58 protein-coding genes and 2 pseudogenes (1 of these 60 cut by a window edge) are annotated in these 55315 nt (G+C 57.9%); 29 read left to right on the top strand and 31 right to left on the bottom strand.

Translation table 11 applies throughout. The annotated features are described in order from the left end of the window. A pseudogene (locus tag FN806_RS18700) lies at positions 1-108 on the top strand (IS5/IS1182 family transposase); the annotation flags it as partial. A gap of 227 nt (positions 109-335) precedes the next feature. Here the strand turns inward: FN806_RS18700 and FN806_RS18705 are convergent. The 3 genes from FN806_RS18705 to FN806_RS18715 form a co-directional block, all read right to left on the bottom strand. Beyond that, positions 336-1226 carry a DUF2950 family protein gene (locus FN806_RS18705; RefSeq protein WP_185956746.1) on the bottom strand — a complete coding sequence of 297 codons (891 nt, stop codon included), beginning with the start codon at positions 1224-1226 and terminating at the stop codon, positions 336-338. Position 1227: 1 nt separating this feature from the next. After that, positions 1228-2556 (bottom strand): DUF3300 domain-containing protein, encoded by a 1329-nt coding sequence (locus tag FN806_RS18710; protein WP_142639955.1) that lies wholly within the window; start codon positions 2554-2556, stop codon positions 1228-1230. 190 nt (positions 2557-2746) lie between these two features. Next, complete coding sequence (locus tag FN806_RS18715) at positions 2747-3583, bottom strand: amino acid ABC transporter substrate-binding protein (RefSeq protein ID WP_185956747.1); 837 nt, start codon at positions 3581-3583, stop codon at positions 2747-2749. A 369-nt stretch (positions 3584-3952) separates the two neighbouring features. On the opposite strand from FN806_RS18715, the gene FN806_RS18720 reads away from it, so the two are divergent. From FN806_RS18720 to FN806_RS20890, 3 genes and pseudogenes are all read left to right on the top strand, one after another. Next, the gene (locus tag FN806_RS18720; RefSeq protein WP_142639959.1) at positions 3953-4825 is read left to right on the top strand and encodes a hypothetical protein; all 873 of its coding nucleotides are present in this window, start codon (positions 3953-3955) and stop codon (positions 4823-4825) included. Continuing rightward, complete coding sequence (locus FN806_RS18725; protein WP_142639961.1) at positions 4822-5586, top strand: hypothetical protein; 765 nt, start codon at positions 4822-4824, stop codon at positions 5584-5586. The genes FN806_RS18720 and FN806_RS18725 overlap by 4 nt, the downstream gene beginning before the upstream one ends. A gap of 290 nt (positions 5587-5876) precedes the next feature. Beyond that, positions 5877-6883: pseudogene (locus FN806_RS20890) on the top strand (DUF3604 domain-containing protein). On the opposite strand, the gene sfsA reads toward FN806_RS20890, so the two are convergent. After that, positions 6808-7524 carry a DNA/RNA nuclease SfsA gene (gene sfsA, locus FN806_RS18735; protein WP_142639963.1) on the bottom strand — a complete coding sequence of 239 codons (717 nt, stop codon included), beginning with the start codon at positions 7522-7524 and terminating at the stop codon, positions 6808-6810. The pseudogene FN806_RS20890 and the gene sfsA sit on opposite strands and share 76 nt — an antisense overlap. A 49-nt stretch (positions 7525-7573) precedes the next feature. On the opposite strand from sfsA, the gene FN806_RS18740 reads away from it, so the two are divergent. Genes FN806_RS18740 through FN806_RS18755 form a run of 4 tightly spaced genes read left to right on the top strand, consistent with a single transcriptional unit; the run spans position 7574 to position 10489 of the window. Further along, positions 7574-8296 (top strand): competence/damage-inducible protein A, encoded by a 723-nt coding sequence (locus tag FN806_RS18740; protein ID WP_142640091.1) that lies wholly within the window; start codon positions 7574-7576, stop codon positions 8294-8296. Beyond that, positions 8293-9021, top strand: coding sequence for a GNAT family N-acetyltransferase (locus FN806_RS18745; RefSeq protein ID WP_142639965.1), 729 nt, complete (start codon positions 8293-8295; stop codon positions 9019-9021). The genes FN806_RS18740 and FN806_RS18745 overlap by 4 nt, the downstream gene beginning before the upstream one ends. Continuing rightward, positions 9018-9590 carry a peroxidase-related enzyme gene (locus tag FN806_RS18750; RefSeq protein WP_142639967.1) on the top strand — a complete coding sequence of 191 codons (573 nt, stop codon included), beginning with the start codon at positions 9018-9020 and terminating at the stop codon, positions 9588-9590. The genes FN806_RS18745 and FN806_RS18750 overlap by 4 nt, the downstream gene beginning before the upstream one ends. Continuing rightward, the gene (locus tag FN806_RS18755) at positions 9587-10489 is read left to right on the top strand and encodes an OmpA family protein (protein WP_142639969.1); all 903 of its coding nucleotides are present in this window, start codon (positions 9587-9589) and stop codon (positions 10487-10489) included. Before FN806_RS18750 ends, FN806_RS18755 begins: the two co-directional genes overlap by 4 nt. 3 nt (positions 10490-10492) lie before the next feature. Here FN806_RS18755 and FN806_RS18760 read toward each other — a convergent pair whose 3' ends face one another. Continuing rightward, positions 10493-11455, bottom strand: coding sequence for a sodium-dependent bicarbonate transport family permease (locus FN806_RS18760; protein WP_142639971.1), 963 nt, complete (start codon positions 11453-11455; stop codon positions 10493-10495). Between the two features lie 97 nt (positions 11456-11552). Here FN806_RS18760 and FN806_RS18765 point away from each other — a divergent pair, with 97 nt between their 5' ends. After that, positions 11553-12470, top strand: coding sequence for a hydrogen peroxide-inducible genes activator (locus FN806_RS18765; RefSeq protein WP_142639973.1), 918 nt, complete (start codon positions 11553-11555; stop codon positions 12468-12470). A gap of 50 nt (positions 12471-12520) precedes the next feature. Here the strand turns inward: FN806_RS18765 and FN806_RS18770 are convergent, their stop codons facing one another. After that, the gene (locus FN806_RS18770; protein ID WP_142639975.1) at positions 12521-13426 is read right to left on the bottom strand and encodes a LysR family transcriptional regulator; all 906 of its coding nucleotides are present in this window, start codon (positions 13424-13426) and stop codon (positions 12521-12523) included. Positions 13427-13654: 228 nt separating this feature from the next. On the opposite strand from FN806_RS18770, the gene FN806_RS18775 reads away from it, so the two are divergent. Both FN806_RS18775 and FN806_RS18780 read left to right on the top strand, forming a co-directional pair. Continuing rightward, positions 13655-14095 (top strand): DUF4399 domain-containing protein, encoded by a 441-nt coding sequence (locus tag FN806_RS18775; protein WP_142639977.1) that lies wholly within the window; start codon positions 13655-13657, stop codon positions 14093-14095. 127 nt (positions 14096-14222) lie between these two features. After that, positions 14223-14831, top strand: coding sequence for a LysE family translocator (locus FN806_RS18780; protein ID WP_142639979.1), 609 nt, complete (start codon positions 14223-14225; stop codon positions 14829-14831). 51 nt (positions 14832-14882) lie between these two features. On the opposite strand, the gene FN806_RS18785 is transcribed toward FN806_RS18780, so the two are convergent. After that, positions 14883-16910, bottom strand: a complete 2028-nt coding sequence (locus FN806_RS18785) for an NADPH-dependent 2,4-dienoyl-CoA reductase (RefSeq protein WP_142639981.1) — start codon at positions 16908-16910, stop codon at positions 14883-14885. 138 nt (positions 16911-17048) lie between these two features. On the opposite strand from FN806_RS18785, the gene FN806_RS18790 reads away from it, so the two are divergent. Together FN806_RS18790 and trhA are read left to right on the top strand one after the other, a co-directional pair. Continuing rightward, the gene (locus FN806_RS18790; RefSeq protein WP_142639983.1) at positions 17049-17534 is read left to right on the top strand and encodes an RNA pyrophosphohydrolase; all 486 of its coding nucleotides are present in this window, start codon (positions 17049-17051) and stop codon (positions 17532-17534) included. A gap of 1 nt (position 17535) precedes the next feature. Next, complete coding sequence (gene trhA / locus FN806_RS18795) at positions 17536-18183, top strand: PAQR family membrane homeostasis protein TrhA (RefSeq protein WP_142639985.1); 648 nt, start codon at positions 17536-17538, stop codon at positions 18181-18183. A gap of 56 nt (positions 18184-18239) precedes the next feature. Here the strand turns inward: trhA and FN806_RS18800 are convergent, their stop codons facing one another. Then, on the bottom strand, positions 18240-19229 hold the full coding sequence (locus tag FN806_RS18800; RefSeq protein ID WP_142639987.1) for an adenosine kinase: 990 nt from the start codon (positions 19227-19229) through the stop codon (positions 18240-18242). Continuing rightward, a complete protein-coding gene (gene nth / locus FN806_RS18805) occupies positions 19226-19870 on the bottom strand; it encodes an endonuclease III (protein ID WP_142639989.1) in 645 nt (214 codons plus the stop codon). Before nth ends, FN806_RS18800 begins: the two co-directional genes overlap by 4 nt. 210 nt (positions 19871-20080) lie before the next feature. On the opposite strand from nth, the gene FN806_RS18810 reads away from it, so the two are divergent. The 3 genes from FN806_RS18810 (at position 20081) to FN806_RS18820 (ending at position 23027) form a co-directional block, all read left to right on the top strand. Next, entirely contained in the window at positions 20081-21124 is a 1044-nt protein-coding gene (locus tag FN806_RS18810; RefSeq protein ID WP_142639991.1) for a heme-binding protein, read from the top strand. A 75-nt stretch (positions 21125-21199) separates the two neighbouring features. Further along, positions 21200-22051 (top strand): bifunctional helix-turn-helix domain-containing protein/methylated-DNA--[protein]-cysteine S-methyltransferase, encoded by an 852-nt coding sequence (locus FN806_RS18815; protein ID WP_142639992.1) that lies wholly within the window; start codon positions 21200-21202, stop codon positions 22049-22051. Positions 22052-22127: 76 nt separating this feature from the next. After that, a complete protein-coding gene (locus tag FN806_RS18820) occupies positions 22128-23027 on the top strand; it encodes a cation diffusion facilitator family transporter (protein WP_142639994.1) in 900 nt (299 codons plus the stop codon). A gap of 12 nt (positions 23028-23039) precedes the next feature. Here the strand turns inward: FN806_RS18820 and FN806_RS18825 are convergent, their stop codons facing one another. Beyond that, a complete protein-coding gene (locus FN806_RS18825; RefSeq protein ID WP_142639996.1) occupies positions 23040-24479 on the bottom strand; it encodes an aldehyde dehydrogenase family protein in 1440 nt (479 codons plus the stop codon). 207 nt (positions 24480-24686) lie between these two features. Here FN806_RS18825 and FN806_RS18830 point away from each other — a divergent pair, with 207 nt between their 5' ends. Next, positions 24687-25337, top strand: coding sequence for a peroxiredoxin (locus FN806_RS18830; RefSeq protein ID WP_142639998.1), 651 nt, complete (start codon positions 24687-24689; stop codon positions 25335-25337). Positions 25338-25408: 71 nt separating this feature from the next. Here FN806_RS18830 and FN806_RS18835 read toward each other — a convergent pair whose 3' ends face one another. From FN806_RS18835 to rbfA, 14 genes are all read right to left on the bottom strand, one after another. Continuing rightward, positions 25409-26140, bottom strand: coding sequence for a glycosyltransferase family 25 protein (locus FN806_RS18835; RefSeq protein WP_142640000.1), 732 nt, complete (start codon positions 26138-26140; stop codon positions 25409-25411). A 48-nt stretch (positions 26141-26188) separates the two neighbouring features. Next, positions 26189-26719: a helix-turn-helix transcriptional regulator gene (locus FN806_RS18840; protein ID WP_142640002.1), complete on the bottom strand. Its 531-nt coding sequence runs from the start codon at positions 26717-26719 to the stop codon at positions 26189-26191. Positions 26720-26742: 23 nt separating this feature from the next. Next, positions 26743-27015: a PepSY domain-containing protein gene (locus FN806_RS18845; RefSeq protein ID WP_142640003.1), complete on the bottom strand. Its 273-nt coding sequence runs from the start codon at positions 27013-27015 to the stop codon at positions 26743-26745. Positions 27016-27188: 173 nt separating this feature from the next. Next, positions 27189-29339, bottom strand: coding sequence for a polyribonucleotide nucleotidyltransferase (pnp, locus tag FN806_RS18850; RefSeq protein WP_142640005.1), 2151 nt, complete (start codon positions 29337-29339; stop codon positions 27189-27191). 236 nt (positions 29340-29575) lie between these two features. Continuing rightward, on the bottom strand, positions 29576-29944 hold the full coding sequence (locus tag FN806_RS18855; RefSeq protein ID WP_142640007.1) for a DUF1761 family protein: 369 nt from the start codon (positions 29942-29944) through the stop codon (positions 29576-29578). Then, complete coding sequence (locus tag FN806_RS18860; RefSeq protein WP_142640009.1) at positions 29941-30363, bottom strand: SRPBCC family protein; 423 nt, start codon at positions 30361-30363, stop codon at positions 29941-29943. The genes FN806_RS18855 and FN806_RS18860 overlap by 4 nt, the downstream gene beginning before the upstream one ends. Next, entirely contained in the window at positions 30344-30697 is a 354-nt protein-coding gene (locus FN806_RS18865) for an ArsR/SmtB family transcription factor (RefSeq protein WP_142640011.1), read from the bottom strand. Before FN806_RS18865 ends, FN806_RS18860 begins: the two co-directional genes overlap by 20 nt. Positions 30698-31013: 316 nt before the next feature. Continuing rightward, the gene (locus FN806_RS18870) at positions 31014-31223 is read right to left on the bottom strand and encodes a hypothetical protein (RefSeq protein ID WP_142640013.1); all 210 of its coding nucleotides are present in this window, start codon (positions 31221-31223) and stop codon (positions 31014-31016) included. 687 nt (positions 31224-31910) lie between these two features. After that, a complete protein-coding gene (gene rpsO, locus FN806_RS18875; RefSeq protein ID WP_142640015.1) occupies positions 31911-32180 on the bottom strand; it encodes a 30S ribosomal protein S15 in 270 nt (89 codons plus the stop codon). A gap of 145 nt (positions 32181-32325) precedes the next feature. Then, positions 32326-33339 carry a calcium-binding protein gene (locus tag FN806_RS18880; protein ID WP_142640017.1) on the bottom strand — a complete coding sequence of 338 codons (1014 nt, stop codon included), beginning with the start codon at positions 33337-33339 and terminating at the stop codon, positions 32326-32328. Between the two features lie 94 nt (positions 33340-33433). After that, positions 33434-33937 (bottom strand): DUF1643 domain-containing protein, encoded by a 504-nt coding sequence (locus FN806_RS18885; protein ID WP_142640019.1) that lies wholly within the window; start codon positions 33935-33937, stop codon positions 33434-33436. Between the two features lie 21 nt (positions 33938-33958). Further along, complete coding sequence (truB, locus tag FN806_RS18890) at positions 33959-34864, bottom strand: tRNA pseudouridine(55) synthase TruB (RefSeq protein WP_142640021.1); 906 nt, start codon at positions 34862-34864, stop codon at positions 33959-33961. Between the two features lie 60 nt (positions 34865-34924). After that, positions 34925-35662, bottom strand: a complete 738-nt coding sequence (locus FN806_RS18895; protein WP_142640022.1) for a phosphodiester glycosidase family protein — start codon at positions 35660-35662, stop codon at positions 34925-34927. Further along, a complete protein-coding gene (rbfA, locus tag FN806_RS18900; protein WP_142640024.1) occupies positions 35659-36054 on the bottom strand; it encodes a 30S ribosome-binding factor RbfA in 396 nt (131 codons plus the stop codon). Before rbfA ends, FN806_RS18895 begins: the two co-directional genes overlap by 4 nt. A 91-nt stretch (positions 36055-36145) precedes the next feature. On the opposite strand from rbfA, the gene dapB reads away from it, so the two are divergent. Further along, complete coding sequence (gene dapB / locus FN806_RS18905; protein ID WP_142640026.1) at positions 36146-36955, top strand: 4-hydroxy-tetrahydrodipicolinate reductase; 810 nt, start codon at positions 36146-36148, stop codon at positions 36953-36955. A gap of 25 nt (positions 36956-36980) precedes the next feature. Here dapB and FN806_RS18910 read toward each other — a convergent pair whose 3' ends face one another. Genes FN806_RS18910 through tmpA form a run of 3 tightly spaced genes read right to left on the bottom strand, consistent with a single transcriptional unit; the run spans position 36981 to position 39369 of the window. Beyond that, entirely contained in the window at positions 36981-37649 is a 669-nt protein-coding gene (locus FN806_RS18910; RefSeq protein ID WP_142640028.1) for an ureidoglycolate lyase, read from the bottom strand. Further along, the gene (gene tmpB / locus FN806_RS18915) at positions 37646-38236 is read right to left on the bottom strand and encodes a (R)-1-hydroxy-2-trimethylaminoethylphosphonate oxygenase (protein ID WP_142640030.1); all 591 of its coding nucleotides are present in this window, start codon (positions 38234-38236) and stop codon (positions 37646-37648) included. Before tmpB ends, FN806_RS18910 begins: the two co-directional genes overlap by 4 nt. After that, positions 38233-39369, bottom strand: a complete 1137-nt coding sequence (gene tmpA, locus FN806_RS18920) for a 2-trimethylaminoethylphosphonate dioxygenase (RefSeq protein WP_142640032.1) — start codon at positions 39367-39369, stop codon at positions 38233-38235. The genes tmpB and tmpA overlap by 4 nt, the downstream gene beginning before the upstream one ends. A gap of 99 nt (positions 39370-39468) precedes the next feature. On the opposite strand from tmpA, the gene FN806_RS18925 reads away from it, so the two are divergent. After that, entirely contained in the window at positions 39469-40326 is an 858-nt protein-coding gene (locus FN806_RS18925; RefSeq protein ID WP_142640034.1) for a LysR family transcriptional regulator, read from the top strand. Here FN806_RS18925 and FN806_RS18930 read toward each other — a convergent pair whose 3' ends face one another. Next, positions 40327-40509 (bottom strand): DUF1674 domain-containing protein, encoded by a 183-nt coding sequence (locus tag FN806_RS18930; RefSeq protein WP_142640036.1) that lies wholly within the window; start codon positions 40507-40509, stop codon positions 40327-40329. It lies immediately after the preceding gene. Between the two features lie 89 nt (positions 40510-40598). On the opposite strand from FN806_RS18930, the gene FN806_RS18935 reads away from it, so the two are divergent. The 7 genes from FN806_RS18935 to FN806_RS18965 all read left to right on the top strand — a co-directional run bounded on the left by FN806_RS18935 (position 40599) and on the right by FN806_RS18965 (position 49059). Next, positions 40599-41855: an RsmB/NOP family class I SAM-dependent RNA methyltransferase gene (locus FN806_RS18935; RefSeq protein ID WP_142640038.1), complete on the top strand. Its 1257-nt coding sequence runs from the start codon at positions 40599-40601 to the stop codon at positions 41853-41855. Positions 41856-41945: 90 nt separating this feature from the next. Continuing rightward, positions 41946-43685 carry a heparinase II/III family protein gene (locus FN806_RS18940; RefSeq protein WP_142640040.1) on the top strand — a complete coding sequence of 580 codons (1740 nt, stop codon included), beginning with the start codon at positions 41946-41948 and terminating at the stop codon, positions 43683-43685. 22 nt (positions 43686-43707) lie between these two features. Continuing rightward, entirely contained in the window at positions 43708-45297 is a 1590-nt protein-coding gene (gene purH, locus FN806_RS18945) for a bifunctional phosphoribosylaminoimidazolecarboxamide formyltransferase/IMP cyclohydrolase (RefSeq protein ID WP_142640042.1), read from the top strand. Then, positions 45297-45767, top strand: coding sequence for a signal peptidase II (gene lspA, locus FN806_RS18950; protein WP_142640044.1), 471 nt, complete (start codon positions 45297-45299; stop codon positions 45765-45767). The genes purH and lspA overlap by 1 nt, the downstream gene beginning before the upstream one ends. Positions 45768-45817: 50 nt before the next feature. Next, the gene (locus FN806_RS18955) at positions 45818-46336 is read left to right on the top strand and encodes a DUF3035 domain-containing protein (protein ID WP_142640046.1); all 519 of its coding nucleotides are present in this window, start codon (positions 45818-45820) and stop codon (positions 46334-46336) included. Positions 46337-46417: 81 nt separating this feature from the next. Then, positions 46418-47758, top strand: a complete 1341-nt coding sequence (locus tag FN806_RS18960) for a M16 family metallopeptidase (RefSeq protein ID WP_142640049.1) — start codon at positions 46418-46420, stop codon at positions 47756-47758. Then, entirely contained in the window at positions 47755-49059 is a 1305-nt protein-coding gene (locus tag FN806_RS18965; RefSeq protein WP_142640051.1) for a M16 family metallopeptidase, read from the top strand. The genes FN806_RS18960 and FN806_RS18965 overlap by 4 nt, the downstream gene beginning before the upstream one ends. A gap of 3 nt (positions 49060-49062) precedes the next feature. Here FN806_RS18965 and FN806_RS18970 read toward each other — a convergent pair whose 3' ends face one another. From FN806_RS18970 to deoC, 3 genes are all read right to left on the bottom strand, one after another. After that, on the bottom strand, positions 49063-49794 hold the full coding sequence (locus tag FN806_RS18970) for a Crp/Fnr family transcriptional regulator (protein WP_142640052.1): 732 nt from the start codon (positions 49792-49794) through the stop codon (positions 49063-49065). 177 nt (positions 49795-49971) lie between these two features. Continuing rightward, the gene (locus FN806_RS18975) at positions 49972-52305 is read right to left on the bottom strand and encodes an aldehyde dehydrogenase family protein (RefSeq protein WP_142640054.1); all 2334 of its coding nucleotides are present in this window, start codon (positions 52303-52305) and stop codon (positions 49972-49974) included. 11 nt (positions 52306-52316) lie between these two features. Further along, complete coding sequence (gene deoC / locus FN806_RS18980; RefSeq protein ID WP_142640056.1) at positions 52317-53315, bottom strand: deoxyribose-phosphate aldolase; 999 nt, start codon at positions 53313-53315, stop codon at positions 52317-52319. A 198-nt stretch (positions 53316-53513) separates the two neighbouring features. On the opposite strand from deoC, the gene FN806_RS18985 reads away from it, so the two are divergent. The 3 genes in view from FN806_RS18985 to FN806_RS18995 are tightly spaced (at most 3 nt apart) and all read left to right on the top strand, a layout consistent with a single transcriptional unit that may run on beyond the window. Continuing rightward, a complete protein-coding gene (locus tag FN806_RS18985; RefSeq protein ID WP_142640058.1) occupies positions 53514-54467 on the top strand; it encodes a metal ABC transporter solute-binding protein, Zn/Mn family in 954 nt (317 codons plus the stop codon). Between the two features lie 3 nt (positions 54468-54470). Further along, entirely contained in the window at positions 54471-55274 is an 804-nt protein-coding gene (locus tag FN806_RS18990; protein ID WP_142640060.1) for a metal ABC transporter ATP-binding protein, read from the top strand. A 3-nt stretch (positions 55275-55277) separates the two neighbouring features. After that, positions 55278-55315, top strand: partial view of a metal ABC transporter permease gene (locus FN806_RS18995; protein WP_142640062.1) — the 5' end (the start) only. 1168 nt of this gene lie beyond the right edge of the window; the window shows 38 of its 1206 coding nt (coding positions 1-38); its start codon is at positions 55278-55280; its stop codon lies beyond the right edge, outside the window.

The following is a 55315-nucleotide window of genomic DNA, read 5'->3' on the forward strand; positions in this document are numbered from 1 at the left end:
TTTGGCAGGCTCAAGGATTGGCGCCGTGTGGCAACCCGTTACGACAGGTGCCCGAAGGTCTTCCTCTCAGCAATCGCCATCGCAGCTCTCGTCATCTATTGGCTATGAGTCCTGACCCTAGCGGACAAAGCGGCCATTCGGTCAAACCATTGCGGGCAAATTGGGTCGAATTGAATCAAGGGCAATTATTTCATCGATTAATTAGATTTCCCAAAATCGATCCTTCCCGAACCAGAGTCACTTAAGTCGAAAATTGCATTCAATCTACACCAGCACACGGCAAAAAAAGCGGTCAAACCAAGGCCCGGCAACTAAGCGTCGCCGCCAATCTAAATTTACTCGGCTGGTGACCAATTTGGGCCGGGATCATAGGTCGATATCTCAGCTGTTATTTCAAGCGTATCCGGCCCAAAGTCCGCTTCGAACACGGTGCCGTTTTCACCCACGAGAAAAGAATGGATACCCGTTTCTCCGTAGTCCGCAGGCACCGCAAGCAAGGCGTGACCCGCCACGAACCGATCGCCGACAAAATAGGAATAGGCACCACCCGGAGCATTTGGTCCCTGCCGCTGCAAAATTGCGAAGTAGTAACCGAGGAAAGGTTCAGGTTCGAAATCATCCGTACCGTCGCTCCACCCCGAGGCGGTGGCGCGGGCAAGGGCTTCGCCGACAAAACTGTCTTCTTCTGGCCAGAAGAGGCCGTTTCGTGCGCCGGGATCCGATATGATCGTTTGGGCAAATTCCATGACGCCATCGCCATTGTGGTCCACAAGACGAAACGCCGCCTGAAGATCAACATAGGCCTCAAGCGTTTCGATTACTTCCAATTCATTCAGTCCGATTTCACGGGCGGAAAGCTCCTCTACCCCGGCTTCTAAATCAAACTTCCAACCATTCTCAGCTTGCAGAATTGGGATCGGAAAGGGCCAACTATCTTCGCCAAGCAGAAGAAAAACCCCATCATCCTCGGGCTGAAAGCGGTATCCTTCAGCATACATGCCAAGCACTTCCTGCCTTCTTTGCTGATCTTCCACCGGATCACCCGTTCCGATTAGATCTTCTGCCTCTGGTCCGAAAATCTCGAGCAGCTTATTCTGATCATCGGCCCTTAACGCTTCGACAAAAGCGTCCAGCGCGGTTTGCGGAGTTTCGAACAGGGCACCGTCGGAAAACGCCGGTCCTGTAGCCACTGCGATCACTAAAATAGAAAAAACAGATTTACGCATGTTACCGCCTCCCCTTGCCTTTGGCAGCATGTCCCCGTTTGGACGCCTTGTGAGCTTTGCCGCCTGAAGATTTTTTCTTCATAGCCTTACCTTTGGACGCAGCGGGTTTTTGCTGAGCCGTGGCCTTTTTTACCTGAGGTTTCTTAGCTGCTTGCGGTTTCTTTTTGACAGGCTTCTTCGCCGCATCTGGCCGTTTAGTCCGATCGATGGCCTGCTGCTTGGCAGCAGCCTTGTCCCGATCAACGTTACCGCGATTCACCTGCGGCAAGGACTTGCCCCCACTACCTCGATTGGCCAGAGCACCGCTCGCGATAGCCCCCGCCCCTGCACCAGCTGCAACTGCTGCCGCGCCTCCCCTGCTAATGTCTGCAGCACCGGATTCACGGCTCAGTTTTGCGCGGAGTTCGTCCGTGCGACCCTCGGGGCGGTTGACAGGCAGGTCGCCGCGACCACCTTCCGGCCTTTTGTGATCAGCGATCTTGTCCCGGGCTTCCTTTTTTCGGTCAGGATCGGGTTTCCATCCGATATCAGTTCGGTCACCAAGATCTATATCGTTACCGATATTGACGTTGCCGTCGACGTCTATGTCGATGTCCGGGTTTCTGTATATCGGGCCACCGCCCCATCCGCCGCAATTCCGGCACCCCCAATAGTCATACCAATCGTCGTCATCGTCGAAAATCTCGTCGATCAGCGCCACGGTGCCAAATGTCAGCAAGGCCGCGCCCACTACGTCCCCGGTCGACGGGCCGGTATAGACAGTCTCGGGATTATATTGCGGGACGTACACTGTTTCGGGTTGTGTCGGAGTAATTACAACCGTTTCTTCATCAGATACCTCGACAGTTTGCTCGGGCCCGGAAACAAGAGCTCCGCTGTCAATTGCCTGATCCCGCATTACCTGCACCGCATCCAGTACATCGTCGGACTGGGCCAGCATGGCGGTGCCGACTGTCTCGGTCCAATCGATGTGGGTGGCCATTTGACCGACGACTTCGGGGAACGCCGTGGCCAATACACTTACAGACGGATCCCAGCCCATAGCTTCGATTTCCGGCTCGAGCTCTACGGGGTCGCGGTCGGCGTTATCCAACAAATATCGTTCTGCCTTAACAATCTCCAGTGGCTGAGTGGCCGCAACAAATATCTGTATGAGTAGAGTGTCGGGAAAAAGAGCCACCGGGGCGACCAAAGTTTGCAACTCAGCATCAGATAGAAGATCGGATGAAGTCTCAGACGTAACCTCCGTTGCAACAGTATCGGACGCCTCTTGTGCAAACAGGGCGTTAGATGCGCTTAAACTGAGAGCAAATATTATATATCTAAACATATTGCGATCCTTCAATTTATCGAAGGATCGCCTAAGACCGTGATTCTGGCAACTGGCCTGCCAAATGGAGGATCATTTAGTAAAACACGGTCATTGGTCAAGCTGGCTTGAGCCGTCAATTTACTTACAAGGCCAGCTTCTATTGCGCAGGGCGATTAACTCCCGACAAAACTGTTTTGCGCGACAAGCTTCAGGGATTAATGGGGGCGAAAACATACAGAGCTTTTAGTGCTTCGCTCGGCTCCACCCCCGGCAAAGCGAGACGAAATATCTCTTCCATTGTGCCCTGAGCATACATTTCTGACAGAATACTATCGACAACGAGTCGAAAGTTATCGTCACCCCTCGCGATGGCCAATCCTTGCTTTTCTATCGTCAGTATTTCCTGGGATAGTTTGAATTTGCCCTTTAGTCCCGCAGCAATGTAGTTGACCAGCAAAATCGACTGATCTGCAAAATAGGCGTCAATTTCACCGTCTCGAAGTGCTTTGATACCGTCTGGGTGTGAAGCGAACCGCACCATTTCTGCGTCGATACCTGCAGCTTCAAATGAATTCAGAACGGACGCCTCTGTTGTTGTGCTGCTTCTCATTCCAACCTTCTTTCCCGCGAGTGCACCCATGGTGCCTTCAGCCTCGATCGGTAACAATATGGACGTGCCATCGACATAAGTTGGAATTGAGAAATCAACAATTTCGCGTCGGGAAAGTGTAATCGACGCTGCCCCGCAGAGCATATCCACCTCTCCGGAAGCAACTTTGTCGAAACGATCCTTAGAGTCGACCGGAATGAACTGAACATTCAAATCCTTCAATTCCAGTTTCTGCGCAATTACCTTCGCTACTTGATCGCAAATCAACGGCGACAGACCAAACGGGCGACCTTGGTCGTTAATGTAAGACAACGGAGCAGCATCTGTTCGAAAACCAAATCGGATTTCGTTGTTTTTTGTTATCCTGTCGATTGTTTGGGCAACCGCGCCGGTTGTGAATAGAACCGTCACAATAAGTATAGAAAGCAAGCGCATGGTTTTTCCCTCTTTAGTGGCGTAACACCCTTGTGGAGGTGAAAAGCACCCTGTGTCGAGAGTAAAACACATTGTGTCGCCGAGGAGTCGGTTTGTTGATGAGAGGTGCTGGCATGGCGACGAATCGAAAGCATACCCTCGCAATATTGGCAGAGGCCCGAATGCATCTGCTCCTTCTCAGGGCTTAATGCGAGCGAAAAGTCTTGTGGGCAGAGCTTATGCTCGAAGTTTCAAAGGACCCGCGTCAACTGCAAGTCGTTGCGACAACACAACACCGCACCAGTATATTTTCGTGGTGCAAACTGTTGACCTTCGCCGTGACGCTGTACGGTAGGGTTGATATTCAACGGTGAGGTTGAGCGAAGGGTAATGGGAATAGAACTACAACGGAGTTTGGCGGAACTTGGGGCGCGTAAAACCGTACCTTTTGCCTTTGTGTGTTTGCTGTTCTTCGCATCCTGCGCAACCACGAACCCAGAACTTTTGAAGTCCGAGTTGAACGCTCGACCCAGTGCACAGAATGCGTCGCCAAGCGACTACGCCGGGGAAGTTCAATTTAGCATCTCAAACAAGATTCCCGCTCGTGGGAAAAACCTACCTTACACATTTAACGCGGGCATCAGCAGTGTGACGTCAACGCGCCTAGGTTTCCGGGGGCTCTTAGATCTGCGAGAAATCCAAGTCCAAGCGCCCGCACTTCTGTCGGGTACTCTGGAACAAAGTTGCTCTTTGAATGTTGACTTTGAACTCGACGATGCCCGCGCCAGCGGTGATCTCATTGAACTCGTAGGCTCAGTGGACGTCGAGCTTTATCGTTGTCGAAACGAAGAATCCGAGGGAACCAACGGGCGTGGAGTTCGCTTTATCTCGACGACTGTTGGGATCGCCGCAGCGGCACGCGCCAATGTTCAAGATCAATGCGTTCACTTTGATCTTGCCGACGTCGTGCTTCAACCTACTGGGTTTGTCGGCGGGTTGGTTAACCTAATTGGTCTCACGGAGCGTGTCGAGGAGGTCGTTCTCACCAAGGCAAAGGAGTTCACCGAAGAGAATGTGATTTGTCCGGAGATGCCTTCGGAGCTTTCTTCGTTGAATCCGGTTCTCGACGCCGGCGGTACACGAGAAATTGGTGACGGTGGCATCGGTGTTGCGTTGAGCGGCTCAATCGACACCAGTGCGATGACGATGATGGAACTCCTGGCGGTTATGCAATCTCGCGGTATTGTTGGGGGGGCAGGATGATGGATCGGATCTTTCTTCTGATACTAGCTACTGCCGGGCTTTTCGGATCCGCGCTGCTGGCTGAAGAGGTTACCTTCGAAGCAAACGGGGACGTCAAGCTAGGAGATCGTGAGTTTCCCGTTGATCTGGCATTGAGACTAAAAGATGTGAACGCGACAAGGATCTCAATCGAAAGTGTCATAGACCTACGCCGAGCAAACGAAATACTTGTAGAGGAACTCAAACGAGCCGCGTTTGTAGATGTCTGCAACGCACTGATCGGCGTGACCGAAGCAACGGCCCGTGCCGACGATACAGTGATTTCGCTAAGTGGGAGGATCGAAGCAGAGCTTTTCCGATGCGAAAGCCGCAGCGGCGGTGGATCTATACGCGGCGAGAACACTTTCGCTGGTGGTTTGACGGTGGGTGCTTCCGCTTCGGCCGAATTCAAAGATGACTGCCTTTTTTTCCGTTTGGATGACCTGAGACTTGCTCCGGATCAACTCACCGAGTCGTCCGATGCAAAGGGTAATGTCGAAAAGGTTCGGCAGGTATTCATCGAGACCGCGAACGCAATACTTCAAAGAAACCCGGTATGCCCAGAACTACCTCCCGAACTTGTCTCTCTCTCGCCAACTTACGACGCCGGTGGCACACGGGAGTTAGGGGAAGGTGGCGTCGGACTGTTCTTCCGAGGTTCAATCGAAACGAGTACTGAGGCGATTATTGACATCCTTCAGGTACTCCAGTCGAAGAAGGTGCTTCCACCTCCGCCCCGCTGAACCTAGTCAACGGTTAGTGCGGCAGATAGAATTTAATTATTTCGAAGAACAGGAACGAGTCGTAGAAATATGCATTCAACGTAGCATCATTCGTGCAATAGATGAGGTCAAAAATGATCCATTTTGCATCTGTTCTTACCATTTTGCTTGCTTTTTGCGCCCATGCCGAGGACATCCCGAGCACTCAACCCGGCGACAGGCAGTATTCACCTTATCCACGGCAGAGCTTCCCCAATCAGGTCTTTCTTGGCGACACTCATTTGCATACGTCCGACTCTGCAGATGCCGGTATGATCGACAATGTGCTAGGCCCTGAAGAAGCCTACCGCTTTGCCAAGGGCGAGGTGGTGATATCCAGCACCGGTGTCGAAGCTAGGCTGCGCAGACCATTGGACTTTTTGGTAGTTGCCGATCACGCTGAGAACTTGGGTCTCGCGCCGCTGTTGGCAGCGAAAGACGCCACGCTTTTCACGCCTGAGTTTGGGCAACAACTTAACGCTGCCGTTGAACCCACTGCGAACCCGATCCGTTTCGAAGAAGTCGTGGGCGGCATCGGTGGCGACGAGAAGGTTGCCCAATATGCATGGCAAACTTCGGCGTCGGGAATGGCGGCAGTTTGGGCAAGAGAAAACACACGCGAGGCCATTTGGCACGCTCTTGCTCGGAAAGAAGTCTACGCAACCATAGGTCCGCGCATGCGCATTCGCGTTTTTGCCGGATACGATTTTGAAGATACGGACCTGCCGCGTGTTGATTTTGCCGCGTATGGATATGAAGGAGGCGTCCCGATGGAGCCAATCTAGACCGCATTCAGATCGTCAAAGGGTGGTTAAATAGCAACGGGACAACTTCGGAACGCGTTTACGATATATCTTGCGGCGGGCGCGAACTAGTGAACGCGAAGTGTGGCGGACCCGTTGGCGACACGGTTGACGTTGAGAGCGCTACTTGGACAAACGATATTGGTCAGGCAATTCTATCCGGGTATTGGGAAGACCCCGATTACGATCCGGAACAAAGCTCTTTCTACTATGCCAGAGTGTTGGCAATACCAACGCCACGTTGGACAACATACGATGCCAAAGTGCTCGGAACGGAGATCCCTGACGAAGCCCCACGGTCGATACAAGAGAGGCATACACATCGTCAATCTGGCAGGAACGATTATTATAAGGCTGAAACCAGAATTTACTTAGTCCGCTTTGGGCTCAAACTACCCCTTCAACGCTTCTGCATGAACAATTGGCTTTCGGTCACGTTTACCCAAACCCCTTCAGGCGATATCCGTGTGCCGTAGACCAGTTTCTCGACACCCCTAGCTTGGGCCGCCTCGAACGCCGCTGCATAGGTCGGGTCGATATCTGCGGCCAATGCAATTCGCTCACAATCGGTGCGCTGGACCAGATACAGCAGGATTGCGCGATGCCCCTCGTCCACCATAGCTGTCAGTTCCCCTAGATGTTTGGTTCCGCGCGCTGTGACGCTGTCGGGGAATTCGGCCAGACCGGGTTCGCGAGACAGGGTCACGCATTTGACCTCGACATAAGCGTCCTGAAGGCCCGGCTGGGTCAGCAGGAAATCAACGCGGCTGTTCTCGCCGTATTTCACCTCGGGGCGCACAGTTTCATAGATTGCCAGTTCGGGGATCTCCCGCGCGATCAATGCCGCGCGCAACGCCCGGTTCGGGACGGATGTATCCACGCCGGTGAAATGCCCGTTTTCGTGATCGACCAGCCGCCAGCCATATTTCAGCTTTTTCTTCGGGTCGTCATTGGGCTCCAACCATATTTTCTCGCCCGGTTCGGCCAGTCCCATCATCGAGCCGGGATTGGCGCAATGCGCTGTCACCTCGCGCCCGTCCTCAAGCCTGCAATCGGCCAGAAAGCGTTTATAGCGGCGGATCAGGTGGGCGGGGACAAGAGGGGTTTCAAATCGCATGCTTCAGGGCCTATACCTGCGGAAAGGGTCGATCAAGGGGGCGCAGGCCATGCAAAATCCAACCGCAGCCATGCTGGTGATCGGGGATGAAATCCTGTCGGGTCGCACCCGCGATGCAAACATGCATTATCTCGCGCAGGAGCTGACCAAGCAGGGGATCGACCTGAAAGAGGTCCGTGTGGTCAGCGATGACGCCGCTACAATCGAAGCCGCCGTTCAGGCGTTGTCGGCAAAGTTTGATCATGTCTTCACCAGCGGCGGGATTGGACCGACCCATGATGATATCACCGCCGATTGCATCGCCCGTGCCTTTGGCGCGCATATCGACATCCGCGACGATGCCCGCGCTTTGCTTGAAGCGCATTACGAGAAATCCGGGCTGGAACTGAACGCTGCCCGTTTGCGCATGGCGCGCATCCCTGATGGTGCCACGCTGATCGACAATCCGGTGTCGACTGCGCCAGGCTTTACCATCGGCAATGTTCATGTGATGGCTGGGGTGCCCTCGGTCTTTCAGGCGATGGTGGCGAGTGTATTGCCGGGTCTGACCGGCGGTGTTCCTCTGCTGTCCCAAACCTTACGGGTGGATCGCGGCGAAGGCGATATCGCCGCCCCCCTTGCGGCACTCGCAGCGGATTTTCAGGATCTGTCCATCGGGTGTTATCCGTTTCAGATCAACGGTGTGTTTGGCGCCAATGTGGTCATTCGCGGAACCGAAGGTGCCCGGATCGACGCGGCCTCAACCCGGTTGGCGAAAGAGCTTGGTCTGTGAGCGTTACCTGGCCTGACGTCGTCGAGGGTACATGGCCATCTGCGCAGCGCCAAAAGCTGGGGCCGTTTCTGGTGCGTCAGGGTCTGGGCGGCGGATCGCGGGTAAGTGCGGCCAATGCGCTGGGGCCTGCCTCGGATGAGGATATAGCGGCGGCCGAGGTCGCGATGCAGGCACTGGGACAAAAGCGCATCTTTTGCCTGTGGTCAGGGGACGAGGCGTTGGATACGCAGCTTGAAGGCCGGGGCTATTCCGTGTTGGATCCGGTCAATATTTACACCTGCCCGGTTGGGCATCTGACTGATCTTCCGCTCCCCCGCGTAACGGTGTTCTCGATATGGGAGCCGCTGGCAATCATGCGTGAGATCTGGGCCGAGGGCGGGATTGGACCAGAGCGGCTGGCCGTGATGGAGCGAGCCCCGGGTCCAAAGACCGGCCTGCTGCTTCGCTATAGTGACCAACCTGCTGGTACTGGATTTGTTGCGATGCATGGGGACGTGGCCATGGTCCACGCACTTGAGATTTTGCCCGCTCATCGCCGTCAGGGCCTGGGCCAATGGGCGATGCGCGCGGCTGCGCTCTGGGCACAGGATCAGGGCGCCGGGACGCTCAGCGTGATTTGCACCAAGGCGAATGCGGGGGCCAATGGCCTTTATCGCGCGCTTGGGATGGAGCTTGCCGGAGAATACCATTACCGTCAGCTGGCTGAAGGAGAGAACCCAAAGTGACCGATCTTACCCCACCCACCGCGCTGAACCTTCCGATGGTGGATCCGCTACCGCCGGAGACGCAGAAATATTTCGACATTTGCGTCGAAAAGCTGGGTTTTGTGCCCAACGTTCTGCGGGCCTATGCCTTTGACATCGACAAGCTGAACGCGTTTACCGCGATGTATAATGATCTGATGCTGGCGGATAGTGGGTTGTCCAAGCTTGAACGCGAGATGATCGCAGTGGTCGTTTCTGCAATAAACAAGTGTTTCTATTGCCTTGTCGCACATGGGGCGGCTGTCAGGCAGTTGTCGGGTGATCCGCAACTGGGCGAAATGCTGGTCATGAACTACCGGGTTGCGCCTTTGGATCAGCGGCAGCGTGCCATGCTGGATTTCGCGGCCAAAATGACCACCGAAAGCACCAAGATTGAAGAGCCTGACCGACAGGTCCTGCGGGATGCCGGGTTTAGCGACCGCGATATCTGGGACATTGCCAATGTGACCGGCTTTTTCAACATGTCGAACCGTGTTGCAAGCGCGACCGCGATGGCCCCCAACCCCGAGTATCACGCCCAATCAAGATGATCCGCCGCCTCGCCATATTCCTGTTGCTCATTGCGTCGCCCGTTGTCGGCCAAGAGCTGACGCTGCCTTCGGGCGCGCGTCTGGTCAGCGACCGCACAAGCCCGCTCGACAGCTATGACCTGCCCACCGGCCCCTACGTCGACGGAACAGTCCCAGCGCGCCGGGTCGAAGGGCGGGTCGAGCGCTATACCTGGCGGCTGCAGGCCGGGTCCAGCACCACTTTGCAGCTGCTCGCCCCGTTGCGGGAACAGATCAAAGCCCAGGGGTATGAGGTTATCTTTGACTGCGACGCCCGCAGTTGCGGTGGCTTCGATTTTCGCTTTGGAACCGAGGTTGTCCCGACGCCTGACATGTATGTGGCCATCCAGGACTATCGCTTTTTGTCCGCTGCCAAGGGCGACGAAGTCCTGAGCCTTTTGGTCAGCCGAAACCCGCCCGATGGCTATGTGCAGATGATCCGCGTGTCACCTGAGGGGGCCGAGGCCGCGCCTCCGCTGGTGATCGAAGAAGAGGTCGATCAGGCGCAGGGGCTGTTGGAAGAGCTTGCGCAAGAGGGCCACGTGATTCTGGGCGATCTGCATTTCCGCACGGGCGAAATAACCCTGGGTGAGGGGCCTTTCGGCTCTCTGAACAAGGTTGCGCAGTATTTGTCGGACAATCCCGGAACGCGGCTGGCTCTGGTCGGGCACACGGATGATACCGGCGCACTCGAGGCCAATATTTCGGTCAGCACGGGCCGGGCGCAAACCGTGCGCGCCCGGCTGATCGAGAAATACGGCGTGGCCGCCGATCGGGTCGAGGCGCGGGGGATCGGCTATCTGGCCCCGATCACCTCGAATGCAACGCCCGAAGGTCGCGAACTGAACCGCCGGGTCGAGGCGGTTCTGCTGATCAACTGATCCCTACATCACCCACCACAGGTACAGTGGCAGCCCGATCGTGATGTTGAACGGGAAGGACACGCCCAGCGACAGGGTCAGATAGATCCCGGCCTCGGCCTTTGGCAGCGCGATCTTCATCGCCGCGGGCACAGCGATATAGGAGGCCGATGCGGACAGGACCATGAACAGGAACAGGCTGCCGTCAGGTAGGCCGATCACCGCCCCGACCGCCCAAGCCATCGCAGCGCCGATCAGGGGCATCAGCATACCAAAGGCAAACAGACCCAGCGAGAGTTTATCGCGATTATTGATCAGGCTGCGCCCTGCGGAAATGCCCATATCCAGAAGGAAAAGGCACAGGATGCCGGTGAAGGGTGTGACGATGAACGGCGCAATCATCTGCATCCCTTCGCCACCCGTAACAGCGCCAATTAGAAAGGCCCCGGTCAACAGGACAATCGACCCGTTTGCCAACAGATCGCGCCACAGCCCATTGTCATTGACGCCCTTGCTGCTGGTTTTATGCGCCAGCCAAAGGGCCGAAAGGATGGCGGGAACCTCCATCGCGGCGGCGACAGCAACCATGAAGCCGTCATGATCAAGACCCACAAAATCCAGCAGGCTGGTTGCGGTGACGAAGGTCACGATTGAGATTGATCCGTAATGCCCGGCAACAGCCGCCGCATTCAACGCGTCCAGCCGTGTCATGACCCGGAGCAGGCCGAATGCCACAAAGGGGATGACAAAAGACAACGCCACACCGCCTAGCAAAGTCAGGAACAGATCCATGTGGATGCCATGCTCGGCCAGGCTGCTGCCGCCTTTGAAGCCGATGGCCAACAGCAGATACAGCGACATGAACTTGGCTGCCCCACCGGGGATCGACAGATCGCTGCGGGCAAGAGCTGCTAGCAGCCCGAGGACGAAGAAAAGGATGGTTGGGACCAGCAGGTTGCTGGAAAGGGTTTCGATCACGCTGGGCATTTTTGGCTCCTGTCCCGATTTCACGGGCTAAGTGCCTTGCCTATTTTTGTTATCCAAATATTATCTTTCTAAATTTTGAATAGTTTAAAGCTATGAAATGCGCCCAACACTAAGGCAACTGGAATATATCGTTACGGTCAGCCGACTGGGTCGATTTGGATTGGCAGCTGAGGTTCTGAATGTCAGCCAACCCAGCCTCTCGGCGCAAATTGCCTCTGTAGAACAAGAGCTTGGCCTGCGCATCTTTGATCGCAACCGGGGCGGCGTTCAGGTGACGGCCAAAGGCGAAGAGTTCATCAAACGCGCCCAGAAGATCCTTGCCGAAGTCCGGGATCTGCGCCACGCGATGAGCAGCGAGACACCGGTCTCAGGACGGCTAAGGCTGGGCGTGTTGCCCTCAATCGGGCCCTACCTGCTGCCTCAGGTCATCAAAAAGGTCCATCAGGACCGCCCCGGTCTGCGCATTGTCGTGCGCGAGGAAAACACCCGTGATCTGGAACAAGGACTTAAATCTGGTCGGTTTGATCTGATCCTTTCTACGCCCGAGGATCACCCGAACACAATCCAGCAGCGCTTGTTCAACGAGACTCTGTGGATTGGAGTTGCCGTAGACGATGTGCTGTCAAATGATACGTATGGTGTTACGGCTCAAGACTTGCGCGACCGGCTGATCCTGACCTTGGACCAAAGTCACCGTCTGTCCCGGATCGTCTATGCGCTGGCGGCGGAATGCGGTGGGGTTGTGTCGGATGAATACGAGGGGACCACGCTTGATTCCATTGTACTGATGGCGGCCTCGGGGGTTGGGGTTGCGGTGTTGCCGGACCTGTATGCAAGACGTCAGGGGATTTACCGCGATGAGGTCCATTTGCGCCCGTTGACCATAACAAATGCCAACCGCGATATCGCGCTTCTTTCTCGCAGAAAAGAAGCTAATCTGCCCGGACAGAATATCCTGATCCAATCCTTGCGTACAGTCGCGCAGAGTATGGGGCTGGCCGTGTTCAGCGAATAAAAAAAGGCCCACACTACTTGTGCGGGCCGTTCAGTTTCCACCGGGAGAAATTACCAGTCCATCGGGCCTTTTTCGTTGAAGGCATCGACGAGGAAATCAATGAATGCCCGCACCTTGGGCTGCGTAAAGCGACCGGGCGGGTAGACGGCATAAACGCCTTGCACTTCATCGGGCAGCGACGGCATTGCGTCGACAACTTCGCCCGACTTCAGCGCGTCGGAATAGAGATAGCTGGGCAGATGCGCGATCCCAAGCCCTGAGACCGCAGCGTTCAACAAGGATTGCCCATCATTCACGCTGAGCCACCCGGCGGTGCGAACCTGACGTTTTTCACCCGAAGGTGCGGTCAGTTTCCACACATTGCCCGAAGACTGGCTGGAATAATGTAACAGCTTGTGTTCGTTCAGGTCGTCGATCTTTTGCGGACGCCCGAATTTCTCGATATAGGTGGGCGCGGCGACCATCCGCTTGACGGTTTCGGTCAGCTTGCGGGCGCGCAATGTGCTGTCTTCCAGCTCACCAATCCGCACGGCAACGTCGAACCCTTCCGAGATCAGCTCAACATAGCGATTGTTCAGCACCATATTCACCGTGATGTCGGGATAGGCAGCTAGAAATCCCGACAGAACCGGAGACAGGTGATTGACGCCGAAATCTGTCGCCACACTGATCCGCAGCAGACCAGAGGGGGCAGATTGCATCGAGGTGACCAGCGCATCAGCCTCGCCCGCGTCATTCAGAACGCGGCGGGCCCGGTCATAATAGGCCAGCCCGATTTCGGTTGGTGACACGCGGCGCGTCGTGCGGTTCAGAAGTCTTGCGCCCAGGCGTGCTTCCAGGCTGGAAACGTGCTTGGACACAGCCGATTTTGAGATGCCCATTTTCTTGGCCGCGTCGGTGAAACCGCCTTGGTCCACCACGTTGGCGAAGGCTTCCATTTCGGTCAGTCGGTCCATTCTTGTTCCCCAGGTGTAGGTTCTTTAACTGATCTTTACGTCAAATCTGGGCGGAAACAGGGCGGACATGGGATAATATCAGGGATTTGAATCGGATCGTTTGCGCTTGGGAAACTCTGAAACAGTGGTTTCCATATGGGCCACAAGCCTTTTGACAACGGGTATCCTCGATTTCGGGCCGAAACATGCTACCATGAGGATGGCAAATTTGTGACAACGGAGAAGATTATGAAAGCTGTTTTAGCTATTGCCGCAACCTGCCTGTCGGCGACATTTGCTCTGGCCGGGGGTGAAACACCATCAAACCCCGAAGCGCAGGTCTATTTTGTGAAATTGTCTGACGGCGACGTTGTCCAATCTCCGATCACCGTGGTCTTTGGCCTCAGCGGCATGGGGGTCGCGCCGGCGGGTACTGAAAAGGAAAACACCGGGCATCATCATCTGCTGATCGACCGACCGCCTTTGGGGCAGGGAGAGGACGGTGCGGATGAGTTGTCTTATGGTCTGCCCGCGGATGACAATCATATCCATTTCGGCGGTGGCCAGACCGAGGTAACGCTGGATATGGCAGCGGGCGAACATACGCTGCAGCTGGTTCTGGGCGATGCAGGTCATGTACCGCATTCCACGCCCATCGTGTCTGACGTGATTACGATAACCGTTGAATAAGCGATAAGAGACTTCTGCTATTGGTATCCGGCGGGCTTTCAGGAATGTCGCCGGGCCACAGTGATGTATGGCGTTTACTTTTCCTTTCGAACCGGAAATTCTGCGTGCTAGGAAAGGGAGGGCTAGGATGTCGACAGAGTTCCTACTGACGTCTCTGATCGTTGTGCTTTTACCGGGCACCGGCGTGATCTATACGCTTGCGGTTGGGTTGGGGCGTGGCTTTTGGGCCAGTTTTGCGGCGGCGATTGGCTGTACCATAGGGATCGTACCTGCTGCGCTGGCCAGTATCGTCGGTCTTGCGGCCCTGCTGCATACCAGCGCGCTGGCCTTTCTGGTGCTAAAATACCTTGGGGTGCTGTATCTGTTTTACATGGCCTGGGGGATCGTCCGGCAAGGCGGAGCATTGGATGTACAGAGCCAGAAACCCGCAAAAGGGTATGTGAAGATTGCAATCACGGGCACCTTGATCAATGTGTTGAACCCCAAGCTATCTTTGTTCTTTCTGGCCTTTCTGCCGCAATTCATTCCCGCCGGTACAGGTGCCGCCGAAGCAGAGCTGATCAAGTTGGCCTTGTCCTTCATGGCCATGACCTTTGTCGTCTTTGTTGGCTATGGCGCTTTCGCTGCGGTGGCACGCGACTATGTGATCCAGCGGCCCACTGTCATGGCTTGGGTCAGGCGCTGTTTCGCCGGGGCCTTTGGGGCATTGGGTGCAAAGCTGGCGCTGGCCGACTGACCCCAATACCAGCAGAGCGATTGGCCCGGTTCTGGACCGGGCCAAGGCATATCAGAAAGTGGTTGCCAGCCGCGTGCCCTGATTGATGGCCCGTTTGGCGTCCAATTCGGCTGCAACATCCGCGCCGCCGATCACATGAGGGGTGATGCCACGTTCGATCAACGTATCCGCCAGGCTGCGGTCCGAGATCTGGCCCGAGCACAGAACAATCGTATCCACCGCAATTACTGTCGGGTTCTCGCGTGCTTCGCCGAAACTCACATGCAGCCCGTCATCGTCGATCCGCTCATAATTCACGCCACCGACGAAATTGACGTTTTTCATCTTCAGCGTTGCGCGATGAATCCAGCCGGTGGTCTTGCCCAACCCTTTGCCATGGGCTTGCGCCTTGCGCTGCAGCAAAGTCACCTGGCGCGCGGGGGCGGCAGGTTGTGGCCCTTCAGGTGCCAGCCCCGAGCGATGCTCGGCCGGGTCGGTAACGCCCCATTCCTTCATCCAGGCAGGCAAGTCGGTGGTGATGCTGTGGCCTTCTTCCAGCAGGAATTCGGACACGTCAAAGCCAATCCCACCTGCTCCGATCACGGCCACTGATTTGCCAACCGGGGTCTTGTGGCGCAGGACGTCGATATAATCGACGACATTGTCTCGGTCCTGACCAGGGATTTTCGGATCACGCGGAACGACACCGGTGGCAATTACCACCTCGTCATAACCAGTCAGATCGTCGGCGCCCACTTCGCGCTCAAGCACTACCTTAATGCCCAAATCGGCAATCATGGTGCGGTACCATTCGACCAGACCCCAGAATTCTTCTTTGCCCGGAACCTGCTTGGCCATGTTCAACTGGCCGCCGATCTCACGGGCACGGTCAAAAATGGTCACGTCATGGCCACGCTGCGCGGCGGTCATTGCGGTGGACAGGCCTGCCGGGCCCGCCCCTACGATGGCGATTTTCTTCACGCTGTCGGCCTGTGTGATCACCAGTTCGGTTTCGTGACAAGCGCGCGGGTTTACCAGGCACGAGGTCAGTTTGCCCTGGAATGTGTGATCCAGACAGGCCTGGTTGCAAGCGATGCAGGGTGCAATCGTCGCCGCCTCAGCAGCGATGGCTTTGTTAACGAAATCCGCATCTGCCAGCATCGGGCGGGCCAGCGAGACCATGTCGGCGCACCCCGTGGCAAGAACTTCTTCGGCGACCTCCGGCGTGTTAATCCGGTTTGACGTAATGACCGGGATCGAGACCTTGCCCATCAGCTTTTTGGTCACCCAAGCAAAGGCCGCGCGCGGAACGCTGGTGGCAATGGTGGGAATCCGCGCCTCGTGCCAGCCGATGCCGGTGTTGATGATCGTGGCGCCGGCCTGTTCGATCCGCTGCGCCAGTTCCACAACCTCATCATGAGTAGATCCGTTGGGAACCAGGTCAATCATCGACAAGCGGTAGATGATGATGAATTCCGTGCCGACGGCCTCGCGCGTGCGGCGCACGACCTCGATCGGCAGGCGCATCCGGTTCTCGTAAGAGCCACCCCAACGGTCCTCGCGCTTGTTGGTGTGAGTCACCAGAAACTGGTTGAGGAAATACCCTTCGGACCCCATGATCTCGACCCCGTCATAGCCCGCTTTCTGGGCCAGGACCGCGGCGTTCACGATATCGCTGATCTGTTTCTCGATACCCTCTTCGTCCAGCTCGGTCGGCGGGAAAGGAGAGATCGGAGATTTCACTGGGCTGGGTGCGACACATTTCGGCCCGTAGGCATAGCGCCCCGCATGCAGGATCTGCATCGCGATCTTGCCACCGGCCTCATGCACCCGTTGGGTGACGATTGAGTGGTTTGCCACTTCTTTGTCGTTGGTCATCATTGATGCCCCCGGCAGTACCGAACCTTCAAGATTTGGTCCAATCCCTCCAGTCACCATCAGCGCCACGCCACCGCGCGCGCGGTCGGCATAGAACTCGGCCACCCGATTCCAATCGCCGGTCTCCTCAAGCCCGGTATGCATCGAGCCCATCAGCACGCGGTTCTTCAGCGTGGTAAAGCCCAGATCCAGCGGGGCCAGCATGTTTGGGTATGCAGTCATCCAGAACTCTCCCTTATAGAATTTGGCTGCCAGATTGACCTTCGCGTCATCTTTGTCACGCGAAACCTAACGTCATACCCTTTGCCTTGGGCCCGCTGCTTGTTACAGACGCTCCAAAGCATGTTTACGAGGCCGCGTATGACCCCCGAAGAGATTGCCAAACTGCCCTACCGCCCTTGCGTCGGGCTGATGTTGATGAATGCCGAGGGTAAGATATTCGTCGGCCAGCGCAACGACCGCCACAAGGACGCCTGGCAGATGCCTCAGGGTGGTGTGGACCAGGGTGAAGACCCGCGCGATGCAGCGCTGCGCGAGCTGTGGGAAGAAACCGGCGTCACGGCAGATCTGGTCGAGATCATCGCCGAGACCGAGGGGTGGTTGCCCTATGATCTGCCGCATGACATCGTGCCGAAGATCTGGAGAGGTCGGTATCGGGGTCAAGAGCAGAAATGGTATCTGATGCGGTTCTCTGGCCGCGACGATCAGATCGACATTCAGACTGAGCATCCCGAATTCACTCGCTGGAAATGGCAGAAACCGGGCCAGCTGGTTGCCGAAATCGTGCCGTTCAAACGCGACGTGTATGAACACGTGGTTGCAGCGTTTTCGGATCACCTGAACTGACATGATCCCACAGACCTATCCCAGTCCGGACCCATGCCACCGCCGCGCCGATCTGGTCGTGCATCTTATCGGTCTGGCGTTGATTTTGACCGCTGGCGGAGCGCTGATCCGCAAATCGTACCTGATGCTCGACAGCGGGCTTGTTCTTGCGGTTCTGGTTTATGTAGCCTGTGCGTTGGGTTCTAATCTGGCCTCGTGTTTTTATCACTTTTCCCGCTGGCACCAGCGTCGGCAGCTGCTGCGACGCATAGACCATGCCGCAATCTATTCCAGTATCTGCGGCACCTTCACACCTTTTTTCCTGCTGGCCGGTACCGGCTGGACCATGACTTTGCTCTGGTTGTGCTGGGGGCTGACTGTGGTGGCCATCTGGAACAAGATCGCCAACAAGACGGTCAAGTCCCGATGGTCAACAGCATCCTATCTGGGTCTGGGCGCGCTGGGGCTGTGCGCCATACCCGATCTGAAAGATGTCCCCGTTTCAGTCCTGTGGTGCATTCTGGCCGGGGCGGCAAGCTACGTGATCGGCACAGTCTTTTATGCCCGCAAGACACTGCCTTTCCGCTATGCGATTTGGCACACTTGGGTCAATCTTGGCGGCATATTCATGTTCGTAGGCGTCTGGATCGCCCTGTTCGTGCAGAGATAACCGTGAGGGGAGGGGCTCTGCCCCCTCCCACATACTATAGGCCAGTCCTGATCCGATTAAAGCAAGCCGCCCTGCTTGAGCAAATCGATCATATCCGCCTTGGGGCGCGGGCCGATATGGCTGATCACCTCACGGGCGCAGACATTGCCCATCTTGGCGCAGGTCTCATAGTCGCGCCCGGTGGCCATGCCAAACAGGAACCCGGCTGCGAATTGGTCGCCTGCGCCGGTGGCGTCGACGGGAACGATTTTTTCCACCGGAATGTCAAAGCGCTGACCTTCATTCAGCACAGTTACCCCGTCGCCTGACCGGGTGCAGACCACCAGAGGGCAGATATCGGCGGTTTTCGCCAGTGCATCCTCAAGATCGTTGGTTTCGAACAGGGATTTGATCTCGGCCTCGTTGCCGATCACAAAATCCAGTTCATTTTCGATCAGCAGCAGGAAATCGACCCGGTGCCGTTCAACACAGAACGGGTCAGAAATGGCGATCCCGGCCTTGCCGCCGCCCTTGTGGCAATCCCGTGCGGCCTGAAGGAACGCAGCTTTGCCTTTTTCCTTGTCGAACAAATAGCCTTCAAGGAACATGATCTGGCTGTTACCCGCGACCTCGGCTGACACATCCGCCGAGGAAAGCTCCGAGGAAATCCCCAGATAGGTGTTCATCGACCGTTCACCGTCGGGTGAGACAAAAATCATCGAGCGCGAGGTCGGAAGCTCTCCACCCGGTACGGGCGGGTTCACGAAATCCACACCGTCCTCGTGCATCGCCTCTGCGTAGAATCGTCCCAACGCATCATCATGTACGCGTCCGATAAAGGCTGCGCTCAGTCCCAGTGCGCCGGCACCGGCAATCGTGTTCGCAACGGATCCGCCCGGCGTTTGCACGCGGCCTTCCATAGCGGCGTAAAGAAGTTCACCTCGCTCCTGTTCTATCAGCTGCATGATGCCCTTCTCGATGCCCATCAGTTCCAGAAAACTGTCATCGGCCTGAGAGATCACGTCCACAACGGCGTTTCCAATACCGGTGAGCTGGTAGGTTTTCATAGGTTCTTGTCCTCGAATTGGCAGAGATCGCGGATGATACAGGTTCCGCACATAGGTTTGCGTGCTTTGCAGTGATACCGGCCATGCAAGATAAGCCAGTGATGTGCGTGCAGTTGGAAGTCGGTCGGGATGTTATCTTCGATTGCGCGTTCAACCGCATCCACATGTTTTCCCGGACAGATGCCTGTTCGGTTTCCGACACGGAAAATATGCGTATCCACGGCCTGCGCCGGATAGCGCCACCACATGTTCAACACCACATTGGCGGTCTTACGCCCGACGCCCGGCAGCGATTGCAACGCGGCGCGGGAATTGGGAACTTCGCCGTCATACTCTTCGACCAGAATACGGCTGAGCTTGATGACGTTCTTTGCCTTTTGGCGGAATAGACCGATGGTTTTGATATGCTCGATCAGGCCATCTTCGCCCAGGTCCAGCATCTTTTGCGGGGTGTCGGCGGTTTTGAAAAGGGCGCGCGTAGCCTTGTTGACGCCGACATCGGTGGCCTGTGCAGACAGCGCCACCGCTACGACCAGAGTATAGACATTCACATGCTCTAGCTCACCCTCAGGTTCCGGGTCAGTCTGCTGAAAGCGGGTAAAAATCTCTCGGATAGTGTGGTAATCAAGTTGCTTGGCCATGCGGCGACGTATGCACGTATTGCGGCGCAGGGCAAGCCGATGGCTCGGGTAACCACACAAGCAAGAATCTGCTTAGCGGATAGCTGTGGGTTTTGGATTACGTAGGGTAAGCCTGATTCGTGCTATTCTTGCCATGCGCAGCCTAATTTTATTTCAGCGCATTTTTCCCGCATTGGCGGATATTTTATTTAATTATTGAAAGGTTGATCCATGGCGAACCCAGATCTTGCCGCAAAACTGCAGTCCCGTTATCGGTCTGTTGAGCTGGCCCATCAAGGCGACGAAGACCTCGGCCCCCTGAAATTACTGCCCGGAGTTTGGAAGAACGGCGACAGCACGCGCGGACGTGGCTGGAACATGATCGCGCTTCCGTTTGCGACCGAGCCTGGCAGCCGTCTCAACTACCGTCTGCTGGTTAATCAATTCGAGGAAACGCTTCAATTCACGACCGTTGACAAAGCGGTTCCAAACCGCGGGATTGAGCGTCCGAACCCGGCCTCAGGAGACCCGACCATTAACACCGATCAGTTTGTGGTCACGCTGGATTATCAGCAGTCCATCGCGCAGCTCTCGGCTGAAGATCGCCCCGACAGCGGACTGGCGGGACCTGCCGATCTGGCCATCCATCACGAGCCCGGTCTGTTCCTGCATATGACCAATCTGACCACAAACAATCTGAACGTTGCACGTTTGGGAACGGTGCCACATGGCGACTCGTTGTTAGGTCTTGGAGAAGCGAGCGAGATCGATGGACCGCCAACGATTCCGGTGGTGGACGGGCTGCCCGAAGGGGCCACAAAGGACCTGAACAGCGGATATCTTTCGCCCTACAAACATTATCACGATAATCCGTTCAACGGCGTTGTGACCGCCCCGGGGTTCCCAGGCTTCGACCCTGTGCATCCGCATCTGTTGCTGGCAGCTGGAATACCGAACAATGTGAAAAAAACCACGATATTGCCGTTCAACACCGCGCTTGAGGATGCTGGGATCGTCAACATTCCGTTTGTTGTCAAACAAGCCAACGCGGCGGTGATGGATTCGATCTTTTGGATCATGGAACTGGACGAGCCGGGAATTGGCGGTGAACCCAAGCTGCTGATGATGTATCTGCAGAATGTCGGTCTGGATTTCTTCCCACGCTTTGACGGGAAGCCCGGTCTGATCCGCTGGCCGCATGTCAGCATCAACGTCATGGAAAAGGTTGCACCCCCGGAAGAGGCGGCACCCTATACCGTTATCCCGCAGGTCTGAGGGCAGATAGCGCAAGAATCGGGTCGCACTCTGGTCGGTAACAGGCCATCTTCTGTCTATCGAAGGAGTGCGACCATGAATGTCCAGACCCCAGAAAGCGGCTATCATTATAATGTCATGCGCCGGGCGATTGACCTGATTGATCAGGGTGGAGAGGCCCTGAGTCTTGAGGAACTGGCAAAGCAGATGGATATGAGCCCCGCGCATTTCCAGCGCCTGTTCTCACGTTGGACCGGGGTATCGCCCAAGCGGTATCAGCAATATCTGACGCTGGGCCATGCCAAGGCGTTGCTGCGCGAGCGGTTCACGACACTGGAAACCGCTCTGAATGTGGGCCTGTCCGGCAGCGGTCGCCTGCATGATCTGTTCCTGAAATGGGAATCCATGAGCCCCGGCGAATACGCCCGTAGGGGTGCCGGTTTGACCATCTATTGGGGATGGTTTGAATGTCCTTTTGGTCCTGCTTTGGTGATGGGCACCGACAAGGGCATCTGCGGAATGGCCTTTGGGGCCGAAAGCGGCGAAGAAAATGCCATGGCGGATATGTTGTCGCGTTGGCCCAATGCAAATTTCGTCGAGGACCCGATGCGCCTGCGGCCCTGGGCGCTCAGTGCATTTGGCGCGGTGAGCGACCGATTGGAACCAACGCCTCTGTATTTGATTGGCTCGCCCCTACAGATCAAAGTGTGGGAAGCGCTGATGCATATCCCTTCGGGGCAGGTCACAACCTATTCCGAGATCGCGCAACGGGTGGGATCACCGCAAGCTGTGCGCGCCGTCGGGACGGCCGTGGGTCGAAACCCGGTCAGTTGGCTGATCCCTTGCCACCGCGCGCTGCGAAAATCCGGGGGGCTGGGTGGGTATCATTGGGGCCTGCCGGTGAAACGCGCCATGCTGGCCTATGAGGCGGCACAAGCAGACGCTTGATTTCTGATCAGAAAAAGCCATACGGATCGTCGAACAAAGTGATAAACCTTTGCTGAGGTTGCAGGACACCAAAGCGATGATCCAGAAATTTGCCCTGTGGTCGATCCCGATTTCCATCGCGGTTCTGGCCTTGAAACTGTTGGCCTGGTGGTTGACGGGATCGGTCGCCTTGTTGTCCGATGCGATGGAATCCGTGGTCAATGTGGTCGCGGCCTTGCTGGCGTTCTTTGCGGTTTCGATCGGCGGCAAACCTCCTGACGATAATCACCCCTTTGGGCACAAGAAAGCCGAATACCTGTCTGCTGTTGTCGAAGGTGTGCTGATCGTGCTGGCGGCGCTTCTAATCCTGCGAGAGGCCGTTGCCGCGCTGTCATCGTCGCATCTGGACCAGGCCCCGCTGACCGGGGTGGCAATCAATGTGCTGGCAACCGCTTTGAACGGTGCCTGGGCCTATATGTTGCTGCGGGTCGGGCGGCAGTACGCCTCTCCGGCGCTTGAGGCCAGCGCAAAGCATATCTTTACCGATGTGTTCACCTCGGTGGGCGTTGTCATCGGATTGGTGTTGGCCCTTGCCACCGGCTGGCTGATCCTGGACCCGATCCTGGCCATTCTGGTCGCCCTGAACATTCTGTGGGAGGGATGGAAGGTCATTCGCAAGTCGATTGACGGTCTGATGGACGTGTCCCTTACTGATCCCGAACTGGATGAGGTGCGGAGCATCATCGATGCAAATCTGGGCCGGGCGCTGGAATATCACGACCTGCGGGGCCGTCGATCCGCCAGCATGATCTTTGTCGAGTTCCATCTGGTCGTTGACGGTGGCATGAGCGTGGCGACGGCCCATGATATCTGTGACGATATCGAAGACGCTTTGACCGATCAGTTCCCCGGATCGGTTTTTGTGATTCATCTCGAGCCGGATTCAGAGTCTAAAGGGCCCGGCGCAGATAGCGCACGGGCCCCGAAAACAGGTTAGACGGCAGGTGGGTTACTCGGCAGCCCAGCCGCCGACGGCCTTGACCTCAAGGAAATCCTCCAGCCCCCAGACGCCGCCTTCGCGCCCGTTGCCGGATTGTTTCATGCCGCCGAACGGGGAACCCGCGCTGCGGGATTTGCCATTCATCTCGACCATACCCGACCGCAAAGCGCGGGCCATGCGGTTGGCACGGACGTTATCCTGCGTCTGGACATAGTTGGTCAGCCCATAAGGTGTGTCATTGGCGATTTCGATGGCCTCTTCCTCGGTATCGAAGGGGATCATGGTCAGAACCGGTCCAAAGATCTCTTCGCGGGCGACGGTCATCTGGTTGTTGACGTCGGCAAAGACCGTGGGCCGCACGTAATAGCCCTTGTTCAGCCCTTCAGGCCTGCCAGTGCCACCAGCGACAAGGCGCGCGCCTTCGTCGATACCCTTTTGGATCAGGTCCTGAATCTTGCCCCATTGCAGCTCGTTCACAACCGGGCCGATATGGCGGCCTTCTTCCATCGCCGGGCCAACGGTGACACCTTTGGCAACCTCAGCTGCGGTTTCCACCGCCGCGTCATAGATGGGACGCTGAACCAGCATCCGGCTAGGGGCGTTACAGCTTTGACCGGTGTTGTTCATCATGTGCAGCACGCCACGTTTGACGGCCTTTTCATCCGCATCGGCAAAGACCACGTTTGCACCCTTGCCACCCAGTTCCAAATGCACCTTCTTCAGCGTATCGGCTGCGGCTTTGGAAATCGCCGTGCCCGCGCGGGTGGATCCCGTAAAGCTGACCATATCCACATCGGGGTGCGTGGACAGCTGAGACCCGACGCCAACCCCGTCACCGTTGACAAGGTTGAAGACACCGGGCGGGAATCCGGCCTCATCCATCAGCTCAGCAAAGATCATCGCGTTCAGCGGGCTTTGCTCCGAGGGTTTCAGAACCATTGTGCAGCCCGCAATCGCAGCCGCACCGACCTTCAGCGTGACCTGGTTCATTGGCCAATTCCACGGTGTGATCAGGGCGGCGACACCGACGGCCTCATAGATGATCTGGTCGTTGGGAGCGTGATCGCCCAGCGGCCGCTCGAAAGGAAACGCTTTGGCAGCGCGGATGAAATTTGCCAGGTGCCAACTTCCTGCTCCGACTTGCTGGCTACGCGCCATGTCGATCGGGGCGCCCATCTCCAACGACATTGCCTGGGCTAGATCCTCGGACCGTTCGGCATAAAGCGCGATCAGCTTTTCGACCATCGCGATGCGGGTTTCCGCCGGGGTTTCCATCCAGCCGGGCAACGCCGCCTTGGCCGCTGCAACAGCCGCGTCCGTATCGGCCTGATCGCCAAGCGAAATCACGGCACATGGTTCTTCGGTCGAGGGGTTGATGACCTGAAAATCATGCGTAACCGATGGGGCAACCCACTGACCGTTGATGTAAAAATTGCGTTTCTCGATCATGGTGCATCCTCCTGACCATGCGACGGGGATTCTTGGTTCGGCGCCACTGTGTCAGGCCTTCAGGAAACCGGCAAGCGCGATTTGATCAAATGGAATTTTGAGGTCTGGCCTAGGGCTAAAGTGACTTGCTGACTGTTTAACATCGGCGCAAAGTGATTAGGTTCTGGACAACCGACTCGGTTTTGTAATTAGCAAAGGAGATGCTTCATGGGTTTGCGCATCAACGACACCGTTCCCAATTTCACTGCAGAAACGGATCAGGGCACCATTCAGTTCCACGACTGGATTGGGGATAGCTGGGCCATTCTGTTCTCGCACCCCAAGGATTTCACTCCTGTCTGCACCACCGAGTTTTCGGCCGTCGCGCAGCTAAGCGATGAGTGGGCCGCGCGCAACACCAAGGTCCTGGGCGTTTCGGTTGACGGCGTCGAAGATCACAAGAAGTGGAAAAAGGATATCGAGGCCTATGGCAACGCGCATCCCGGTTTTCCAATCATTGCCGATGATGGTCTGGCCGTTTCAAAGGCCTTCGACATGCTGCCCGCCGAGGCCTATTTGCCGGACGGGCGTACCCCGGCCGACAGCGCGACCGTGCGGTCGGTCTTTATCATCGGGCCGGATAAGCAACTGAAGCTGTCGATGACCTATCCTATGACTGTGGGACGTAACTTTGCCGAGATTCTGCGTGCACTGGACGGGTTGCAGATGTCGTCGAAAGGCGTGGCTACGCCGGCGAACTGGGTGCCTGGCGAAGACGTAATCATTCCGCCTGCTGTCTCAAACGACGACGCCAAAGCAAAGTTTGGCGAGTTCGAGACCATCTTTCCCTATCTGCGCAAGACCAAGGCGCCGTCGTAAGACGGCCCAGGTCAGGGGGGCTGTCTGCCCCCCATCGCGCTTCGTGGCCCGATTCCCCCCGGAAGGTATTTTCAGCCAGATGAAGCAGGCGGGCGCTGCGGGTGCAGGTGCAGCTTGGCGCGGTAGGCTGCGCGCTTGAACTCTCGGGTTAATTTGTCTGACAGGGGCGGTTTTGTCTGAATGGTCGAGCCGCCGATTTCCTGTGCCACTTCCTGATTTCCGCTGCCTTGCAAGGCGTGAACCGGCTGGTCTGTCAGCCAGTGCATCTGCAAGAAGGTATCGACAGGGCGGTCGATTTGGTCGGTGGTCGCCAAAAGGCGTTCGGCGGCGTTTTTCCCCACCATCTGACATACGCATTGCAGGCCGATCACCTTGGGTAGGATCAGCCGCAGGCCATCTTGTTCTGCCAGGACCTGTGCCGGTACTTCGCGCTGTTTTACGGGGATGCGGATATAGTGATCGGGGGTGGCGATTGAGGCCAGCAACCCAAGCGCCTGTTCCATTCGCGCCCGATCTATGCGCAGGTCATCCTCGGTGATGATGGCCAGGTCGATATCGTCCTCGACCAGCTTGCGCCAGATGCGTCGATGGCTTTCGAACACGCCGATTTCTGCGGGTCGCAAGGGGAATGGGTAATGCGGGCGGTGCAGATTTCCGGAATGCAGTTCGACACCGGAAATCTGGTCAGGGTCGCGGCCATTTACGGCCTCAAACAGTTCAGCATTGGGCAGGGCCGCGCAGAGCTGATCAGCATTGGGACGGCGCGCGGTGCTCGAGGACATATGGATGACAAAGGATCGCATACCCCGTGCATAGAACACCGCGTCAGGCGGGGAAAGAGCAACCGTGGATCAAGCCTGGCTCTGGTCGGCGGGTTCTGACGACGAGGACGTGTTGACCAGGGGTTCGGACAAAAGCTCTTCGACAAAAAAGCTGAGCAGTTGGAGCCGCCCTGAGACACCCGCCTTGCGGTAAATCGCAGCGCTTTGTGCCTTGATAGTCCCTTCTTTCGTCTGTCTCAGCTCGGCGATTTCTGCGATCGACAAACCCTTGATGGACAATATTGCGACATCGCGTTCCGCATTGCTGAGCTGCCACTGCGTGAATTGATTTTCGATGACCTGCGAAAACGCGCCCTGCGCCACGCCCAGTTGACGCTGCATGTCCTGCACGCGCAAGCTCTGAGCCCGGATCAGGGTGATTGTCGCCACCAAACCACCGATCAGAGCAAGGGACAGGAACAATTCGAACTGGTGCAAATGCCGAAACCCGGCAGTTTCGCCACCAAACCAATCGAGCGCTGCATCGGTTAGGAAAAAGGTGGCGCAGACAGCCTGCACCACCAGAAGGAGCCAGAGTAAAGACGTCTGTGAAATCTTCATAGCGCTCCTTTAAGATTGTCTGGTCAGTCGTCGTCCTCTTCAAGCTCGATCGCGGTGACAACGCCATCGGTCTTGTTCAGGACCAGTTCAGTTTCCACGCCATCCTTGACGAGTTCAACCTCGATCTCGCCATCTTCGAATTCGATCTCTTCGATCTGGTATCCCTGCGCCTCGAGAGTGGTGCGGATATCGGTCTCGGTGGTGCCCAGCTTGTCCCCGACTGTCACGTTGGCAAAAGCCAGCACCGGGGCGGTCGCGATCAGTCCGGTCAGAGTCAGCATTTTGAAGGTCTCCATTTCGCATCTCCTAGATTTGTTGCGTCGATGTAGAAGACGTGGGTTCGCCTTGCCGGTGGTGCGATTGGATTTCGGTTGAATTGGGCGGAATTGGTCCAAGGTTTATGCTGACTGAACAAAAAAAGACCCCGGACAAAGCCGGGGTCTTTCGAGAAATCAGAGGGGCGAGCAGATTATTCTGCGCCTTCCTCTTTCTTTTCTTTCTTCTCAGGTGCGATCTCTTCGCCGGTTTCCTGATCGACGATTTTCATCGACAGGCGCACCTTGCCGCGGTCGTCAAAGCCCAGCAGCTTGACCTTCACTTCCTGGCCTTCCTTCAGAACATCCGACGGATGGTTCAGGCGACGGTTTTCGATCTGGGACACATGGACCAGACCGTCGCGCTTGCCAAAGAAGTTCACGAAAGCACCAAAGTCGACGATCTTGACCACTTTACCGGTGTAGATCTGGCCTTCTTCGGGTTCGGCAACGATCGAATGGATCATCTCGTATGCCTTCTTGATCGATTCACCATCGGGCGAGGCGATCTTGATCACGCCATCGTCGTTGATGTCGACCTTGGCACCCGAAACTTCGACGATTTCGCGGATGACCTTGCCGCCGGAACCGATCACTTCACGGATCTTGTCGGTCGGGATGTTCATGGTTTCGATGCGCGGTGCGTGGACCGAGAAATCATTGGTCTCGGACAGGGCTTTGCCCATCTCGCCCAGGATGTGCATCCGGCCGTCCTTGGCTTGCGCCAGGGCTTTCTCCATGATCTCGGGCGTGATGCCCGCAACCTTGATGTCCATCTGCAGAGAGGTGATGCCGTTTTCGGTACCCGCAACCTTGAAGTCCATGTCGCCCAGGTGGTCTTCGTCACCCAGAATGTCCGACAGGATCGCGTAATCGCCGTCATCTTCCAGGATCAGACCCATGGCAACACCGGCAACCGGTGCTTTCAGCGGAACGCCCGCATCCATCATCGACAGCGAACCGCCGCAAACAGACGCCATCGAGCTTGATCCGTTGGATTCGGTGATCTCGGACACGATGCGGATCGTGTAGGGGAAATCGGTTGCCGCAGGCAGAACCGCCTGCAACGCGCGCCATGCCAGTTTGCCGTGACCAATCTCACGACGTCCCGGAGGGCCCACGCGACCCGCTTCACCAACCGAATAAGGAGGGAAGTTGTAATGCAGCAGGAAGTTCGATTTGAAGTTGCCGTGCAGGGCGTCGATGAACTGCTCATCATCACCGGTGCCCAGCGTGGTTACAGCCAGCGCCTGTGTTTCACCACGGGTGAACAGGGCCGAGCCGTGTGTCCGCGGCAGCATCGAGGTTTCTGCAACGATCGAACGGATATCGGTGGTCGAACGACCGTCGATCCGCTTGCCGCCTTTGACGACGTCGCCGCGCAGGATGCCTGCTTCCAGCTTTTTCATCGCCGAGCCAAGGTTCGCGTCTTCCAGCTGTTCCTCGGTGAGGGCTTCCTTGATTGCGTCGCGGGCAGCGGAAACAGCGGCAGTGCGCTCTTGCTTGTCGGTGATCGCGAAGGCTGCGCGCATCTGCTCTTCACCTGCGGCCTTAACGGCAGCGGACAGCTCAGAATAATCGGGCGCCTGGAAATCAAACGGCTCTTTTGCCGCGTCTTCGGCCAGTGAAATGATCAGGTCGATCACCGGCTGAATCTGCTCGTGTGCGAATTTGACCGCACCCAGCATCTCGGTCTCGGACAGCTCGTAGGCTTCCGATTCAACCATCATCACGGCGTCTTTGGTGCCGGCAACAACCAGATCCAGACGCTGTTCAGGGTTCAGGCGCAGGTCCTGCATGTCGTCTACGGTCGGGTTCAGGATGTATTCGCCATCCTCGAAACCAACGCGGCAACCAGCAATCGGGCCTCTGAACGGTGCGCCGGAAATGGTCAGCGCGGCAGAGGCTGCGATCATCGCCACCATGTCAGGGTCGTTGACCAGATCGTGGCTCAGCACGGTGCACATCACCAGAACTTCGTTTTTGAAGCCGTCAACAAACAGCGGGCGGATCGGCCGGTCGATCAGACGCGCGGTCAGCGTCTCTTTTTCAGTCGGGCGCGCCTCGCGCTTGAAAAAGCCACCCGGAACTTTACCGGCGGCATAATATTTCTCTTGGTAGTGGACGGTCAGCGGGAAAAAGTCCTGACCGGGTTTTTGCTTCCGCGCAAAGGTCACGTTTGCCATCACGCTGGTCTCGCCCAGCGTGGCAATCACACTGCCGTCCGCCTGACGGGCAACCTTGCCGGTTTCCAGTGTCAGCGTCTCTTCGCCCCACTGAATTGATTTCTTTGTTACATCAAACATTTGCGTATCCTAGAAGGGAGCACTCCCGCCCCTGCGGGTCTCCCGTTTGCGTGGCGGCCCCATTGCCGCCGACCCCACTTTATCTTCCATTCGAGTGCCGGAGTCAGAGCACAACGTCTCAGATGGACCGCCCATACAGCAGTTTGGGGGCTTTGGAAAGGCAGGAGTTCCGAGGAAGAGTAAGGGTATAAAGGGCGCATGCCCGATCCATCGAGGATCGGGCATGCGCTGCGATCCTACAGGATCGCGTGGGCCAGGATCATGACGATACCACAGCCCAGCGCATAGCCGGTGTCGACCGCAATGGCGAAGCCGCTTTTTTGCGCCCATGTCCCGACCGAGGCTGTCTGCGCCGCCACCGCAAGGATCGCAAGCAGGGCGACGCCCAGGCTATTGGTGGTCTCGGTCACCGCGATTACCGCAGCCAGCAGGATCAGGAACACGATCTGTGTGGCCATCGCGCCCAGTGGCGGGGTTTCGGGCGGCGTCGGGTCGATGCGGGTGCCCTCGGCCCAGCGTTTCTGAAAGCCCATAGGGCCGTAGACCAGCCAGCCCAACAAAAAGGCAGCGACCACCCCTGCACCGAGGGCCAGCCAGTTGATCATAGTGCCGTCTCCAGCGCCGCAAGGATAGCGGACCAGCCGCCCTCGTGATTGTCCCGGTTTTCCTGCGAGGGAAAGCGGATGTGGTGCAGCCGCAGCTCGGTACCCTTTTCGGTGGGTGTGAAATCCAGTGTGACCGTGGAATCGTCTTGGCTGTAGGGCGAATTCCAGGTGAATTGCAGCCGGTTGGGGCGGTCGATGATCTTGTATTCGCCCTCATGCGGCAAATCGCCAGCCTCGGGCGCGCGCATGATGATTTTGAACCGGCCGCCGACCTTGGCGTCGGAATGCGCTTCGGGCACGGTCATGCCCGGTGCCGGCAGCATGAATTTTGCCAGCATCTCGGGGTTGAGCCAGGCATCAAACACCTTTTCGGGTGGATGTGGAATGGCGCGCGTTATTTCAAGTGACAGGTCCGTCATCTTCTGGGTCCTCCAAAGCAGTTTCCAAGGCGTCCAGCCGAAGCGCCCAAATCGAACGCAACCCGGCAAACCAAGAATCAACGGCTGATAAAGGAGCCATCTGAACCTCGATCAGATGTTCGCGCCATTCGGTCCGGCGCTGCACCAGCTCGGCGTTTTCCAGCACCTTGATGTGCTTGGAGACCGAGTTGAGGCTCATATCGAATTGCCGCGCAATGTCCGTCACCCGCAATGGTCCCTGCTGCGCAAGCATCGTCAGAATAGCGCGGCGGGTCGGGTCGGACGCGGCCTTCAATATTGCATTGAGGTCATATCGACTCTCTCGTTCAACCATTTGGATGAATTACAACCTTATTCTGCTTCAGTCAACCATTTGGGTGAATAACATGTTGAAACCCTGATTGACCAGTCGCCAAATGCACCCTGTTGGATAAGGGTTTGGCCCTGATCGGTACCGATGTGGCCGATTGCAGTCTGAATCAGGTAAACTTTGGGGAGGACTTGTGTGGCTAACGATGTTGGTGGAGCCACTGATTACGGGTGAGATCGGACCGTATTGACCCCGTCTCCAGCTTAAAGAAAAAGATCCATTCTATTATGATCGTGCAGAAAGCGGTTTTCATATATCCGGGATCAAAGCGGGTCTGGGCCTATTGCAACGAATCTTCTTTGCTACGCGGTTGGGGAGACCCCAATTCTTCTTCTTTCAGTATGCCGCGGAGGATTGCGGCAGTTTCCACCTCGGACATTCTTTTTACGATGCCATCTGTGCCAGAGACCATAGTTGACTTTTTTTCTGATTTAGGAGCCTGGGAAAGGTTTGCTGCAAAAACGCGGTTCAAAACTGATTTCAGAGGCATTGTTTAACTCCAGTAAAATAGTCGTCAGACACTGTCGCTGCGGGCCAGTCCGAACCACGAGGGTGGGAGGGCTCAAAGACCGATTGCCGTGAGTGTGTACCCGCAGCGACAGGCGGCATTTAGGAACCGACCGATCCTGTGCAAAGGGGGAAGATAATGGCCTTTCGCGTCATTTTTTGACTCTCTGATAAAAACCTCGACGTTGCTTACGTTTACGTCAACTTTCTAAACCAGCGCTGAGATTCTGCGACGCAACGTCACAATTTGACACCTGTTCATCACGGGCAAATTCAACGGTCCTGAAGGCAAAAAGCGGCCGTCTTTAGGGGCGATTCTATCGTGCAAGCAGGCGGAACCGTGGCTCCCAACAAAAACGGGCGCGCCCATTGTGGGCGCGCCTTGAAAGGGGAGGACTATGAAAAACCTAACGCTCGAAAAAAAATAAGCGCCTACTCACTACAGTTCCTAGACTGCAGCGATTTGAGCAGCTTGTCGATGAAGTGGATCACACGGCGCGAAAAAAGTTTCCATCGTCCGAGATGTTGTCGTGATCTGTCATCGAGAATGCAGCAAAAGGCTTTGCTTCAAGGTCGGAGAGAACCCCAAAACCAAATACGCCCGCCGAATGGCGAGCGTATCATGATCTATTAGCTTTTCAGCGCCTGTATCAAAAACAGCAGCGCGCGCTTAGCGGCGGATGCCCAGCTTTTTGATCAGGTCCTGGTACCGTGCTTCTTCTTTGCCCTTCAGATAGTCCAGCAGCTTACGGCGCTGGGCAACCATCTTCAGAAGACCACGGCGACCGTGGTTATCTTTCTTGTGGGTCTTGAAGTGCTCGGTCAGGGTGGTGATGCGCGAGGTCAGGATGGCAACCTGGACTTCTGGCGAACCGGTGTCGCCGTCCTTGGTTGCGAATTCTTTCATGACGCGATCTTTTTCAGCGGCAGTAATCGACATCGGGGTCTCCTTTGAAAAGGTTAGGGTTGATGGCACAGGCCGGGATGTCGTCCAGCGCAGGCCCATGGAGAAAACCGCATCGATTCCGACACGGATGCGCGCGTATAGGCGCATTTGCGGTCAATGGCAAAGGGATTCTGGAAATTCAGCCCAGCGCGCTGAGCTGCGCCAGATCGCCTGAGGATATCAGTTGGATGTCATCGGCGCTGACACCGTCTGCCCCGATCAGCTGCACCACGTTCTGCCCGTCGACAATTACATGGGTCAGGTTCTCGTCTTCGGTGTCTGTCTTGATCTGAATGTCCGGGTTTTCCTGACCTTCCCATGAGATCAGCAACTTGTCTTGACCGGGCTGAAAATCCATGACGGTGACGGCGTCATCATCCGCTTCGGGCGAAACAGCGATGTCATCATCGCCTTCGCCTCCGGTTACGATATCCCCGCTTTCAGCAATGATCGTATCATCCCCGGCGCCACCGTTCAGGAAATCCACCGCGTCGGGGTGCTCTCCATCCTGACCGTCCAGAATATCGTCGCCATCACCGCCAAACAGCACGTCCTTGCCTTCGCCACCGCTCAACCGGTCATCACCAAACCCGCCATGCAGTGCGTCATCGCCCTCACCGCCGGTCAGAATGTCGTCATCCTGCCCGCCATACAGCTCATCCTCGCCCATCCCGCCGTCCAGGTGATCTGCGCCGAAATGCCCGTAAAGTGCATCATCCCCCTCATCGCCCGAGATTTGATCGTCGCCCGCCTCTCCGTGAAGGACATCCTGGCCAGTGCCGCCAAAGATCGTATCAGCGCCTCCTCCCCCATGCAGGGTGTCATCGCCTTCGCCACCATAAATCGTGTCATCCCCTGCATATCCATTGATCTGATCGTCGCCGTCCTGGCCGGTCAGGATGTCCAGATCCTCGGTGCCCGCGATGATCATGTCGCCCTCGATTTCGGATATGATCGTCCCGGTCGAAATCTCGGGCGCTTCGGGTTCCTCGACATTCTCACCGACGTCAAGGAATTCGCCGGTTTCGACCGCAGGAGGCTGGTCGTCGACGACATCGTCCTCACCGGGATCTTCATCTATGTCAAAGACATCGCCGATGGCATAGGCCACCCCGCCGACAGCCGCCAGACTAAGCAATCCGATCAGAAACATGACAACCTCCTTGAACGCATTGCTTCGAGGGTGAAATGTCCCATGCGATCAGGGCTTTGGTCAAAGCCTAGCTGAGCTTGTGGTTAACCCTTTGTCACCAGGGTTCGGGGTTTTGCGTGTAAGCGATATAGAGCGGATGCTTGGGGTGGCCGTCCTTGGTAAGCCCAAGGTGGTACATCGGCTGACCGGTGCCGCGCAGCAGGGTTTCGACGGTGGTGCCTCGATCCAAATGCGCGCCATGGGTGCCCCAGGCAGCGATGACCTGATCGGCCCAGTCCACGCCATTCAGAATGGCCATGTCATTCTCTGGCCCCACCGGATCGGCAGCGGCCCGCATTTTGCGTGGATCAGTATCGCGCCATGCAAAGATATTGGTGACCTGAAATGCGCCGAACCCCAGCGCGCGCGCCCGGCGTTCGCAGCGTTCAACCGTGGGATCGTTCTGCACCTCGGTCGCGGTGGACGGGTTCAGCATCACAAACAGCGCCTTGCGCCCGGTCGGATCCCAGATGCGCGTCAGGCTATAGCGGTATCTCTCGCAATCTGAATAAACAGCGGTCGAGGGCGCGTCGCCCTTGGTATGTGTGCGCGTGATCATGGGTTTCGACTAGCACGCAGATTACGTGACGAACACCCGGCTGGGATGCAATTCGCCGGATTTATAGATGCCGACCGCCACCGCCTGACCATCCAGCGAGGCCCAGGCCTCATCCCCGTATTCCACATCGGACGCCAGAACCATACCAGGGTTGCCGTTACGCAGACGGGTCGCACCTTCGGGGGTGCATTTCAGTTCGGGCAGGTCCGATAGGCCAGTTTCCAGCGGGTGCAGGAAATCATCCAGCGCGGTGGTTTTGGCCATCTCGTCGATCTGTTCAATGCTCAGCCCGTCTTTGGTCTCGAATGGGCCGGACCAGATACGGCGCAGCTCGCGGACATGGCCGTAGCACCCCAGCGCGGCCCCCAGATCGCGGGCGATCGATCGGACATAACCACCCTTGCCGCAAGTCATTTCCAGCATGACGTGGTCGTCGTCGGGGCGGTCGACTAGAACCAGCTCTTCGACCCACAGAGGGCGCGCAGCCAGTTCCACATCCTCGCCATCGCGGGCCAGCTTATAGGCACGCTGCCCGTCGATCTTCACCGCCGAGAATTTCGGCGGGACTTGCATGATTTCACCGATAAAGGGGGCGAGGGCGTCTTTGATATCCTCATCCGAAGGGCGCGCATCGCTGCTTGCGATTACCTCGCCCTCGGCGTCATCGGTATTGGTGGCCTGACCCAGTCGCACGGTGAAGGTATAGGCCTTGAGTGCGTCGGTGATATAGGGAACGGTCTTGGTTGCCTCACCCAAAGCCACGGCCAGAACTCCGGTAGCCTCGGGGTCCAGCGTGCCCGCATGGCCCGCTTTTTTAGCGTCCATCGCCCAACGCACCTTGTTGACCACGGCGGTCGAGGTCATGCCTGCGGGCTTGTCCACCACCAGCCAACCGGAAATGTCGCGACCCTTGCGTTTGCGTCCCATTGTGCACCTTGTTCTATGCCGAGGCGCGCGAGTTAGCGGATCGGTCTGGCCCTGTCAATTTCAGGGCGTGTCTTCAACCACACCGACAATCGGCCCCAGCGAGAACCCGACATCGGATCGGCTGTTCGCTCGGTCATACATGCGAGAGATATTGCCGTCGAAGAACAGCGCATTCGGCGTTTCCAGCACATCGCGGAACAGGCTGCCGAATTGGTGGAAGGTTACGTAATCTTCGGAAATGGCAAACACCGCGCGGGTGCCATCATCGCTGGTGCCCACGCCATTGCGGACGTAAACCGACGTCGAATCAGGCAGGAACCTTGGGTGCAGCTCTCCGTCGATGACAAGCATCGGGCCGGATTGGCTGGCAAAGCGGCAATCCGGGGCTTGATCTATAAAGTCCAGCGTCTCGAACACGTCGGCGCGGCCCTCGCGGATGCAGAACACCCCGTTGGGCAGAAGGCCGAAGTTTCCGGGACCGGGGTTCGGGATCACACGCATCTGCTCCTGCCCGTCTTCGACATAATGGCCAACGGGAGAGCGGTCGTCGTGATACATGCCTGCGTTCATCGCAAAGGCCAGACGCTTGCCACCAGGTTCCAGCGCCTCATTCACCGCCGAGAAATGCCCCAACAGGTCGCCATTCTCGTCATTGAGGAACAAGCGCATGTCCTCATTCGCGGCATCCACCTCGCAGACAGTGTAGCGTTTGTCACTATGCGTGACCTTTTCGCATGTCACTGCCCCGGCTTGCGCCGCCCACAGGAAAGCGACCAAAGTGACAAATGCCCGGATCACTCGTCGAGATCGCGGCGCACCGCGTCCTGATCGAACATGCGGCGGGTGTCATCCAGACGGTCGAATGTGTCATCCAGCCGGAATCGCAGATCGGGGGAGAATTTCAGCCCGACCTTTTTACCAACCATGCGCCGCAGCTCGTGTTTGTTGCGGGCCAGCAGTTCGATCACATCCTCCTGCCCTTTGCCGCCTAGGGGCAGCACAAAGGCGGTGGCGATCTTCAGATCGGGCGAGGTGCGCACCTCACCCACAGTGATTGACATGCGATTCAGGTCGGGATCGTGGACATCTCCGCGCGCCAGAACCTCGGACAGGGTGCGGCGGATCAGTTCGCCGACACGCAGCTGTCGTTGGGACGGGCCGGGGCCATCGTGGAATTTGTTCTTAGCCATATCCCCGATCTAAGCGCAAAGCGGGGCTTTGCCAAGCGGGTGCGAACCGGGTAGGAGGCATTGAGCCAATCAATGCAAAGGGACCAGCGCAATGACCCATATTCCGGGGATCGTCATCACAGGGGCTTCGGGCCGTATGGGTCAGATGTTGATCAGGACCGTGACCGACAGTGATCAGGCCCGCCTGGTCGGCGTGGTCGAGCGCACGGGTCATGATTGGGTTGGGCAGGATGTGGGCGTGGCCATGGGTGGTGCAGCGCTGGGCGTCACGGTGACCGACGATCCGCTGGAGGCCTTTGCCCAGGCGCAGGCCGTGATTGATTTCACCGCACCCGAGGCGACGCTGGAATTCGCCGCGTTGGCGGCGCAGGCGCGCTGTGTGCATGTGATCGGCACTACCGGGATGAGTGACGAGCAGATTGCCGCTCTGGAGCCCGCGTCGCGCCACGCGGTGATCGTGCGGGCGGGCAACATGAGCCTCGGGGTCAATCTGCTGGTGCAACTGACCAAAAAGGTCGCCGCCGCACTGGATGAGGATTTCGACATCGAAGTGATCGAAGGCCATCACCACCATAAGGTCGACGCGCCCTCGGGCACCGCGCTGATGCTGGGCGAGGCCGCTGCCGAAGGGCGTGGTGTAGATCTGGCTGAGGTGTCCGATCGGGGCCGCGATGGTATGACCGGCGCGCGCAAGCGGGGCGATATCGGGTTCCATGCCATTAGGGGTGGTGACATCGTGGGCGAACACGACGTGCTATTCGCAGCACCGGGCGAACGCATCGTGCTGCGCCACCTGGCCACTGACCGCGCCATTTTCGCGCGCGGCGCCCTGAAAGCCGCACTTTGGGGGCAGGGTAAAGCGCCTGGCCAATATGACATGGTGGACGTTCTGGGGCTTTGACACCGCCCGGGAGCCGACAGACCGACTACAACTCTCGGACCTTATCTGCGCGCAAAGGGCAGGCGAGATAGACGCCGAATTCTTTGCCGATATCCGCACTGACCCGCGCGTGAACCTTGCCCTGCCGATCCAGAAAACGCTGATTGTCCTCGACCGGGAATATCCCCTCGTGCCAGATGCCAGGATGGATATACAGCCCGCGTGACCCATCACACCAAAAGGCCACCACCTTTTCCGGTGTCAGATTGTCGCCCGGCAATGCGGCAGGGATGATGTAAGGCTTGTTGTCGATCGGCCAGAACATCTGTCCGCCATCGGGGTGATAGTTCATGTGCCAAAGCAGAACCTGATCGCGCGGAGCAGTTTGCCGGTTGGCGTTGGCCTGTTGCGGATCAGTGGACCAGCCGAGGACATAGTGACCGTTGACCGCTTCGTTCTCGCCGTAAAGGACGTCCCCTTTCCACTCACCATGAAATGTGCCTTCGACCCAACCGGCTTCATCGCCGGTGCCTTCGTCGATGGGCCGCCAGCCTTGCTGTGGCCAACGGACGATTTCAATTTCGAATTCTTCGGGGTCGTCGACCAGACAGCCATAGCCCTTGACCGACTTGTCTGTAGCACGGATCAAGGGGACCTCGTGCCAAGGCAGGGATGGTTTGGTGTTGGCCTCAAAAATGTATTCTGGGGCGTTCATGTGAGCTCCTGATATTTTTCGACCATTCGCTGCACCATCGGCGCAAAATGGTTGAAATCGGGGGTTTCCATGTCTGCACGTTTACCTGCTTCGTCCAGATAACGCACCTGAATGATCTCTTTCAGGTTCGGGTTCTGCTCGAATTCGGCAACTTCTCTGGCACTCATCGGCCCGCCTTGCAGTTCCAGTGTATGAACCGAAGCCGTGGACAGGCGGTTGAAATATTCGGGCTTGGTAGCGCAAAGATACCGTTTGGCCGCCACGTGATAGCGGCAGCAATCGGTGATAACAGACGGAAAGAACTGTTCCAGCACCTCGGCGCCTGCATCTTCGTGATGGCGGTCTTCGGTGTCGTCGGGGTGGTACGTGCCGAATTCGGATGTGAAATGACCGATATCGTGCAGCAATGCCCCTACGATGATCTCTTCGGGCATGCCGTTCTGTTCGGCAATGGTCGCGCCCTGCAGCATGTGTTCTGCCATGGTGACGGGTTCGCCCAGATATTCCTCGCCTCCGCGGCGGTCAAAGATATCCCCGATGAAGGCCACGATATTGTCGGGGGTCAGGGTCGAGAAATCAGGTTTCATTCCGCGGCCTCCAGTGTCGCCAGTTCCATCGCCGCCAGCGTTGACAGTAAGCCGTCCTTGTCGGCATAGCAGCCTTGCAACCACCGCGACCCGGCGCCGGAATAGCCCAGACGCGCGTGCAGGACGCGGGTGTTGTCAACGATGAAGCTTTCGCCCGGCTCCAGCTTGAACGACACGCCCATGGCCGGATCGTCGATTATCTCACCCAACTGGCGATAGGCGGCGTAATAGGCCTCCATCAGATCGAAGGGGATGTCCACAAACGGAGCCGACGAGCGGTTGTTAAAGCGGATACCGATCAACTCGCCGTCGGGCGATAGCTCAATCATTGGGCGGCGCGACCGCAGGCAGACCCCGTCCGAGCCCTTGTATTCGAACCGCGCCGGGAAACCTGCCAACAGGGCAAATCCATCGGGGTCCTGATCGCGCAGTTTTTCCGCCGCCCGGAACCCGTCCACAACAATGGAATCGCCACCCTCGGCGCTGTTTTCCAGGCAGTACAGGATCTGCAATGTTGGTACCGGGTCGCGATAGGGGTTGTCCGTGTGCGCCTGAAGGCCAAGCCCTGTAAAGGCCAGGTTGGTCGGGTTCACTTCGGTTCGAACCTCGAAATAGGGGCCATAGTTGGTCTGACGGACGTATCCGAACAGATCAGCCACCTTCAACAGGGATTCCGGTTCGGTCGGGCCACTGGTCAGTTTGGCAAACCCGTATTCGGCGACCATTGCCAGCCAGCCACGCTTGGCTGCGGGTTTGGCGTGGACGTCGCTCCAGTCGGCGCTGGGCGCGTCGAGCCCTTGCTCCCAGGTGGTGATCCCGGGCGCGGTGCGGCCAAAGTTGCGGCTGTCCTCTTGGTCATAGCTATGCGCAGCCAGCCAATCGGCGGGGAAAGTGACAGTCTTGTTTTCGGGTTGAAATGTGACGGTGAGGTCGCCGTTGGCCACTGAGGCAGCGCTGACCATGGTATCGGCGGGGATATCGCCAATGGTGATCAGGCGCTGTCCGTTGCCCGGTGCCCGTGTGTCAGGATCAAGCGCGTTGTCGCGTAGCCAGATGGCGTGAAAGCGGGCACTTGGGCCTGTATCGAATTCCACGGTGACGATTGACGGAGTATGGGTGGCAGAGCGCAGCATGGGGTTTCTCCTGTTCGCGCGGGGCTTTGCTTGAGGATATACGCCCCCTATGGCATTACGACAATTAATCCTTGTTGCTGCTGAGGCCTGGAAAATCTTATGGATAAAAAGAAGATCGGCTTGCCCCCGCTGGACTGGTTGCGCGTATTCGAAGCGGCGGGGCGGTTGGGTGGATTCTCGGCAGCGGCGCGCGAGTTCGGTCTAACGCAGGCTGCCGTCAGTCAGCGCATCGGCAACCTTGAGGCCTGGTTGGGCCGCACGCTGTTTGTGCGCGAGGCGCGCGGTGTATCGCTGACCGTCGAGGGCGAAAGCTATCTGCCGCTGGTTCAGGACAGCTTGCAGGCGCTCGAGCGCAATACCGAAGACCTTTTCGGAAAATCCCCGCGCGAATTACGGGTGGCTGGCCTGTCGTCCCATATCAAAGCCCTCGTCATACCCGCTCTTGCACGTTTTCACGACCTGCGCCCCAAAGTTCGGGTGCTGACAGATTCTGTGGCGCGACGGTCTTCGCTGGATGAAGAGAGGACTTGGCTTCAAATCCGCTATGGGCGTGGGGCGTGGCCCGGGCGCGATGCCGAACTGATTGCGGCCGAAGTGCTGGTGCCGATGGCAGCGCCGGGTGTGGATTGGTCCGCGCCCTTGATTGATCTGCGCGGTGAAAGGCCCGGCTGGCGTGATTGGGCGAAAAACACCACTCAGACCGACCTGCCGCCCTCGAAAATGAGCTTCGATTCGATGGAACATGCGATTTCGGCGGCTCGGCAGGGTTTGGGCGTTGTGTTGGGATCCATGCCCTTGGCGCAATCGGACTTGCGAGCGGGGCGGTTGCGTCGAATGGATTTGCCCGAATTGAACGCTAAAGATGGCTATTGGCTGACCTGGCCCGAAGAGCGTGCGAAATCCAATAAGCAACGGGCGCTCATCGCGGATTTTCTGCAGGCCCTGCGCGGGGATTGATCAGAAATCTATCGCGATGCCTTTCTTTTCCCAATCGCCATAACGTGCAGGATCGGGGCCGTCGCGTCCGCCCAGCTCTTTGGGTCGCGCTTTTGCGTCGGCTTCGGCCTTGCGGCGGCGGTCCTCCGCCTCAGCCAGCGCGCGTTGTGCGGCAGGCGGCAGGTCTTTGGGCTCGTCACTCATGACATCGGGTTCCTTTCAGTGCATTGGCTTGATATACGCCCCCGTCCGCCCTTGGCAATGCGGACGAGGGTCACATCAAAGGCGATTCAATGTCCGATAACGCAACGGCCGCGCGACGCAGCGCAATCTACCTTCTGGATCAGATCTTGGGTGACGGGCGGCTGATGTCAGAATGCCTGGCTGCAGGTGCGTTGGAGCGATTGGCACCAGAAGACCGGGCGCGGGCACAGCGGCTGGCGTTGCAAACGCTGCGTGGGCTCGAACGCGCCGACCGTCTGTTGGACAATCACCTGAACCGCACTCCCGCCCTGACCGTGCATAATGCCCTGCGTCTGGGAGCGGTTGAGCTGTGCCATGGCGAGGCAGCGCATGGCGTCGTAAATTCCATGGTTGAGATTGTCGGTCGCTCGCGCAAGCATGGGCGGCTCAAGGGGTTGGTGAACGCGGTTCTGCGCAAGGTGGCGGCGGAAGGGCCAGAGGCTTGGCCGAAAATGCGCGTGCCGCGCCTGCCCGAGTGGCTGCGCGATCCGTTGATCATGGCCTGGGGTGCCGAGGCCGTGACCGGCATGGAACTGGCGCATTTCGAGGGCGCGCCGCTGGATTTTTCGGTCAAGCCCGGGGCAACCGCGCCGGGTGAGATGCTTCCGACCGGTTCGATGCGGGTTCGGGATGCGGGGCAGGTGTCCGCTCTGCCGGGATATGATCGCGGTGACTGGTGGGTTCAGGATGCCGCCGCCGCACTGCCTGTCCGAGTTCTGGCGCCTAAGGCCGGAGAGAAAATTCTGGACCTTTGCGCTGCGCCCGGTGGCAAGTCGTTGCAACTGGCGGCTGCGGGGGCCGATGTGACTGCGCTGGATATCTCGGAATCGCGTCTGGAACGAGTGCGCGAGAACCTGACGCGGACGGGCCTGATGGCTACGGTCATCGCGGCTGACGCGCTGGAACACCAGGGTCAGTATGACGCCATCCTGCTGGATGCGCCCTGTTCCGCCACCGGCACGATCCGCCGCCATCCTGATCTGCCCTTTGCCAAGGACGGGTCGGAATTCGGCGCGCTGATCGAGCTGCAAACGCAGATGCTTGCCCATGCCTGGACCCTTCTGAAACCGGGCGGGCGGTTGGTGTACTGCACCTGCTCGTTACTGCCCGATGAGGGCGAGGTTCAGGTTGAAGAGGCGCTACAGATGTATCCTGATATGCAAGCGGACCGGGTCGCTTTGCAGGTCGCGGGGGTCGAAGCCGGCTGGATCACCGAAGAGGGCGGTTTGCGTCTGCGGCCTGACTATTGGCCGGGGACAGGCGGCATGGACGGCTTCTATATCGCCTGCCTGACGAAATCGACCTGAAGGCACGCTTTTCGATGACTTGACGATTGCTCCGGTCTATCGTTGGGTCTCAGGCGCCAGCAGAGCGCAAGGGGCAGAGTAACGAGCGTCATGTCAAATTCGGACACCATGGCAAACCGATGGTCGCGATATCAGAACCGGCTTTATGCGCGGCTCAGTCAGCGGCGCAAGGCCGTTACCGGATTTGTGGGCGATCCGGAACCACGCACGGTTGGATCATTTGCGCGCGGGCGTCAGTTGGTGGCTGGGAACCTGCTGTTCTCGGGCTATCTGGTAGAGGCGCAGGATACAGGCTTATGGGATGTCACTGCGCCCAGCACCGGATTCGACGATGAACGCCACGGTTTTGCCTGGCTGGATGATCTGGCGGCTGTTGGCGACATCCGGGCGCGCGAAAAGGCGCAACGCTGGGTCTGGGGCTGGATCGAAGCACATGGGCGCGGGCACGGGCCCGGTTGGGCACCTGATCTGACAGGTCGGCGAGTGATGCGGTGGATCAATCACGCGATCTTTTTGCTGCGCGGTGTGGATGAGCAACAAAGCAAGGTCTTTTTCAGTTCGCTATCTCAGCAGGCCTGGTTCCTGTCGAAACGCTGGCATGCTGCGACGCCTGGCCTGCCCCGGTTCGAGGCGCTAGCCGGTCTGGTGCAGGCTGGTTTGGCTTTGGAAGGGCTTGAGCAGATGGCAGAGCCCGCCCTGCGCGCTCTGGCGCGGGAATGTGACAGTCAGATAGATCAAAAAGGTGGTATCTCCACGCGCAACCCCGAGGAGCTGCTGGAAGTCTTCACGCTGCTCGCCTGGACATCGGCAGCACTTAGCGATTTGGGGCGGGGTACACCTGGGGCGCAGGCGAATGCGATTAAACGGATGGCCCCGACCATGCGTAATCTGCGTCATTCGGATGGTGCACTGGCCCGTTTCCACGGGGGCGGGCGCGGGGTCGAGGGTCGTCTGGATCAGGCTCTGGCGCAAAGCGGCGTCAGACCGCAGAGCGAGAACGGCCTGTCCATGGGATTTGCCCGTCTCTATGCGGCACGGACCAGTGTGATAATTGACGCCAGTTCGCCGCCCAAAGGGGATGCGTCATATAACGCACATGCGTCGACCTTGGCGTTCGAGCTGACCTCGGGCCGCCGACCTCTGATTGTGAATTGTGGGTCTGGGGAAACCTTTGGGTTGGAATGGCGTCGGGCCGGGCGCGCCACGCCGTCGCATTCGACACTTTGTCTTGACGGCTTTTCAAGTGCGCGTCTGACCTCAGCTGTTCCTGGTACGGAACGTGAAGGGCTGGTGGACGCGCCAAAGGATGTTCCGGTCGAGTTCGAAGACGCGTTCGAGGGAACCCGGTTTATGGCCGGGCATGATGGCTATACCAAAGTGTTCGGCCTGACCCATGCCCGAACGTTCGAGCTGCGCTTTGACGGGCGGGAGCTGACCGGCGAAGATATTCTGCTTACCACAAGTGACAGGGCCAAGCGGCAATTTGACAAGGCGCTGGATGCGTCGAGCCTGACTGGTATCGGCTTTGACATACGGTTCCATCTGCATCCGGACGTGGATGCGGCGATAGATTTGGGCGGTGCGGCGGTGTCCATGGCGCTCAAAAGCGGTGAGATTTGGGTGTTCCGCCATGATGGTGTGGGGAAATTGTCAATCGAGCCAAGTGTTTATCTTGAAAAGGGCCGTTTGAAGCCACGCGCGACAAAACAGATCGTTCTATCTGGCCGCGCAATGGAGTATGCGACGCGCATCCGGTGGACGTTGAGCAAGGCGCAGGATACAGCCTTTGCCGTGCGCGACTTGCACCGGGACGAGCCCGAGTTTGACTGACGCCAAAAGGACCTTTGGACCCATGACCGATCTTCACCCCGTGCGCCGCGCGTTGCTTTCCGTATCCGACAAGACCGGGCTGATCGAGCTGGGTAAGGCGCTAGCCGACCGCGGGGTCGAGCTGTTGTCGACCGGCGGCACAGCAAAAGCGTTGCGCGATGCGGGGTTGGAGGTGAAGGATGTCAGCGAGATCACCGGTTTCCCCGAGATGATGAATGGCCGGGTCAAGACGCTGCACCCTATGGTGCATGGCGGCTTGCTGGCCTTGCGTGACAATGACACCCATGTCGCCGCGATGAACGAACACGGCATCGACGCGATCGACTTGCTGGTGGTGAACCTCTATCCGTTCGAGGCGACCGTGGCTAAAGGCGCTGGCTATGACGAATGTATCGAGAATATCGACATCGGCGGCCCAGCGATGATCCGCGCCGCCTCCAAGAACCACGCTTTTGTCAATGTCGTGGTCGATGTCGAGGATTACTCGTCGCTGTTGGATCAGCTGGACGAGAATTACGGCAAGACCGCATATGGTTTCCGTCAGTGGTTGGCCCAAAAGGCCTATGCCCGCACCGCTGCTTACGATACCGCCGTGTCGAACTGGATGGCCGATGCGCTGCAGCTTGAGGCCCCCAAACGCCGCGCTTTTGCTGGCGAGTTGAAACAGACACTGCGCTATGGCGAGAACAGCCATCAGACCGCTGCATTTTATACCGACGGTACCAACCGACCCGGTGTGGCGACCGCCCTTCAGCATCAGGGCAAGGAACTGAGCTATAACAACATTAACGACACCGATGCGGCGTTTGAGCTGGTGGCGGAATTCGATCCCGTCAAGAGTGCGGCCTGTGCCATCATCAAACATGCCAACCCGTGTGGCGTTGCGACAGGAGGCACGCTGCTGGACGCCTATAAGGCCGCGTTCGACTGTGATCGTACCTCGGCCTTTGGCGGGATCGTGGCCCTGAATCAGCCGCTGGACGCTGAAACTGCGCAGGAAATCACAGGGATTTTCACCGAGGTTGTGATCGCGCCTGGCGCCTCGGATGAGGCCAAGGCGATCTTTGCCGCCAAGAAAAACCTGCGCCTTCTGACGACCGAAGGCCTGCCGGATGTGACCGCCGGTGGCAAAACCGTGCGTCAGGTCGCGGGCGGTCTGTTGGTACAAGACAAGGATAACGGTTTCGTCGGCATGGATGACCTGACGGTTGTCACCAAGAAGGCCCCGACGGATGAACAGATGCGCGACCTTCTGTTTGCCTGGAAGGTGGCAAAGCACGTGAAATCCAACGCCATCGTCTATGTTAAGGACGGCGCGACCGTGGGTGTCGGCGCTGGCCAGATGAGCCGCGTGGATTCGGCCCTGATCGCGGCCAAAAAGGCCGAGCGCATGGCCGATGTTCTGGGCCTGCCACAGCCGCTGACCATCGGTTCAGCGGTGGCTTCGGACGCGTTCTTCCCCTTTCCCGACGGTTTGATGGAGGCCGCAGAGGCCGGGGCCACCTGCGTGATTCAGCCTGGCGGCTCGATGCGAGATGACGACGTGATCGCCGCCGCAGATGAGGCCGGTCTGGCCATGGTCTTTACCAGCATGCGGCATTTCCGTCACTGATGCGTGCCCGATTGCTCCTCTGGGCGGCGCTGACCGCGTTTCTGATCGACCAGATCAGCAAGTACCTGGTCGTTCATGTGATGCGCGTGGCCGAAGGGCCGATCAGCGTTCTACCGCCCTTTCTGGTGTTCAGATATGGCGAGAATCGCGGCATCAATTTCGGCCTGTTTCAGGGCAATGGCGACGCCGCGCGCTGGGCTCTGATCGGAGTTTCACTGGTGATTTCAGTGGGCGTTCTGATTTGGTTGATGCGTTCGGCCCCCTCAAAGCTCTTGTTGGTCTGTGGCGGCCTGCTGATCGGCGGTGCGCTTGGCAATGTGGTGGACCGCGTGTTGTACGGATATGTGCTGGATTTTCTGAACATGTCCTGCTGTGGTTTCGACAACCCCTATGTGTTCAATATGGCCGATGTATTCATATTCGCAGGTGCCTTCGGGTTGGTGCTGTTTGATAGGAAAAAGCCCTCGTGACGCGGGTTTGGAAATACGATAAAAGCGCCTGAAACAGGCTGGAGACTTTCATGCGGTTGCCGCGTTCCATATTTGTTGTGACTATGAGTCTTGCGGTTGCGGGATGTTCCGATATCGGTCTGCGCCACCTCGAGCCGCCTGGCCCGGGCCCGGACGAGTTTGCGATTCTGCCGGTCAAACCTCTGACCCAGCCCGAGAATTACAACGCGCTGCCCGCACCGACACCGGGTGGCACCAACCTGACCGATGCCAATCCCACAGGGGATGCTATTGCCGCGCTGGGCGGGAATCCGGCTGCTGCGAATCCAAATACCGCTGTGCCTGCCTCTGATGGCGCGCTTGTCACGGCCTCCAGCCGATATGGCGTTCCTTCAAATACACGGCAGGTCGTCAACCAAGAAGATGCGGATTTCCGCAAGCGTCAGGGGCGTTGGACCCGTCTGCGGCTGTTCAACGTAGACCGATATTCGCAGGTTTACCGTCGCTGGGCTATCGATCCGAACAAGCAAACCCAGGCTGCGCGGAACGCTGGGATCGAAACGCCATCAGCGCCGCCGGTCAATGAATAATTCTTAACTTTCCGTCATCGGGGTTGAACCCGCGCGGCACCACCGTAGTTTGAACACCAGAAACGAAACGGAGGATGCCCCATGGTTCGGGCTCTGGCACTGTCGGCTGCTCTGATCGCCGCCACCCCGGTTTTTGCCGAAGATGGGCACGAGGCGGTCACCACCTTTACTCTGGATAACGGTATGGACGTTGTCGTGATCGAGGATCACCGCGCCCCAGTCGTGCAGCACATGGTCTGGTATCGCGCCGGATCGGCGGATGAGCCGGTTGGTTCGTCCGGTGTGGCGCATTTTCTGGAACACCTGTTGTTCAAGGCCACCGACACGCTGGAGGCGGGCGAGTTTTCTGCCACCGTCGCGGCCAATGGCGGCAATGACAACGCGTTCACCTCGTATGATTACACCGCCTATTTTCAGCGTGTTGCTGCCGACCGGCTTGAGCTGATGATGCGGATGGAGTCAGACAGGATGCGCAATATCCGCCTGTCCGATGATGACATCGCCACCGAGCGCGACGTGATCCTGGAAGAACGTAACCAGCGTACCGAAAACAACCCGCGCGCCCTGTTCGGTGAACAGGTCAGCGCGGCGCAATACCTCAACCACCGCTATGGTGTCCCCGTTATCGGTTGGAAACATGAGATGGAAACGCTGGACCTGGACGATGCACTGTCCTTCTATCAGATCCACTATTCGCCAAATAACGCCATCCTGGTGGTGACCGGCGATGTTGAGCCAGACGAGGTCAAATCCCTGGCCGAGCAATATTACGGGGTAATCCCGGCAAACCCGGACCTGCCCGAACGGGTGCGATCACAGGAGCCGCCACAAACCGCTGAACGCCGTCTGACCTTTAAGGATGCGCGCGTATCGCAGCCCTATGTTCAGCGCAGCTATCTTGCACCCGAACGGGACGCAGGTGCGCAGGAAAAAGCCGCCGCCCTGTTCCTTCTGGCTGAATTACTGGGGGGCAGCACGACGTCGTACCTGAATGAAAAACTGCAGTTCGAGCAGCAGAAGGTCGTCTATACCGGTGCGTTCTACCGAGGCGTGTCGCTTGACGATACCACATTTGATCTGCTGGTAGTTCCGGCCGAAGGCGTGTCGCTGCAAGAGGCCGAGGATGCGATGGATCAGGCCGTGACCGATTTCATCGCCGAAGGTGTGAACGAAGAGGATCTGGATCGGATCAAAATGCAGCTGCGCGCCGCGCAGACCTATGCGCGTGACAATGTGGACGGGATCGGCAATCGCTATGGCCGTGCCCTGACCAGCGGGCTGACGGTCGAAGATGTACAGGCTTGGCCTGATGTCCTGCAGGCGGTGACCGGTGATCAGATCATCGCCGCCGCGCGCGAAGTGCTGCAGCCTGAAACCTCGGTCACGGGCTGGCTGATGCGAGACGATGAGGTAACGCAATGAAGCGGATATTTGTAACTCTGATAGCTTTGGTCATCGCAGTTCCTGCATGGGCCGAGATCGAGATTGAAGAGGTCACCTCGCCGGGTGGCATCACCGCATGGCTGGTCGAGGATCACTCGATCCCCTTCACCGCCCTGGAGCTGCGGTTCCGCGGTGGCACGTCGCTGGACGACCCGACAAAGCGCGGCGCGGTGTATCTGATGAGCGGCCTGATAGAAGAAGGCGCTGGCGAAATGGATGCCCGCACCTATGCGCGCGAGCTGGAATCTCTGGCCGCGTCGTTCGGGTATAGCGCCTCGGACGATTCAGTGTCGATCTCGGCACAGTTTCTGACCGAAAACAGGGATGAGGTGATTGACCTGCTGCGGACCACGATTCACGAACCGCGTTTCGATCAGGATGCCGTAGACCGTGTTCGCGCTCAGGTTCTGTCGGGTCTGCGGTCAGATCAGACCAGCCCCAGTGACATTGCCGGGCGCAGCTTCGCGGAAATGGCCTATGGCGATCACCCCTACGGTTCCGAAGGCAAGGGCACGATCGAAAGTGTCAGCGCCTTGACCCGCGATGATGTGGTCACGGCATATGAGAACGTGTTTACCAAGGATCGTCTGTATGTAGGCGCGGTCGGCGATATCACCCCAGAGGAACTGGGCGCGGTGCTGGACGAGCTCTTGCTTGATCTGCCGGATACCGGCAAACCGATCCCTAAGCGGGCCGATGTGACGATCACTGGCGGAGTGAGCGTGATCGAGTTCGATACGCCGCAATCGGTGGCTCTGTTCGGCCATGCCGGGATCGACCGCGACGACCCGGATTTCTTTTCCGCCTATCTGTTGAACCACATTCTTGGCGGCGGAGGTTTCGAAAGCCGCCTGATGCAGGAAGTGCGCGAAAAACGCGGTCTGACCTATGGCGTGGCGACCTATCTGGTGCCAAAGGATCTGGCCTCTGTGTATCTTGGGTCGGTGTCCTCGGCCAATGACCGTATCGCCGAAGCCGTTGATGTGATCCGCAGCGAATGGGCGCGCGCCGCATCCGAAGGGGTCACTCAGAAAGAGTTGGACGACGCCAAGACCTATCTGACCGGTGCCTATCCGCTGCGCTTTGATGGCAACAGCCAGATCGCCGGGATCATGGTGGGTATGCAGATGGAGGATTTGCCTATCGACTATATCGCCACTCGCAATGACAAGGTGAATGCAGTGACGCTTGAGGATGTGAACCGGGTGGCGTCCGAACTGCTGGACCCAGATGGTTTACACTTTACCATCGTTGGCAAACCCGAAGGTCTGGACGGCTGACCCTTAGGCCGCTGCAGGTCTTCTCTGGGCCTGCAGCGTGTGCTTGTTGCTGTTCAACAGCTTTTGCCGTGTATGTCGGAAATGCGCTGCTTTCAATGCATCGTCGATATGGCGGCTCCGCCGCAGCAAGCGCATCAGGCTGATATTGTCGAAGACCAGGCATTTGGTGGGTTCGGTGGCTATTACCGTGGCTGTGGCAGGCAGCCCAAGGCCAAAGGTCAGCTCTCCCAAAATCTCATCTTCGCCACATTGGTTGATGACCCGGCCGTTTTTCAGGATCGTGGTCCGCCCCTTTAAGACAAAGCCCAAAAAGTCGGTTGTCTTGCCTTCTTCGATCAGGATGTCACCGTTTTCATAGGTCTTGACGGCGGCGGTGTTCAACAGTTTCCGGGCTTGGTGGGGTTTCAGCGATTCAAGGTGCAGGGCGATGAACTGACGTTCGTCATCTGAAAACCGAAGCAAATGCCGGGACAGAAACCCGCGCAGCAGGCCCAGGATCGAGATCGAGATATATGCCAGCTGAATGATCGAGCCCGCGAGGTTGAATTCTTCCGACATGCTGAACAGAACACATCCGGCTGCGGCGATCACAAGCAGGGGGTAGAGGCTGCCGTTGCCCCGGATGATCCCCATCTGCAGCAGAAAATAGCCGGTGATGTAGAGGCCCGCGCCAAAGACGCCGATCATCGTGGCGACCTGTACCAGTTCAGGAAACTCGTATGGAAAACTCAGCATGGACCGATCCAACCTTGTTAAGACTGGGTCCAAGCTGAGGGATAGTGGCGGCGCTGTATATGAACAATGTCACATGTTAATCATCGTTATGTTCATTCAATGATCACTCTATGCAGCAGCGCGCCATCTGTACCCGAACAAACTGTTTGCACCCCTGGGTTCTCCAGGGCTGGGTCTCTACTCGCCGTAGGGCACCCAGATGTTTTTAACCTCGGTCGCAGCCTGCAAGAAACGGCGAGTCTGATCCTCGTGCCATTCGGTTGCCATGGCGTTATTCACCCAACTCCGTTTCAGGTTCCCGGCCGAAGCCCGCTCGATCTCGGCCGACAGATCGGTAGACGAGAATGACCAAACTGCATCCACATTCAGATGCGAAGCCAGCGGCTTCGCCAGTTCCGTGTGGCTGCCAGTCAGGATGTTGACCACGCCAGCGGGCACGTCCGAGGTTTCGAGGATTTGGTAGAAATCCGTCGCCGCCAGCGGGTAAGGCTCGCTTGCCGCAAGAACCACCCGGTTGCCCATCGCAATCGCAGGCGCCATGGCCGAGACCAGACCCAGCAGCGGCGCCTCGTCAGCACAGAGCGCGCCGATCACGCCGACAGGTTCTTTCATGGCAATGGCCACGCCCCGGATCGGAACGCCGTGCACCTGGCCGTCATACTTGTCGGCCCAGGCAGCGGCGGTGAACAGGCGCTGAATCGAGGCTTCGACCTCTTTCGCGCCGTCTTTCCTGCCGGTCATGGCATCAAGGCGCGCAGCGAATTCACCCGCGCGGGCCGAGAGGTTTTCGCCGATGTAATACAAGATCTGTGCCCGTAGATGGCCGGTGGTCTTTGACCAACCCTTGGCCCCCGCTGCGGCCTCGACCGCGTTGCGGACGTCTTTGCGGTTGGCCAGACCCACATGGCCCAGCAGGCCAGGCTTGCCCCAGACGGGTTTCGAATATCCGCTGTCAGGACGGGCCTGTTTGCCGCCGACATACATTTTGGCAGTACGGTCAATCGGATCGACCGGGGCACCTTCGCCCATCGCGGCCTCGGCCTTGGCCAATGGTTTGCCTTTGCCTTTGGGCTTGGTGTAGGCGGTCAGACCTTCCCAGCCACCTTCGCGGCCAAAGCCGCTTTCGCGCACACCGCCGAACCCGGCTGCGGCATCGAACAGATTGGTGGCATTCACCCAGACAACGCCCGCGACCAGCTTCGGTGCGATATCCAGTGCAAGGTTCACGTTCTCGGTCCATACCGTCGCTGCCAGCCCGTAACGGGTGTTGTTGGCCAGCTCAACCGCCTCTTCCGGTGTACGGAAGGTCGAGGACACCAGCACCGGACCGAAAATTTCCTCCTGCATCAGTTGATCGGAGGTTTCGAGGCCCGAGATCAGCGTTGGCGGGTAGAAACAGCCATTTTCGGGCAGCGCGCCGGCCGCCTGATAAACGTGACCCGCGGTGTTGCTGTCGACCATGCTCTTGATGGTCTGCAACTGGACCGGGTCGACCACAGCACCCACGTCGATGCATTTGTCCAACGGATCACCGATGCGCAGAGTGTCCATTCGGGCGCGCAGTTTCTCGTGGAACCGATCGGCGATGCCTTCCTGAACCAACAGACGCGAACCCGCGCAACAAACCTGACCCTGATTGAACCAGATCGCGTCGACCAGCCCTTCGATGGCGGAATCGATATCGGCGTCGTCAAAGACGATATAGGCGGACTTGCCGCCCAGCTCCAAAGTCAGCGCCTTACCCGAACCGGCGGTCGCCTCACGGATGCGCCGCCCCACTGCGGTTGAGCCGGTAAAGGCGATCTTGTCCACGTCCGAGGCTACGATCATCTCACCCACCGCGCCATCGCCCGTGACGATGTTGACCACACCCTTGGGCAGCCCGGCCTGTGAGCAGATATCGGCAAACAGCAGCGCGGTCAGAGAGGTATATTCGGCAGGTTTCAGAACGACCGTGTTACCCATGGCCAGCGCCGGAGCAATCTTCCAAGCCAGCATCAGCAGCGGGAAGTTCCAAGGAACGATTTGTCCACACACTCCCAGCGCTTCGGCGTTGGGTAGTTCGCTTTCCATCAACTGCGCCATGCCGGCGTGGTAGTAAAAGTGGCGCTGTACCAGAGGGATGTCGATGTCGCGCGATTCACGGATCGGCTTGCCGTTATCCAAGCTTTCCAGCACTGCAAACAGGCGCGAGTGCTTTTGCAGCAGGCGCGCGATGGCATAGAGGTAGCGCGCACGACCCGCACCGCCCATCTTCTCCCATTTTGGCTGCGCCTTGCGGGCGGCGGATACGGCGGCGTCGACATCGGCTTGCTTGGCCTGGGTCAGCTTGGCCAAAACCTCTCCGGTCGCCGGGTTGCGGCTGTCGAACCCCTTGCCCGGTTTGGTGAAGGTCCCGTCGATGTAGTGACCAAATTTGTCACCCTGATCGACCAGCCAGGCCAGCGCTTCGGCTGAGCTTTCGGGGGCAGGGCCGTAATCCATGGTCTCGAAAATCTCTTTGACTGTCATTGTTTTCGTCCTCAGCCCATCGAGTGCCTGTAACCGGCGGAATAAGCACCCGTTACGAAATGTTCTAGCTGCCGTTCGATATCGCCCAAAAGCGACGACGCGCCAAAGCGAAACAGGTCCGGCTCCAGCCAACGGTCGCCCAGCTCATCCTTGATCAGCGACAGGTAAACTAGTGCGTCCTTGGCTTTGGAAATCCCGCCTGCGGGTTTATATCCGACACGATACCCGGTGCGGTCATAGTAATCGCGGATCGCCCGGATCATCACCAGCGACACGGGCAGCGTGGCGTTGACGCTTTCCTTACCGGTCGAAGTCTTGATGAAATCCGCCCCCGCCATCATGCAGACCAGCGAGGCGCGCGCCACGTTGCGTAGGCTGCCCAGTTCGCCGGTTGCAAGGATGGCTTTGACATGCGCGTCGCCACAAGCCACGCGGAACGCTTTCATCTCGTCATACAAGGCCTGCCAGTCGCCCGACAGCACATGACGCCGAGAGATTACGATGTCGATTTCCTCGGCTCCGGCTTTGACGCTTTCTTCGATCTCGGCCACGCGCAGGTGGAACGGGGACAAGCCTGCAGGGAATCCGGTCGATACGGCGGCCACCGGAATCCCGGTGCCCCTCAGCGCATCCACAGCGGTTTCGATCATGTCGTGATAGACACAGACCGCGCCGGTGGTGATCGGTGGCATGTCCAACGCCTGAAGTGTTGCAGAAGCCACGGGTTGCCGCGCTTTGGCGCAAAGGCGCCGGACACGGCCGACGGTATCGTCTCCCGATAGGGTGGTCAGGTCGATCATGGTGACCGCCTTGAGCAGCCACGCCGCCTGGTAGTCCTTTTTCACCGAGCGCCGACCCGGCAGGGTGGCTGCGCGGCGCTCAACGGCCGAGGTGTTGACCTGTACGGCCCGCACCCAATCCAGATCAAGCTCCATTCCAGGGTTCCGGGGCTCGGTCACTTGCGGCAGATGCGCGGTGCGCACGGGGCTTTCTGAGCTCTGCGTTTCCATTTTCACATCCTTTGGGAGGTTTGTATCAAATTCGCACGGGTAAGATGCAAATGGAAGGCCATCCGGCATTGGAAGGGTAAATTTTTTGACCAAATGGACAAAATAGGCGTTTTCTTGCGAATAATTCTCAATAGCATTGACTTAGTTGCGAGCGGTTCTCATATTCATCTTAGCAAGATACCATTTCCGGGGTCTGATATGATTCGTCGTAGTTTCCTTGCAGCGCTGGCATTCGCCGCTGTATTCCCATTCTCGGCCTGGGCCGATGCGCCGCTGAAAGTGGTGGCCACGACCGGTATGATTGCCGATGCCGCCCGTCAGGTCGGAGGTGATCAGGTCGAGGTGAAGGGCCTTATGGGCCCCGGCGTCGACCCGCATGCCTATCGTCAGACCCGCAGTGATATCGTCGCTATGACCAGGTCCGATCTGATCCTGTGGCATGGTCTGTATCTTGAGGCGCAGATGGAAGAGTTCTTCCATGACCTAGGGCGTAAACGCATGGTCGTTGCGGTAGCCGAAGGCGTTGATAAGTCAAAGCTGCACGCGCATGACAATTATGCTGACAAATACGATCCCCATCTTTGGATGAGCCCGGCCCTGTGGCGCGATGTCGTGGTCGAGGTGCAAAAAGCCCTGACACAAGCGCGCCCCGAGGCCGCGGACACCTTTGCGGAAAACGCAGAGGCCTTTCTTGCGCAGATCGCGGAACTGGAGACTTATGGCAAGCAAGTGCTTGCAGCGGTCCCGGAAAACAACCGTGTTCTGGTGACGGCACATGATGCCTTTGGGTATTTCGGTGCTGAATACGGGTACGATGTGCTTGGAATTCAGGGTATTTCAACCCAATCCGAGGCGGGACTGAACCGGATTAGCGAATTGGTCGATACGCTGGTTGACCGGCAACTGACGGCAGTTTTCGTGGAAAGCTCGGTCTCGGATCGGTCGATGCGTGCGCTGATCGAGGGTGCAGCGGCCAGGGGACATCAGGTCGAAGTCGGTGGACAGCTTTATTCGGACGCGATGGGCGAGCCCGGCACCTATGAGGGTACCTACATCGGGATGCTGGATCACAATATCACAGTAATCGCAGGCGCTCTGGGGGCTGATATTCCCAAAACTGGCATGAGCGGCAATCTGTCGGCGGGGTTTTAAGAGATGCTGGAACTGGCGGCACATCAGGGCATCCCCCTTCCGGAAAACGACATTGGAAAAAGCCCGCTGGCCATTCGTGGCCTGACCGTCTCGTACGGGCAGAAGCCGGCGGTTTTCTCGGTTGATATGACCGTGCAACCGGGTGCCATGACAGCGATCATCGGGCCAAACGGTGCTGGTAAATCGACCCTGTTGAAGGCGGCTTTGGGGATTGTCTCTCCCCTGTCCGGTCAGGTGACGGTGTTTGGCGATCGGCTGGATCGACAGCGGTCCCGGATCGCATATGTGCCGCAGCGGGCCAGCGTGGACTGGGACTTCCCGACGCGCGTGATTGACGTGGTTCTGATGGGCTTGTCGCGCGAACTGGGGCTGTTGGGACGGGTGCGCGCCCGGCATAAGGCGCAGGCGATGGATTGCCTGCACCGTGTAGGGATGCGTGACTTTGCCGACCGGCAGATCGGCCAGTTGTCAGGCGGCCAGCAGCAGAGGGTCTTTCTGGCGCGCGCCTTGGCGCAGGCCGCCGATCTGTATCTGCTGGACGAACCTTTTGCCGGGGTTGATGCGGCAACGGAAAAGGCCATCATTTCCGTCCTGAAATCGCTGAAAGAGGCGGGCAAGACCGTGGTTGCGGTGCATCATGACCTGGCGACCGTCACCGACTATTTCGACCATGTTTTCCTGATCAACACGCGCAAAGTCGCCGAGGGGCCCGTGGCCGAGGCTTTTACGGCCAAGACATTGCAATCTGCCTATGGCGGCCGTCTGGCTACGGCGCAGATCGACCAGATCTCACGCGCGCTGGGGTGAGTCATGCATTGGGATGCTCTGACCCTTCAGCTTGGCTATAA

Origin of the sequence: Ruegeria faecimaris (assembly GCF_900182615.1) — a bacterium.
GTDB lineage: Bacteria > Pseudomonadota > Alphaproteobacteria > Rhodobacterales > Rhodobacteraceae > Ruegeria > Ruegeria faecimaris.

Excerpts from the sequence above, each read along its gene's own strand:
- FN806_RS18705 (WP_185956746.1), bottom strand. The coding sequence starts at position 1,226 with ATGCGTAAATCTGTTTTTTCTATTTTAGTGATCGCAGTGGCTACAGGA.
- FN806_RS18710 (WP_142639955.1), bottom strand. The coding sequence starts at position 2,556 with ATGTTTAGATATATAATATTTGCTCTCAGTTTAAGCGCATCTAACGCC.
- FN806_RS18715 (WP_185956747.1), bottom strand. The coding sequence starts at position 3,583 with ATGCGCTTGCTTTCTATACTTATTGTGACGGTTCTATTCACAACCGGC.
- FN806_RS18720 (WP_142639959.1), top strand. The coding sequence starts at position 3,953 with ATGGGAATAGAACTACAACGGAGTTTGGCGGAACTTGGGGCGCGTAAA.
- FN806_RS18725 (WP_142639961.1), top strand. The coding sequence starts at position 4,822 with ATGATGGATCGGATCTTTCTTCTGATACTAGCTACTGCCGGGCTTTTC.
- sfsA (WP_142639963.1), bottom strand. The coding sequence starts at position 7,524 with ATGCGATTTGAAACCCCTCTTGTCCCCGCCCACCTGATCCGCCGCTAT.
- FN806_RS18740 (WP_142640091.1), top strand. The coding sequence starts at position 7,574 with ATGCAAAATCCAACCGCAGCCATGCTGGTGATCGGGGATGAAATCCTG.
- FN806_RS18755 (WP_142639969.1), top strand. The coding sequence starts at position 9,587 with ATGATCCGCCGCCTCGCCATATTCCTGTTGCTCATTGCGTCGCCCGTT.
- FN806_RS18760 (WP_142639971.1), bottom strand. The coding sequence starts at position 11,455 with ATGCCCAGCGTGATCGAAACCCTTTCCAGCAACCTGCTGGTCCCAACC.
- FN806_RS18765 (WP_142639973.1), top strand. The coding sequence starts at position 11,553 with ATGCGCCCAACACTAAGGCAACTGGAATATATCGTTACGGTCAGCCGA.
- FN806_RS18770 (WP_142639975.1), bottom strand. The coding sequence starts at position 13,426 with ATGGACCGACTGACCGAAATGGAAGCCTTCGCCAACGTGGTGGACCAA.
- FN806_RS18775 (WP_142639977.1), top strand. The coding sequence starts at position 13,655 with ATGAAAGCTGTTTTAGCTATTGCCGCAACCTGCCTGTCGGCGACATTT.
- FN806_RS18780 (WP_142639979.1), top strand. The coding sequence starts at position 14,223 with ATGTCGACAGAGTTCCTACTGACGTCTCTGATCGTTGTGCTTTTACCG.
- FN806_RS18785 (WP_142639981.1), bottom strand. The coding sequence starts at position 16,910 with ATGACTGCATACCCAAACATGCTGGCCCCGCTGGATCTGGGCTTTACC.
- FN806_RS18790 (WP_142639983.1), top strand. The coding sequence starts at position 17,049 with ATGACCCCCGAAGAGATTGCCAAACTGCCCTACCGCCCTTGCGTCGGG.
- trhA (WP_142639985.1), top strand. The coding sequence starts at position 17,536 with ATGATCCCACAGACCTATCCCAGTCCGGACCCATGCCACCGCCGCGCC.
- FN806_RS18800 (WP_142639987.1), bottom strand. The coding sequence starts at position 19,229 with ATGAAAACCTACCAGCTCACCGGTATTGGAAACGCCGTTGTGGACGTG.
- nth (WP_142639989.1), bottom strand. The coding sequence starts at position 19,870 with ATGGCCAAGCAACTTGATTACCACACTATCCGAGAGATTTTTACCCGC.
- FN806_RS18810 (WP_142639991.1), top strand. The coding sequence starts at position 20,081 with ATGGCGAACCCAGATCTTGCCGCAAAACTGCAGTCCCGTTATCGGTCT.
- FN806_RS18815 (WP_142639992.1), top strand. The coding sequence starts at position 21,200 with ATGAATGTCCAGACCCCAGAAAGCGGCTATCATTATAATGTCATGCGC.
- FN806_RS18820 (WP_142639994.1), top strand. The coding sequence starts at position 22,128 with ATGATCCAGAAATTTGCCCTGTGGTCGATCCCGATTTCCATCGCGGTT.
- FN806_RS18825 (WP_142639996.1), bottom strand. The coding sequence starts at position 24,479 with ATGATCGAGAAACGCAATTTTTACATCAACGGTCAGTGGGTTGCCCCA.
- FN806_RS18830 (WP_142639998.1), top strand. The coding sequence starts at position 24,687 with ATGGGTTTGCGCATCAACGACACCGTTCCCAATTTCACTGCAGAAACG.
- FN806_RS18835 (WP_142640000.1), bottom strand. The coding sequence starts at position 26,140 with ATGCGATCCTTTGTCATCCATATGTCCTCGAGCACCGCGCGCCGTCCC.
- FN806_RS18840 (WP_142640002.1), bottom strand. The coding sequence starts at position 26,719 with ATGAAGATTTCACAGACGTCTTTACTCTGGCTCCTTCTGGTGGTGCAG.
- FN806_RS18845 (WP_142640003.1), bottom strand. The coding sequence starts at position 27,015 with ATGGAGACCTTCAAAATGCTGACTCTGACCGGACTGATCGCGACCGCC.
- pnp (WP_142640005.1), bottom strand. The coding sequence starts at position 29,339 with ATGTTTGATGTAACAAAGAAATCAATTCAGTGGGGCGAAGAGACGCTG.
- FN806_RS18855 (WP_142640007.1), bottom strand. The coding sequence starts at position 29,944 with ATGATCAACTGGCTGGCCCTCGGTGCAGGGGTGGTCGCTGCCTTTTTG.
- FN806_RS18860 (WP_142640009.1), bottom strand. The coding sequence starts at position 30,363 with ATGACGGACCTGTCACTTGAAATAACGCGCGCCATTCCACATCCACCC.
- FN806_RS18865 (WP_142640011.1), bottom strand. The coding sequence starts at position 30,697 with ATGGTTGAACGAGAGAGTCGATATGACCTCAATGCAATATTGAAGGCC.
- FN806_RS18870 (WP_142640013.1), bottom strand. The coding sequence starts at position 31,223 with ATGCCTCTGAAATCAGTTTTGAACCGCGTTTTTGCAGCAAACCTTTCC.
- rpsO (WP_142640015.1), bottom strand. The coding sequence starts at position 32,180 with ATGTCGATTACTGCCGCTGAAAAAGATCGCGTCATGAAAGAATTCGCA.
- FN806_RS18880 (WP_142640017.1), bottom strand. The coding sequence starts at position 33,339 with ATGTTTCTGATCGGATTGCTTAGTCTGGCGGCTGTCGGCGGGGTGGCC.
- FN806_RS18885 (WP_142640019.1), bottom strand. The coding sequence starts at position 33,937 with ATGATCACGCGCACACATACCAAGGGCGACGCGCCCTCGACCGCTGTT.
- truB (WP_142640021.1), bottom strand. The coding sequence starts at position 34,864 with ATGGGACGCAAACGCAAGGGTCGCGACATTTCCGGTTGGCTGGTGGTG.
- rbfA (WP_142640024.1), bottom strand. The coding sequence starts at position 36,054 with ATGGCTAAGAACAAATTCCACGATGGCCCCGGCCCGTCCCAACGACAG.
- dapB (WP_142640026.1), top strand. The coding sequence starts at position 36,146 with ATGACCCATATTCCGGGGATCGTCATCACAGGGGCTTCGGGCCGTATG.
- FN806_RS18910 (WP_142640028.1), bottom strand. The coding sequence starts at position 37,649 with ATGAACGCCCCAGAATACATTTTTGAGGCCAACACCAAACCATCCCTG.
- tmpB (WP_142640030.1), bottom strand. The coding sequence starts at position 38,236 with ATGAAACCTGATTTCTCGACCCTGACCCCCGACAATATCGTGGCCTTC.
- tmpA (WP_142640032.1), bottom strand. The coding sequence starts at position 39,369 with ATGCTGCGCTCTGCCACCCATACTCCGTCAATCGTCACCGTGGAATTC.
- FN806_RS18925 (WP_142640034.1), top strand. The coding sequence starts at position 39,469 with ATGGATAAAAAGAAGATCGGCTTGCCCCCGCTGGACTGGTTGCGCGTA.
- FN806_RS18930 (WP_142640036.1), bottom strand. The coding sequence starts at position 40,509 with ATGAGTGACGAGCCCAAAGACCTGCCGCCTGCCGCACAACGCGCGCTG.
- FN806_RS18935 (WP_142640038.1), top strand. The coding sequence starts at position 40,599 with ATGTCCGATAACGCAACGGCCGCGCGACGCAGCGCAATCTACCTTCTG.
- FN806_RS18940 (WP_142640040.1), top strand. The coding sequence starts at position 41,946 with ATGTCAAATTCGGACACCATGGCAAACCGATGGTCGCGATATCAGAAC.
- purH (WP_142640042.1), top strand. The coding sequence starts at position 43,708 with ATGACCGATCTTCACCCCGTGCGCCGCGCGTTGCTTTCCGTATCCGAC.
- lspA (WP_142640044.1), top strand. The coding sequence starts at position 45,297 with ATGCGTGCCCGATTGCTCCTCTGGGCGGCGCTGACCGCGTTTCTGATC.
- FN806_RS18955 (WP_142640046.1), top strand. The coding sequence starts at position 45,818 with ATGCGGTTGCCGCGTTCCATATTTGTTGTGACTATGAGTCTTGCGGTT.
- FN806_RS18960 (WP_142640049.1), top strand. The coding sequence starts at position 46,418 with ATGGTTCGGGCTCTGGCACTGTCGGCTGCTCTGATCGCCGCCACCCCG.
- FN806_RS18965 (WP_142640051.1), top strand. The coding sequence starts at position 47,755 with ATGAAGCGGATATTTGTAACTCTGATAGCTTTGGTCATCGCAGTTCCT.
- FN806_RS18970 (WP_142640052.1), bottom strand. The coding sequence starts at position 49,794 with ATGCTGAGTTTTCCATACGAGTTTCCTGAACTGGTACAGGTCGCCACG.
- FN806_RS18975 (WP_142640054.1), bottom strand. The coding sequence starts at position 52,305 with ATGACAGTCAAAGAGATTTTCGAGACCATGGATTACGGCCCTGCCCCC.
- deoC (WP_142640056.1), bottom strand. The coding sequence starts at position 53,315 with ATGGAAACGCAGAGCTCAGAAAGCCCCGTGCGCACCGCGCATCTGCCG.
- FN806_RS18985 (WP_142640058.1), top strand. The coding sequence starts at position 53,514 with ATGATTCGTCGTAGTTTCCTTGCAGCGCTGGCATTCGCCGCTGTATTC.
- FN806_RS18990 (WP_142640060.1), top strand. The coding sequence starts at position 54,471 with ATGCTGGAACTGGCGGCACATCAGGGCATCCCCCTTCCGGAAAACGAC.